Consider the following 57,263-nt stretch of genomic DNA (forward strand, 5'->3'; position numbering starts at 1 on the left):
CGTCGGAGGTTCGGTTCTGGGTGTGAAGATTGCCACGAAGGGCTCCCGGGCGCCCGGCCGTGTCCCGGCTGATTAGGGTGCTCCTCTAGAATTGATGAAGATGTACGGACTTCGAAGCGCTTGATTTCGGGTTGCGTAGAAACGAAACACGGATACGAGCGGCTGCAGTTGCGCCAGTGGTCGGCTCACAACAGGAGGAATCCATTATGGCCGAGCACAACGGCGGCAGCCGCGGAAATGACCGCGGAGCGTTCCGGGGCAACAACAACTCCGGCGGCGAGCCGCGGGGCTTCCGGTCCCGCGGTAACCGCGACAACAACGATCCCTCCAGGCGTTCCTCGGGCAGCGGTGAACGCAAGCCGTTCGGCGACCGCCCGCGCCGGGATGACGGCGACCGCCGGGGGTTTGGCGGCGGGGAACGCAGGTCCTATGGGGACCGGGACAACCGGTCCTATGGCGATCGGCCGAGCCGTGAAGAGGGCGACCGCCGGGGCTTCGGTGGGGAGCGTAAGCCCTACGGGGATCGTGACCGTAAGCCGTTCGGTGATCGTCCGCGCCGGGACGGTGATAATGACCGCCGCAACTTCCCTGGCGAAGAGCGGAAGCCGTTCGGGGATCGTGACCGTAAACCCTTTGGTGATCGTCCGCGCCGGGACGGTGATAATGACCGCCGTAACTTCGCTGGCGGAGAGCGGAAGCCGTTCGGGGATCGTGACCGTAAGCCGTTCGGGGATCGTGACCGTAAGCCCTTTGGTGATCGTCCGCGCCGGGACGGTGATAATGACCGCCGTAACTTCGCTGGTGGAGAGCGGAAGCCGTTCGGGGATCGTGACCGGAAGCCGTTCGGGGATCGTGACCGGAAGCCCTTTGGTGATCGTCCGCGCCGGGACGGTGATAATGACCGCCGTAACTTCGCTGGCGGAGAGCGGAAGCCGTTCGGGGATCGTGACCGCAAGCCCTTCGGTGACCGCCCACGCCGTGATGAGGGCGACCCCCGCAGCTACGGTGGCGGGGACAACCGCAAACCGTTCGGCGACCGCCAGGACCGCCCGTCCCGCAACTTTGACCGCAACTTCGACCGTGGTCCCGCCCGCGGGGACGCGCCCCGCGGTGGTGCCCCCCGCGGCGATTCCGGTGAGCGCGCCTTCGGCGGCGACCGCCATGAGGACCGCCCCGCCAGGGTGCCCAACGCGAAGGACCTTCGCAGCGCCAACCGCCCGGACCGGGAACGGTCTCCCGAGATCGACGAGGACGTTACGGGTAAGGAGCTGGACCGCGCCACGCAGCACCAGATTAAGACCCTCGAACCGCGGAACGCGGAGTGGGTTGCCCGTCACCTGGTGATGGCCGGCCGGCTCATCGACGACGAACCTGAACTTGCCTTCCAGCATGCGCTGGCTGCCAGCCGGCGCGGCGGACGGCTCGCCGCAGTCCGTGAAGCCGTGGGCCTGACCGCGTACGCCGCCGGCCATTACGGCGAGGCGCTCCGGGAATTCCGAACCTACCGGCGCATCAGCGGTTCCAACGAGCACCTGCCCGTGATGGCTGACTGCGAGCGTGGACTGGGCCGTCCGGACCGCGCCCTGGACGTAGCACGCTCCGAGGAAGCCCAGGACCTGGACGCCCCCGGCAAGGTGGAACTGGCAATTGTCGCGTCGGGTGCAAGGCGCGATCTTGGCCAGATGGACGCAGCCGTGGCCGAACTGGAAATTCCGCAGCTGGACATCAACCGGGCCTTCTCCTACAGCCCCCGGCTCTTCCGCGCCTACGCCGACGCCCTCACCGCCGCCGGCCGCGAGGCTGAAGCCGACAGGTGGCAAAAGCAGGCTGTGGTTGCCGAGAACGCGCTGGGCCAGGGAATTGACGAAGAGCCTGACATCATCGACCTTGGCTGGGACGAGGAAGAAGAGGCCCGGGAGGAAGCCGAGCGCCGCCGTCGGAAGGACCGCGCGTCCGGCGCGGCGGAGACGGCTGCCGCTGCCGCTGCCGCCGGCGTGTCTGCCGCGCCAGCGGCTGCAACGTCCGACGCCGGCACTTCCGAAAGTGCCCCGCTTTCCCCGGCCGCGGATGAGGGTGTGGACACCAACCTCGATGACCAGGAAGCCGGCTACTTCGAATCGGACGATGCGGAGTCGGACGAGGATTCGGTGGAACAGGACGAGCTGCAATCCGAAGGGTTGGACGGCGAAAATCCGGAAGATCAGTTCACCGCAGGCCGCCAGGACACCCGGGAAGACTGACACGCATGACCAACGTTCCGCTGATTTCCCGGTTCGACGCACTCCTGGCAGACCTTGACGGAGTGGTGTACGCCGGCCCGCACGCGATTCCCGGCGCGGTCGAAGCGCTGAGGCAGCTGTCCGATGTGGGCGTGGGGCTGGGCTACGTCACCAACAATGCCTCCCGTTCCCCGGCCCAGGTCGCTGCCCACCTGCGTGAACTCGGTGCGCCTGCGGAGGACGACCAGGTGGTGAGCTCCTCCCAGGCCGCCGCGGAGCTGCTGGCTTCACGGCTGGCACCGGGCTCCCGCATCCTGATCACCGGCAGCCCGGCACTGGCCGCGGAAATCGAACTGGTGGGCCTGGTCCCGGTGTACAGCCAGGACGAGGACCCGGTGGCAGTGGTGCAGGGCTTCAATCCGGAGATCGGCTGGAAGCACCTTGCCGAGGCTGCCTACGTGGTCACCGCGGGTGCCTTTTGGGTGGCCACCAACACGGATATGTCCATCCCGCAAGCGCGCGGGATCGCACCCGGCAACGGCTCGCTGGTGGCGGCGGTGACAGCTGCCACCGGCAAACAGCCCCTTGTGGCAGGCAAGCCGGAAGCACCGCTCTTCCATTCAGCTGCCAAGCGGCTCGGCGCCGAACGACCGCTTGTGGTGGGCGACCGGCTGGACACGGATATCCTGGGTGGCAACAACGCCGGCTTCGCCACCGTAGCGGTGCTTACCGGCGTTGACACCCGGCAAAGCATACTTGCTGCACGGGCGGCCGAGCGGCCGGACTACATCATCGAAACGCTGCCGGACCTGCACCGCGCATATCCTGAGGTTACGCACGACGGCGGCACCTACACCTGCGGCGAGGCCACGGCCCGGGTGGCCAACGGAGCGGTGGGCATCATCGGCAGCAAGGATGACCTTAACGCCTGGCGCGCGGCGTGCGCGGCGTGGTGGGCAGCGACGCCTGATGCCGCCGTAGCGCAGGCGCCGCAGCTGGCCTGGCTGGATCATTAGACTGGTGGAATGACTGAGCTGACCGACTCTGCCGGGCACCTGGCAGCCCAGCCTTCCCCGGACTGGCCGCAGGCATCGGGCACCAGTATCACCGATCCTGCTGTAGCTGCCGTCCTGGCCCGGCTCGAAACCCTTCCGCAGTCTCCCGTGGCGGACCACGAAGCCGTGTACAACGGGCTTCACGACGTGCTGCTGGACGCCCTCAACGCCGAGCCGGGAGACGGCGGACCAGCAGGCAACCCGGCCACGGGCGGCGGAGCCTGATGCCCGTTCGCCTCGACCAGGCCCTGGTGGCCCGGGGCCTGGCCAGGTCGCGCACGCATGCCGCCGCCCTGATCGCGGAGGGGAAGGTCAGCTCGGCAGGCAAGGTACTGGCCAAAGCTTCCCTGCAGGTTGACGAGGACCGTGACCTCGGCGTCGAGCACAGCGAACAGGACACCTACGTCAGCCGCGCCGGACACAAACTCGCCGGCGCCCTGGCCGCCTTCCCCGAGGTATCGGCGGAAGGCAAACGGTGCCTTGACGCAGGCGCTTCCACAGGCGGTTTCACGGACGTCCTGCTCCGGCGGGGTGCGGCACACGTGGTGGCGGTCGACGTCGGGCACGGCCAGCTGGTGCCGCAGCTCCGGGAGGATGCCCGCGTCACTGTGCACGAGGGCATGAACGTGCGCTACATGGCACCGGAGGACATCGGCGGCGCCGCGGCGCTGACCGTGGCGGACCTGTCCTTCATCTCGCTCACGCTCGTAGTGGAGCCGCTGGCCCGCTGCACGGAGCCGGGCGGGGACCTGGTGCTCATGGTGAAGCCGCAGTTCGAGATCGGCAAGGACCGGCTGGGCCGGACGGGGGTAGTCACTTCCGGGCGAGAACGCCGGATGGCGGTGGAGAAAGTGGCCCTGGCAGCGCTCGACGCCGGGCTGGACCTTCGCGGGCTGGCGGCCAGTCCGTTGCCGGGCCAGGACGGAAACGTTGAATACTTCCTGTGGATAAAACGCAGGATCAGCCAAGACTTGCCTAAGATCGAAGAGCGGGAGGCAGCAGCCGCTGCCTTGCTCGGACGTATCTGGCCGAACCACTAGAGAGCGGAACCTGATGAGCAGGCGTGTACTGGTCCTTGCCCACACCGGCCGCGAGGAATCACTGAAAGCCGCCTGGGAGGCCTGTGCCCTGCTGCATTCCTCGGGCATCGTCCCGGTGATGCAGGAATCCGAGCTGGGCGACATGGAACGGTTTTTCGGGCATCTGGCCCAGCCGGTGGAAGTCCTCCACGACCACGTCCAGCTGCCGGAAGTGGAACTCGTGATGGTCCTGGGCGGCGACGGCACCATCCTGCGCGCCGCGGAACTGGTCCGTGAGGAGGACGTTCCGCTGCTGGGCGTCAACCTGGGCCACGTGGGTTTTCTGGCCGAAAGCGAGCGGGCGGACCTGGCCCAGACGGTCGAATGGATTGCCAGCCGAGAGTACACCGTGGAAGAACGCATGACCATCGACGTCCAGGTGTGGGTCCGCGGCCAGAAGATCTGGCACACGTGGGCGCTCAACGAGGCCGCGATCGAAAAGGCGAACCGGGAGCGCATGCTCGAGGTGGTCACGGAGGTGGACGAGCGCCCGCTCACGTCCTTCGGCTCTGACGGCATTGTCCTGGCCACCCCCACAGGTTCCACCGCCTACGCCTTCTCCGCCGGCGGACCGGTGGTCTGGCCCGAGGTGGAAGCCCTGGTCATCGTGCCCATCAGCGCCCACGCCCTGTTTGCCAAGCCGCTCGTCGTGTCCCCGCGGTCAAAGCTCGCCGTTGAGGTTCTCAACCGTACCGATGCCCAGGGCGTCCTGTGGTGCGACGGCCGCCGCTCTGTCGATTTGCCGCCCGGCGCCCGGGTGGAAGTGACCAAGTCGGCCATCCCCGTCCGGCTGGCCCGCACGCACCAGACCCCGTTCTCGGCCCGGCTGGTGCGCAAGTTCGAGTTGCCCATCCACGGGTGGCGCGGGCCTGTTCCACGGGCTGAGTCCATCCACACCGGTCCCATTCCGGTGGTCCGCACGCCCCGGCCCATGCCGCCGCTGCAGGGACCGCTTCCCGCCCCTTCCGATGCAGATACAGACCCGTCAACCGCAAAGTGAAAACATGCTTGAAGAACTGAGAATCCGCGATCTTGGCGTCATCACCGATGCGACCCTGCCGCTGGGTCCGGGCCTGAGCGTGGTGACCGGTGAAACCGGTGCCGGCAAGACCATGGTGGTCACCGCCGTCGGACTGCTGCTTGGTGCGCGGTCGGATGCCGGTGCAGTCCGGAGCGGAGCCAAGAGCGCAACGGCGGAGGCCGTGCTGAAGCTCGACGCGGGGCACCCCGCCGTTGCGCGTGCGCTGGACGCGGGCGCGGAGGCGGAGGAGTTCGACGGCGGCGCCGAGTTGATCCTGGCACGGCGCCTCAGCGCGGACGGACGCAGCCGTGCCTTCCTGGGCGGCCGCGCCGCGCCTGTGGGCGTCCTGGCCGAGATCGGTGAAACCCTGGTGGTTGTGCACGGCCAGTCAGACCAGATCCGGCTCAAGGGTGCGGCCGCCCAGCGGGCTGCCCTGGACAAGTTCGCAGGCGAATCCCTCGCAGGGCAGCTTGCCACGTACCAGGACCTGTACAGCCACTGGAAGGCCAGCCAGTCCGAACTGGATGAGCTCCGCAGTGCCGCCCGTGACAGGCTGCGTGAGGCCGAATCGCTGGAGCAGGCCCTGGCGGAAATCGACGAGGTGGATCCGCAGCCGGGGGAGGACGAGCTGCTGAAGGCGGAAGCCGTCAAACTGGCAAACGTCGAGGAACTGCGGATCGCAGCGACTACCGCCCACCAGGCCCTCATTGCGGAGGACTTTGGCGAGCAAGGGGACGCCACCACCCTGGTGGACGCTGCCAAGCGCACCCTGGAACACGTTGCCGAGCACGACGCCGCGCTGGGTTCAGCTGCCGCCCGGCTCGCCGAGGTGGGCTTCCTGCTCAACGACATCGCCACCGAACTGGCCAGCTACCAGGCAAGCCTGGACTCCGAAGGTCCGGAACGGCTCGCCGAGATCGAGGACCGGCGGGCATCCCTGGCCAAGCTGGTCCGGAAGTACGCCCCCACCATTGACGAAGTACTGGAGTGGGCGGAAAAGGCCCGGGCCAGGTTTGATGAGCTGCAGGACGATTCCTCCCGCATCGAGGCGCTGGACGCGGAGGTTGTCCGGGCGGAAGCGGAACTGACCAAGCAGGCTGCCGCGATCAGCAAGATCCGGGCAAAGGCCGGCAAAGAGCTTTCGGCACGCGTGAGCGCCGAACTCAAGGCGCTGGCCATGGCGGACGCCACCCTGGTGATCAACCTCGAGCCTGCCGGCCAGCTGGGCCCGCACGGCGCGGACGAGATCAGCTTCCTGCTGCAGCCGCACTCCGGCGCCCCGGCCCGGCCGCTGGGCAAGGGCGCATCCGGCGGTGAACTGTCCCGCGTGATGCTCGCCATCGAGGTGGTGCTGGCTGCCGTGGACCCCGTGCCTACATTCGTCTTCGACGAGGTGGACGCGGGCGTGGGCGGGCGCGCCGCCGTCGAGATCGGGCGCCGGCTGGCCATGCTGGCCCGCCACGTGCAGGTGCTGGTGGTCACCCACCTGCCGCAGGTCGCCGCATTCGCGGACCAGCACATCACCGTTACCAAGACTTCCGTCAGGGGAGCCGACGGCGGCACGGCCACCGGGTTCACCTCCAGTGACGTGCGCCTCCTCGACGGTCCGGAACGGGTCCGTGAACTGGCCCGCATGCTTGCCGGCCAGGAGGATTCGGAATCGGCGCGGGCGCACGCGCAGGAACTGCTGGATGACGCGAAACTCCTGCCGCAGCGGGCCTGACAGCCTTGTCCGGGGTGTTCCCGGCCGCGGTTCCTGTGGCGGTTCCGCCCTTGATAAGGGCACAGCCGGACAGGCACACTTGGACGTTTGGGGGACCAGTTTCCCGATCCGTGGAAGGCGCAATTGATGATAGGCTCGAATTCCGTGGTGCAGCGATCAAATTCCCGTGTAAATACCCGGTTCCCGGGCTCCTCCCAGACGACCAAACACATCTTCGTCACCGGCGGTGTGGCGTCCTCGCTCGGTAAGGGACTGACGGCCTCCAGCCTCGGCCACCTCCTGCGTGCGCGCGGCCTCTCTGTAACTATGCAGAAGCTCGATCCCTACCTGAACGTGGATCCGGGCACAATGAACCCGTTCCAGCACGGCGAGGTCTTCGTCACGGACGACGGCGCTGAGACCGACCTCGATATCGGGCACTACGAGCGCTTCCTCGACGAGAACCTTGAAGGCTCGGCCAACGTGACCACCGGCCAGATCTACTCCACGGTGATCGCCAAGGAGCGGCGCGGCGAGTACCTCGGCGATACCGTCCAGGTCATCCCGCACATCACCGATGAAATCAAGCGCCGCATGCGCCTGCCCGCAGAAGGCAAGAACGCCCCGGACGTCATCATCACCGAGATCGGCGGCACCGTTGGCGACATCGAATCCCAGCCGTTCCTGGAGTCCGCCCGCCAGGTGCGCCAGGACATCGGCCGCACCAACGTGTTCTTCCTCCACGTTTCGCTGGTCCCGTACATCGGGCCGTCGCAGGAACTGAAGACCAAGCCCACCCAGCACTCCGTCGCTGCGCTGCGGTCCATCGGCATCCAGCCGGAGGCCATCGTGATCCGCTCGGACCGCGAGGTACCCGAGGCCATGCGGGAAAAGATCGGGCGGATGTGCGACGTCGACATCGACGCCGTGGTCAACGCCGCGGACGCCCCCAGCATCTACGACATCCCCAAGACGCTGCACAGCCAGGGCCTGGACTCCTACATCGTGCGCGCCCTGGACCTTCCCTTCAAGGATGTGGACTGGACCAGCTGGGACCGGCTGCTCGAGGCCGTCCACAACCCCAAGCACCACGTCGAGATCGCACTTGTGGGCAAGTACATCGACCTTCCGGACGCCTATCTCTCCGTGACCGAGGCCCTGCGCGCCGGCGGTTTCGCCAACGAGGCCAAGGTCAAGATCCGCTGGGTCCCGTCGGATGAATGTGAAACCCGCGAGGGCGCCATCAAGGCGCTCGACGGCGTCAACGCGATTTGCGTCCCGGGCGGCTTCGGCATCCGCGGCCTCGAGGGCAAGCTCGGCGCGCTGAAGTTCGCACGCGAAACCAAGCTGCCCGTCCTCGGCCTCTGCCTTGGCCTGCAGTGCATGGTTATCGAGTACGCCCGCAACGTGGTGGGCCTGGAAGGCGCCTCCTCCAGCGAATTCGAGCCGAACTCAAAGTACCCGGTGATCGCCACCATGGAGGAGCAGCTGGAATTCGTCGAGGGCCGCGGCGACCTGGGCGGCACCATGCGCCTGGGCCTGTACGAAGCCAAGCTTGATGCGGGATCCGTCATCGCCGGCACCTACGGCAGGACCACCGTCAGCGAGCGGCACCGCCACCGGTACGAGGTCAACAACAAGTACCGTGACCAGATCGCCGCCGAAGGGCTGGTCTTCTCCGGCACGTCCCCGGACGGCAAGCTCGTCGAGTTCGTGGAGCTGCCCGCGGACGTCCACCCGTACTATGTGGCCACCCAGGCGCACCCCGAGCTGAGCTCGCGCCCCACCCGCCCGCACCCGCTGTTCGCGGGCCTGGTCAAGGCAGCCCTGGACCACCAGACCGCAGGCGGGCAGGACACGGGCAGCCAGGCCGGTGCCGACACGGTGGCGGCTGGAACTGCTGACGCCCGGCAGTCCGGTACGGTAACCGCTAAGTAGTCCATACAACAGAAGAAGGACGGCGCGATGCCCGGTACACCTGAAGCCACCCATGTAGTGCAGGTTTCGGATGCACCGAGCCCGCGCCGTCTTTTGTCTACCGAGAAGGTCTATGAGGGCCGGATCTGGGATGTCGTAAGCGACACGTTCCAGTTGCAGGAGACGGGCGAAGCCCTTACCCGGGACTACATTGAGCACCCCGGCGCGGTGGCCGTCCTTCCCATGAACGAGGCCGGTGAGATCCTGCTGCTGAAGCAGTACCGGCATCCGGTGGGCATGGACCTTTGGGAAATCCCGGCCGGCCTGCTCGATGTTGAGGGCGAAGACTTTGTGGTGGGGGCGGCCCGCGAACTCACCGAAGAAGCGGACCTGGCCGCCGGGACCTGGAATGTGCTGGCGGATGTCTTCAATTCCCCCGGATCATCCAGCGAAGCCATCCGGGTCTACCTTGCCCGGGACCTTATCGAGGTGCCCCATCACGATCGCCACGAGCGGACGGACGAGGAAGCGGAGATCGAGTTCCACTGGATCAGCCTGGACGACGCCGTGGCCTCGGTACTGGCGGGCCGGCTCCACAACCCGTCCGCCGTCGTCGGGATCCTTGCCGCAGCCGCGGCGCGGGCTGATGGCTACGCAAGCCTGCGTCCCGCCGATGCCCCCTGGCCTGCGCACCCCAGCCAGCGCTGATGGTCCCCGGTCCCTCGGCCGAAGCAGCACCATCAGCCGAAGCAGCCCCCCTCGCCCAACCGGCCCCTGCCCTCAAGGCGGCCCCGGCACCCCTCCCCACCGCCATCGACCGCGGCATCACGGACTACCTCCAGCACGTGGGCGTGGAACGCGGGCTGGCAGCAAACACCCTTGCCGCTTACCGCCGCGACCTCGCCCGCTATGCCCGCTACCTTGAGGCAGCGGGGTGCCGGCGGCCGGAGGACATCACGCGCCACCATGTGACCGGCTATGTCCGCGCCCTCTCCGACGGGTCCGACGGCGGTTCCGCCCTGGGCATCCGCTCGGCGGCCAGGACCGTGGTGGCGGTCCGCGGACTGCACAAGTTTTGGGCACTGGAAGGCCATACCCCCACAGACCCCGCCAGCGAGGTCCACCCGCCCATGGCCGGAAAGCGGCTGCCGAAGGCCATCAGCGTGGACGAGGTCACCAGGATCCTGGAAGCGGCCGGGACGGATACCGCCACCGGGCTCCGGGACCGGGCCCTGCTGGAGTTCCTGTATTCGACGGGGGCCCGGATCAGCGAGGCCGTGGGGCTGGACGTGGACGATATCTCCCTGGCGGACGCCGGTGACGGGCCGGCCATCGTCCGCCTCTTCGGCAAGGGGTCCAAGGAGCGGATGGTTCCGTTGGGCTCGTACGGGGCCCGTGCCCTGGACGCCTACCTGGTGCGGGGCCGTCCGTTGCTGGCCGCCAAAGGCAAGGGAACACCCGCGTTGTTCCTGAATGCGCGCGGGGGAAGGCTTAGCCGCCAGAGCGCCTGGACCATCCTGAAGTCGGCCGCGGAGAAGGCCAGCATCACCAAGGACGTTTCCCCCCACACGCTGCGGCATTCGTTCGCTACCCACCTGCTGGAAGGCGGCGCTGACGTCCGGGTGGTCCAGGAACTCCTGGGCCACGCTTCGGTGACCACCACGCAGGTTTACACCCTGGTGACCGCGGATACCCTGCGCGAAATCTACGCGGCCGCCCACCCGAGGGCTGTCGGATGACCGCGGCGGGGGCCGCCGTCACCCTGTGCTTCCTCCTGCGGGACACCCCGGACGGCACTGAGGTGCTGCTCGGCCTGAAGCGTACCGGGTTCGGCAGGGGCAAGGTGGTTGGGATCGGCGGGCACGTGGAGCCGGGGGAGAGCCACCGCGAGGCGGTCATCCGGGAAGTCTTCGAGGAGACAGGGGTGACGGTGCGGCCGGAGGACCTGGCGGACGCCGGCGCGGTCCGGTTCGTTTTCCCGGCGCGCCCGGAATGGAACATGGACACCCGCCTCTTCACGGCCAGGCACTGGCTTGGCGAACCGGCGTCCAGCGAGGAAATCATGCCGGAGTGGTTCCACACCAGCAGCCTTCCGGCGGACCGCATGTGGCAGGACGCCGACCACTGGCTGCCGGTGGTGCTCGAAGGCGGCCGGGTCAACGTGGTGGTCACCATGCACACGGACAACGAATCCGTCGCCTCGTCCGAAAGCCTCCTGCCCTGACGTGGCGTAACGCCGACGGCGGACTGCCTGCCAAGGCGGGCAACCCGTCGTCGTGCAGTGAAGGCCAGCGGCTACGGCAGGTGCCGTTCCTCCGCACCCACGTACTCGCTCAGCGGCCGGATCAGCGAATTGGCATCCAGCTGCTCCATGACGTGGGCTGTCCACCCCGTGATCCGGCTGGCCACGAACAGCGGGGTGAAGGTGGCCGTATCGAATCCCATGAGGTGGTAGGTGGGTCCGGCAGGGTAGTCCAGGTTGGGCTTGATGCCCTTGGCCTCCTCCATCGCGGTTTCCAGGCCCTGGTACAGGCCCAGCAGCTCAGGCCGGCCGTAGTGGGCAATCATCTTGTCCAGCGCCGCCTTCATGGTGGGGACGCGGGAGTCGCCATGCTTGTAGACCCGGTGGCCGAAGCCCATGACCTTCTTTTTCTGCGCCAGGGCGTTGTCCATCCACGCCCTGGCCCGGGCGGCCGCTTCCTCCAGGGACTCCTGCGGGCGGATGCCGATCTCGTCGAACGTGTGCATCACGGCTTCGTTGGCACCGCCGTGCAACGGTCCCTTCAGGGCTCCAATCGCTCCGGTGACGGCCGAGTGCAGGTCCGAAAGCGTGGACGTGATCACCCGGGCGGTGAACGTGGACGCGTTGAAGGAGTGCTCGGCGTACAGGATCATCGAAACGTTGAACGCTTCCACCACCTCCGGGACCTGTTCCTCGCCAAAGGCCATCCACAGGAAGTTGGCCGAGTAGCCAAGGTCCTCGCGGGGCTCCACAACGTCCTGGCTGCGGCGGCGGCGCTGGTCATAGGCCACGACGGCGGGCATTGCGGAGAACAGATCCACCGCCTTGGCCATATTGGCTTCGCGTGAGGAGTCCTCTGCCAGCGGATGACGCGCGCCCAGCACGGACGCGGCGGTCCGGCAGACATCCATGGGATGGGCGCTGGTGGGCAGCGCGTCGATTACCTGCTTCACCACCGGGTCCAGGGCCCGTCCGGCACGTTCCCGCGCGGTGAACTCCGCCAGCTGCTCCCCGGAGGGAAGTTCTCCGTTCCAGAGGAGGTAGGCCACCTGCTCGAAGCTGCAGCGGGCGGCCAGTTCCTGGACGGGATACCCGCGGTAGAGCAGGGAATTGGTGTCCGGATTGACCTTGGAGACGGAGGTGTAATCCACCACGACGCCGGCGAGGCCCTTTTTGATGTCCTGTTCAGCCATGCTGAAACTCCTTTGTTCCTGTCGCCTGTTGGATGCTGGTCCCAGCCGGCGGGTGGCTCTGGTTTAGTGCTTGCCCGGGACCTGGAAGTTGAAGACTTCCGTGTCGAACCTGTTGTACCCCTCGTAGTCCACGAGGTCGTAGAGACGTGCACGGGTGAGCATGTTGCCCACCTGTGCTTCCTGCGTTCCGTTTGCCTTGATCGAGTCCAGCGTACGCTCGGCGGCGCCCATGGCACTACGGAGGAGGGTGACGGGATAGATCACCATGTTCACGCCCGCGTCCTGGAGCTGTTCCGTGGTGAAGAGGTCGCTTTTGCCGAATTCGGTCATGTTGGCAAGGATGGGCACGTCCACGGCGTCCCGGATGGCCTGGAACTCCGCCAGGTCCTTCATGGCCTCGGGGAAGATTGCGTCCGCCCCGGCGTCCACGAGGGCTTGGGCACGGTCCTGCGCGGCGGCGAGCCCCTCCACGGCGCGGATGTCTGTGCGCGCCATGATGAGGAAGTTCCGGTCGCGGCGGGCGTCTGCGGCGGCACGGATGCGTTTGGTGGCGGTGTCCAGGTCCACCACGTTCTTGCCGTCCAGGTGGCCGCAGCGCTTGGGGTTGAACTGGTCCTCGATATGGCAGCCCGCCAGGCCGGCGTTTTCAAGTTCCTGGACGGTACGGGCCACGTTCATTGGTTCGCCGAAGCCGGTGTCGGCGTCAACGATGGCGGGCAGGTCGGTCATCCTCGCGATCTGGCCGGACCTGGTTGCCACCTCGGTGAGGGTGGTCAGGCCGATGTCGGGCAGGCCGAGGTCGTTGGCCAGGACGGCGCCGGAGATGTAGACGCCCTCAAAACCCTTCTCCTGGATCAGCCGGGCCGAGAGCGGGTTGAACGCGCCCGGGAACTGCACGATGCGCCCGCCGGCCAGGAGTTCGCGGAACCTGATCCGCTTCTGTTCGGGCGTGGTAGTGGAGTACAGCATCTAGAACAGTCCTTTCGGTGCCGCGTCCAGGTTGATGACGCCGGGAGCGGCGGTGATGTTGAGCTGGTCCAGTTCGCCGGCAGCGAGTTCGGGGAGGCGCTCGACGGCGGCGAGGAACCTTTCGATTTCGGTTTCCGCCACGAGCCCCGCGGCGAGCGTGCGGAACTTGTGCACGTACTGCCCGCGGGCGAACGGGCGGGCGCCGAGCGGGTGGGCGTCCGCAACGGCGATCCCGTCCCTGACGATGGTGCCGTCGGCCAGGGTGATGTCCACGGAGCCGCCGAAGGCTTTTTCGTTGATGTCCAGGGAGTGGTAGCGGCGGGTCCACTCCGGGTCCTCCTCGGTAGTGACTTTTTGCCACAGTGCCACGGTGTCGGGTCGGGCGGCACGTTCGGGGGTGTAGGAGTCCACGTGGTGCCAGGACCCGTCCTGCAGGGCAACGGTGAAGATGTACGGAATGGAGTGGTCCAGGGTTTCCCGGGAGGCGGTAGGGGAGTACTTCTGGGGATCGTTGGCGCCGGAGCCAATGACGTAGTGGGTGTGGTGGCTGGTTCTGATGAGCACTGACCGCACGTTGGCGGGATCAGTGGCTTCGGGGTGTTCGAGGTGGAGCTTGCGGGCGAGGTCGATCCAGGCCTGGGCCTGGTATTCGGCGGAGTGTTCCTTGGTGTAAGTGTCCAGGATCGCGCGCTTTGCCTCACCGGGCGCCGGGAGGGGGACCTGGTAGGAGGCGTCGGGGCCGTCCAGCAGCCAGGCAATCACGCCGTCCTCGCCTTCGTAGATGGGCACCGGTGAGGTTTGTCCGCGCATGGCCCGGTCGGCGGCCTCCACGGCCATCTTTCCGGCGAACGCGGGGGCGTGGGCTTTCCAGGTTGAGATCTCGCCCTTGCGGGACTGGCGGGTCGCGGTGGTGGTGTGCAGTGCCTGGCCCACGGACTGGAAGATGGTTTCGACGCCGAGTCCCAGCAGGGTGCCGATGCCCGCCGCTGCCGCGGGGCCGAGGTGGGCCACGTGGTCGATTTTGTGCTTGTGCAGGCAAATGGCCTTGACCAGGTTCACCTGGATCTCATAGCCGGTGGCGATGCCGCGGACCAGGTCCCGTCCGCTGGCGTCGGTGTGCTGCGCGACAGCCAGGATCGGGGGAATGTTGTCGCCGGGGTGGGAATAGTCTGCGGCGAGGAAGGTGTCGTGGTAGTCCAGCTCCCTTACCGCCACGCCGTTCGCCCAGGCAGCCCACTCGGGGGACACCCGCTCTTCGATGCCGAACACCCTGGCACCCTTGCCGCCGGCGCTGGGCGCGTGCGCCAGGGCCTGTGCCCGGGCGGCGACGATCGGTGCCCGGTTCAGCGACGCGATGGCCACCGATGCGTTGTCGATGATCCGGTTGACCACCATGTCGGCCACATCGTCTGTGACCTCGACGGGGTCGGCGGCGACCATGGCGATTTTGTGCGCCAGCTGGTCTTCGCGGGCAAGGTTTTCTTCACTCTTGTACACGCGGACGTGGTGTTCCTGGACCATGGGTCTCCTTCAGTTGGTCTGGCAGGTGGCTTTGATGTGGGAAAGGCTGCGGTGCAGGTGGACAATCGTGGCAGCTTCAGCCAGCCGCGGGTTGCCATCCGCGATGGCACCGGCGATGGCGGCGTGCTCGCCTGCTGCGGCGGTCAGCCGGCCCGGGTTGTCGGCTGCCATCCGGCGGATGCGGACCAGGTGTACGCGCAGGCCCCGCATTGCCTGCACGAGGTATGAGTTGGCGACGGCTGAATCGATGGCCTCGTCCAGCCGGGCCGCCAGTTCGTAATACTTGTGGGTCGCGGGTGCGGGGCCAGCCAGGAGTGCCGGGGCTTCCAGCAGTTCTTCCTGCAACCGGCGGAACACGGCAGCCTCCCCGCGCCTGGCGGCAAGGAACGCTGCCCTTCCTTCCAGCGTTTCCCGCAGTTCGAAGAGCTCATCGATGTCAGCCAGCGATATGCCGGTGACGACGACACCGCGGCCACCCGCCGTCGTAAGCCCTTCCGCCGTGAGGCGGCCCAGCGCCTCGCGAAGCGGAGTGCGGGACACCCCGAGGCGTTCGGACTGCTCCACTTCGGCAAGGAGGGAACCGGGCGGCAGCCGCCATTCGACGATGTCGTCCCGCAGCGCCGCGTAGGCTCGTTCACTGGCACGCACTGCTGCTCCCTTCGGCCGAGACGTTCCCAGTGTATACACTGACGTGTCCAAAAAAGGCATAGCGGCAGGAAACTCAACTCTTTCCCCCGTTGTGTATACAGAGAGTGGGTTACCTCCCAGTCCAGCGGTACTCGTTCTCCGGACGGCCGGGGGTTCCGTACCGCGCAGTGCGGGACACCGTGCCCGCGTCGGCCAGGTACTCAAGGTAGCGGCGGGCGGTCACCCTGGACATGCCCAGGGCATCCATGACCTCCGTGGCGGATACGGCACCCTGCTCGCGTTTCAGGAAGTCCTGGACGGATTCCAGCGTGGACACGGACAGTCCCTTCGGCAACGGCAGCTCCGATGGTGCCCGCAGGCTGGCGAAGGCCTGGTCCACCTCGCTTTGCGAGGCTGCGGACTTGCCGGAGGCGGAGCCCGGACGTGCGAGCTGCTGCCGGAACTGCCGGTAGCTCTCCAGCTTGTCCGCGAAGGTGGCAAACGTGAACGGCTTGATCAGGTACTGCACCACGCCGATGGCCACCGCGCTGCGCACGATTGCCAGTTCCCGGACGGCCGTGATGGCGATGATGTCGGCCAGGATGCCCGCCGACCGCATCCGCCGGGCGATGTCCAGGCCGTGGAGGTCCGGCAGGTTCATGTCCAGCAGGACAAGTTCCACAGGGTTGCCTGCCGCCGAAAACTCCGTGAGGAGCCGCAGCGCGGACTGGCCGTCAGGCGCGGTACCAGCGAGTTCGAATCCCGGCAGCCTGCCTACATAGGCTGCATGGGCTGCAGACGCAATGGCCTCATCCTCAACCACCAGGACGCGGATGTTGCTCACTGTTGGTGCTCCTTTCCCGGGGAAACCGCTGCGGGGAGGAACACCTCGAATTTCGCACCGCGCCGTCCGTTAATCGCCAGCGTACCTCCCAGGCGCTGAACTGCCTGCCGGACAAGGGCCAGCCCGATGCCGCGTCCTCCCGGCACCGCAGGCTTGGTGCTGTAACCGTGGCGGAAAATGTCATCGGCAGCGGCGGGATCGATGGGTGGCCCGGAATCGTGGACAGCGATATCGAGGCCTTCCTCGTCCGATTCCACGGTCAGTTCAACACGGCGGGGAGGGGGCCCCTCCGCCGCGGCGTCAATCGCGTTGTCCAGCAGGTTTCCCAGGATGGTCACCAGGTCCTGGACGGCGATCCCGGCGGCAGTTCCGGCGCCCAGTGCTGCCACGTCCAGCTGCACACCCCGCTCATGTGCCTCTGCCACCTTGCCCACAACCAGCGCGCCCAGGACCGGCTCATCCACCGAGCCCACCATGTCGTCCGTCAGCTGTTGGCTCAGGGCAAGGTCCCTGGTGGCAAAGTCGAGGGCTTCCCGGGTGCGGCCGAGCTCAAGGAGCGAGACCATGGTGTGAAGCCGGTTCGCGTGCTCGTGCGTCTGCGCCCGCAGTGCGTCGGACAGGGTCCGCATGGTTTCCAGCTCGTTGCCCAGCGCCTCGATCTCCGTCCGGTCCCGCAGCGTGGCCACCGTGCCGTACACCGGTGCCCTGCCGCGGGCACCGGCGGATTCCGGCCCCTTGGCCGGCCCCTGGTTCACCACCAGGACCCGCGACCCGGTGAGGACGATCTCGTCCTTGGCCGTGCGGCCGGATTCAAACAGGCGCCGCAGCCCGTCGTCGATCGGCAGGTCCGCCAGGGCAGGGGGACGCAGGGGGTCCCTGCCGTCCGTTGCCGCCAGGCCCAGGAGTTCGGCAGCCTGGTCGTTGTACATCACCACGCTGCCCTTCGCATCAATCAGGATCAGTCCTTCGCGGACCGAGTGCAGGACCGATTCGTAGTACGCGAACAGCTGAGCCAGCTGCTCCGGCCCCCATCCCCGGGTGACGCGCCGCAGGTACCGGCCAAGAAGCCACGATGCCCACGATCCGCCCAGCAGCAGGGCGAGCCCGATGCCCAGCAGGGCGGGCAGGCGGGCAGCGAAAGCCACGTCCACGGTCCCTACCGTCACGCCCGCAGCCACCAGTGCCCTGACCGTCCCTGTTTCGTCCTTGACCGGAACGATGGTCCGTGCCGACGGACCAAGAGTCCCGGCAGTGACTTCGGTGAACTCCCCGCCCCTCAACGCGGCCTCGATGGAGCCGATGTAGGGGCGGCCGACTTCCTCTTCCCGTGGATGCGTCCACCGGGTCCGGTCCGGAGCCATGATGGTGATGAAGTCGACGTCCGCGGTGGCCATGACGTCACGGACGTAGGGCTGCAGCATGGATGGCGGATCGGCGGAGCCGGCGGCCTCCAGCACCAGCGGGCTCGCGGCAATCGAGTTGGCGATTCCCGCCATCCGGACGCCTGCCTCGTCGTACGTCCGGTCCCGGGCATCCACGTAGGCGGCTGTGCCCACGATGGCGATCAGCACCACCACGATCAGCAGGTTCGCCACAAAGAGCCGGCGGGCGATACTCCAGTGATGGATCATCTGATACCCCTCCGGCCAGGCGTGACGAAAAAACAGTGCGCCACGACCAATATGAACGCAACGGTGAGCTGGGTCACGGCCTGCCCAATGATGGATGTCACACCGGAAGGACGTTTGAGCCCAGAGAATGTGCCGCAACGTCTATCAGATTATCCATAAGGAGACACATCATGGCTTCTCAACGGGGAGAGTCGCTCGACACCGTGAAGTCGCGGCGCAAGGGCATCGACAAGTCGCACTACCTCTACATTGCCGTCATCGCCGCCGTTATCCTCGGCGCGCTGGTGGGCCTGATGTTCCCTGAGGCGGGCAAGTCACTCAAGCCCCTGGGCGACGGGTTCATCAAGCTGATCAAGATGATGATCGCCCCGGTCATCTTCTGCACCATCGTCCTGGGTATCGGTTCCATTGCCAAGGCAGCGACAGTGGGCAAGGTGGGCGGCCTCGCGCTGGGCTACTTCGTCCTGATGTCCACGTTTGCGCTCGCCATCGGCCTGGTGGTGGGCAACCTCATCCACCCCGGTGACGGCCTGAAGCTGGCCCCGTACGACCCCTCCAAGAAGGCGGAAGTTGACAGCACTGTTGCCTTCCTCCTCGGGATTATCCCGGGCGACATCCCAGTCCTTCCCACCCTCTTTGCTGCCATCCTCGTTGGGTTCGCCCTGCAGAAGATGGGCCCGCAGGGGGCTCCCATCCTCAAGGCCATCGGCCACGGCCAGGTCCTCGTCTTCCGTATCCTCATCATGATCATGTGGCTTGCCCCCGTGGGCGCCTTCGGTGCCATCGCCGCCGTCGTCGGAGCTACCGGCGTCCAGGCCATCGTCAGCATGTTCACCCTGATGGCCGCCTTCTATATCACCTGCGCACTGTTCATCGTGATCATCCTCGGCGGACTGCTCAAGGTGGTCACCGGCGTCAACATCTTCAAGCTGATGAAGTACCTGGCCCGCGAGTACCTGCTCATCTTCTCCACCTCCTCCTCCGAAGCAGCGCTGCCCCGCCTGATCGCGAAGATGGAGCACCTCGGTGTCTCCAAGCCCGTCGTCGGCGTCACCGTCCCCACGGGCTACTCCTTCAACCTTGACGGCACCGCCATCTACCTGACCATGGCCTCGCTCTTCGTGGCGAACGCCATGGGCACCCCGCTGGACCTTGGCGCCCAGATCTCCCTGCTGATCTTCATGATCATCGCTTCCAAGGGTGCAGCCGGCGTCACCGGTGCCGGCCTCGCCACCCTCGCTGCCGGCCTGCAGGCCCACAAGCCGGAACTGCTGGGCGGCGTGGGCATGATCGTCGGCATCGACCGGTTCATGTCCGAAGCCCGCGCCCTGACCAACTTCACCGGCAACGCCGTAGCCACCGTCCTGATCGGCACCTGGGTCAAGGAGATCGACGGCGGACAGGTGAACCGCGTCCTCTCCGGCGAGACGCCCTTCGATGAGCAGACCATGATCGCCGGCCACGGCGAGGCCGCTCCGGAGCAGGCGGAAGCCCGACCGGTCCCGGTAAACGCCTAACGGCCAAGTCCGCCAGAACCGCCCCCGCAGCGCTGCTGCGGGGGCGGTTTTTGTCCGTCCGATCGAGCAACCTTCGACCTCTAGTAGAGGGTCAGGCTCAACATCCGCTTAAAGTCAAGTTCCGTCGATTACCGTGTCGGCCCCTGTAGCCTTGGGGGAAGAATTATCGGCGCTGGTCTTCCCAGCGGCAGGCAATAACCGTCATCGAAAGTGTGGACAGATACGTGAGCAGCGAACAGGGTTCAGCAACTCTGGAGGGCACGGCATTCGACCTGGACAACGCGGTGATGGGTCCCACGGGGCGCCCATTCCGCGAATTCCCGGAACCCGCGCCGCTGTCCTCCCACGGTCCGGCCCGCGTCATCGCCATGGTGAACCAAAAGGGCGGCGTCGGGAAGACCACTTCCACCATCAACCTGGCTGCGGCGCTTGCTGAGTACGGCCGCCGCGTCCTCCTGGTCGATTTCGATCCCCAGGGAGCCCTCTCCGCCGGCCTTGGCGTTAATCCGCACGAACTCGACCTCACGGTCTACAACGTGCTGATGGACCGTAAGGTGGACATTCGCGAGGCCATCCACCAGACCGGCGTGGAGAACGTGGACCTGCTTCCGGCCAACATCGACCTCTCAGCCGCCGAGGTGCAGCTCGTCAACGAGGTTGCCCGGGAACAGGTGCTTGACCGCGCCCTGAAGAAGGTGGAAGACGACTACGACGTGGTCCTGATCGACTGCCAGCCGTCCCTTGGCCTCCTGACCGTCAACGCGCTTACCGCAGCGCACGGGGTCATCATTCCGCTGATCTGCGAGTTCTTCGCCCTGCGGGCCGTGGCGTTGCTGGTGGAGACCATCGACAAGGTCCAGGACCGCCTTAACCCGCGACTGCAGGTGGACGGCGTCCTTGCCACCATGTACGACGCCCGCACCCTGCACAGCCGCGAGGTCATCGCCCGGCTGGTGGAGGCTTTCGGGGACAAGGTCTTCGAAACCGTCATCAAGCGGTCCATCAAGTTTGCCGACGCCACAGTTGCTGCCGAACCCATCACCACGTACGCCGGAAACCATGTGGGTGCCGACTCCTACCGCCGGCTCGCCAAAGAACTGATCTCCCGCGGCGGCGCGCCGTAGCTCCTGCCGTGGCCGATCCCAAGCCGGGCTTCGAGGTACGGCTGGCCAACTTCACCGGTCCGTTCGACCTCCTGTTGGGGCTCATCGCAAAGCACAAGCTGGACATCACTGAGGTGGCGCTTGCCTCGGTCACCGACGAGTTCATCAAGTACATCCGCAAGCTGCAGGACATGGGCGGGGAATGGGCCCTCGACGAGGCGAGCGAGTTCCTGGTGATAGCGGCAACGCTCCTGGACCTCAAGGCTGCCCGGCTGCTCCCGGCCGGCGAGGTGGAAGACGACGAGGACATCGCACTGCTCGAAGCGCGGGACCTGTTGTTTGCGCGGCTGCTCCAGTACAAGGCGTTTAAGCAGGTGGCGGGCCTGCTGGGCGAAACCCTGCATCAGGAAGGCCGGCGCTTCCCCCGCCAGGTGGGGCTGGAGGCACACTTCGCAGCCATGCTGCCCGAACTGGTATGGAAACACACTCCCGAACAGTTCGCCGCCCTGGCCGAAGCAGCCCTGCGCCCCAAAGCTCCCCGGCCGGTGCAGGTCGGAACCAGCCACCTGCACGGCAGCCCGGTCAGCGTGAAGGAGCAGGCGGGGCTCCTCGGGCTCCGGCTGCAGCAGGAATCACCACAGACTTTCCGCGCGCTGGTTGCCGACGCGGACTCCACCCTGGTCGTCGTGGCCAGGTTCCTGGCGCTGCTGGAGCTGTTCCGGGACAAAGCGGTGTCGTTTGACCAGTTGTCGCCGCTTGCCGACCTCGCCGTCCATTGGACCGGCGGGCTGGGGGACTGGTCGGCGGAAAACCTGAGCGAGGAATACGAGGAGCAGCCGTGAACGGACAACTGCCGGAAAGCACATTGCCGGGACGGAATGTCCATGACCTGCCCGGCGGGGCGAAAGCCGCCCTTGAAGCGGTCCTGATGGTCCTCGACCAGCCCGCCACGGAGGACGAACTGGCTGCCGGCCTTGAGCTTCCCGTCGACGCCATCAGGGCCATACTGGCTGAGCTTGAGCGCGAGTATAACGGCTATACTGTTAACGCCCCGGACAAGGAAGAGGTCAGCACCGCTGGTTTCGGTTCCAGCCCCCGGGGCTTTGAATTGCGGAACATCGCCGGTGGGTGGCGCATCTATTCGCGGGCAGAATTTGCCGACATTGTCGGCAAGTACGTGCTCGACGGACAGACAGCCAGGCTCACTCAGGCGGCATTGGAAACCCTCGCGGTCATCGCGTACCGCCAGCCGGTTTCCCGGGCACGGGTGTCCGCGATTCGCGGCGTCAATGTTGACTCTGTCGTACGGACACTTGCGCAGCGCGGGCTGATCGAGGATGCGGGCACGGATCCTGAGTCCGGGGCCATTCTTTACCGGACAACGTCATACTTTCTGGAACGGATGGGTATCGGCTCAGTAGCGGACCTGCCGCAGTTGTCCCCGCACCTTCCGGGACTGGAAGGCATCGCGGAGTTCTACGACGCCGACAGGATGTAGGCCGGTACCGGCCTGCAGCGGAATAATTTATCAGGGCAGAGTAAATCTGCGTGGCTGGCTAGGGTTGTCCTTGGACACTTGCCGGCCAAAACCACGAAGGACGGGTCATGACACAGGCGGGACGCCAGGGTTCACCACGTAAAGGGTCGGGTAACAACGGATCGGGGCGCAGCTCCGCGGGAGGAAACTTCAGCGGCGGCTCCCGCGGCGGTGCGCCACGGCGCGGAGCAGGCTTCGGCAGCGACCGGCCGCACCGGGCGCCGAAGCCGCGCGAGGAACGCTTCATCGACCCCGACATCGCAGCCGCCCAGCCCGGCCGGGGGACGCCGGACAAGGCCGCCAAACCGTCGTCGCGCAAGCCTTCGGCCCGCAAGCCCGGGGCGAAGAAAGCGCCGGGAACCCCCGGTGCCCCCAAAGCCAAGGCGCGCAGCGGCGCCCCGGGTGCGGCGGCATCACGCGCTTTCGGCGGCGAACGCTTCGGCCAGAACCTCGGACCCGTCCGCAAGCCTTCCCGGAACCGGGGACCCCGGCGTGAGGTGCCCCAGTCGGAACTCCACGACGCCGACGGCGTGCGCCTCCAGAAGGTGATGGCAGCCGCGGGTGTGGCCTCCCGCCGGGTCTGCGAAGAGATGATCACCGAAGGGCGGGTGGAGGTGGATGGCCAGGTGGTCACCGAACTCGGCGTCCGCGTGGATCCCAAGACCGCCGTCATCCATGTGGACGGCCTGCGCATCCAGCTGGACGAAAACCTGGTGTACATGGTGTTCAACAAGCCCAAGGGTGTTGTGTCCACGATGGAGGACCCCGAGGGCCGTCCCTGCATCAGCGATTTCCTCAAGAACACCAAGAACAAGGGCGAGCGGCTCTTCCACGTTGGCCGCCTGGACGTCGCCACCGAGGGACTGTTGCTGCTGACCAACGACGGCGAACTTGCCAACCGCCTCACGCACCCTTCCTACGAGGTCCCCAAGACCTACCTCGTCCAGGTGCGCGGACCCTTCCCGCAGGGCGTCGGGGCGCAGCTGAAAGCGGGCGTCGAGCTGGAGGACGGACTTGCCTCGGTTGACTCTTTCCGGCTGGTGGATTCCACGCCCGGCCACGTGCTCATCGAAGTGGTGCTGCACTCCGGCAAGAACCGGATCGTCCGCCGCATGTTCGATGCCGTCGGCTTCCCGGTACAGCGCCTGGTCCGGGTCAAAATCGGGCCCATTGGTCTCGGCGACCAGCGCCAGGGCAGCATCCGCAACCTGGGCAAGCAGGAAATCGGCCATTTGCTGGCGTCCGTAGGGCTCTAAAGGATGTCAGCTTTCAAGAGCCAGGGCCGCGGGCACCTCGACGGTCCGGTGGTGGTGCTCGGCACGGGGCTGCTCGGAACGAGCATCGGGCTCGGGCTGCGGGGTCGCGGGGTAGCGGTGTTCCTCTCCGACCCTTCGCCCACTAACCAGGCAGTCGCCGTGGATATCGGTGCCGGCCGGCCCCTCGCCGAGCTTGGCGGCCGTCCGCCGCAGCTGGTGGTGGTGGCCGCCCCGCCTGATGTGACCTCCGACGTCGTGCGGCAGGCCCTTGCTGACTACCCGGAGTCCGTGGTGGTGGACATCGCAAGCGTCAAGGCCGACATCCTGGCCCGGTTGCGGAACAGCGGCGTGGACCTGTCCCGCTATGTCGGCACCCACCCGATGGCAGGCCGGGAAAAGTCCGGGCCCGTCGCCGCCCGGGGAGAACTTTTCACCTCCATGCCGTGGGTGGTCTGCCCGTCGGAGGAAACGTCGGGCGCTGCCCTGCAGACGGCCCGCTCGCTGGCAACTGACCTCGGGGCGGTGGTCTCACAGTTCACCGCCGACGAACATGACGAGGCCGTGGCGCTCGTCTCCCACCTGCCGCAGATCATGTCGTCGCTGCTGGCAAGCAGGTTGCAGGGCACGCCGCTGCATGCCTTGTCCCTTGCCGGCAATGGCCTGCGGGACGTAACCCGGATCGCCGCCAGCGATCCCACGCTGTGGGTCCAGATCCTCTGCGGCAACGCCGCCAAGGTGGTGGAGATCCTCTACGGGGTGCGGGAGGACCTGAACCGGCTCATCCGCACGTTGGAACAGCCCACCGCCCCGGGCGCCCGGCTGGACCTTGCCCAGCTGATGAGCGAGGGCAACGCAGGCCAGGCGCGGATCCCGGGCAAGCACGGCGGACCGCCGCAGGCGTATGCCTGGCTGACGGTATTGGTGGATGACAAGCCGGGCCAGATCGCGCGGCTGCTCACCGAAATCGGTGAAATCGGCGTTAACGTTGAAGATCTGCGGCTGGACCATTCCTCCGGTCAGAACGTGGGCATGGTGGAATTGTCAGTGTTGCCGAACAAGCACGACCACCTGATCGAAGCATTAAACGACCGCGGATGGCGGGTACTGCAGTCATGACACAGGAACTTCTTCAGACCATGCCGGCTCTGCGCCTCGGAAGGCCGCTGGTGGTGGCCATCGACGGCCCGTCCGGTTCCGGCAAGTCCAGCGTCAGCAAGGAAGTCGCCCGCAGGCTGCGGCTGGCCTACCTTGATACCGGTGCCATGTACCGGGCACTGACCTGGTACTGCGTCACCAACGGCATCGACCTGGACGACGCCGCCTCAGTGGAACAGGCGTCGAGGGACTTCGTGCTGGAACTAAGCACCAGCCCGCAGCAGGAATACGTCCGGGTTGGCGGTGTGGACGTCACCGACGCCATCCGCGAACCTGCAATCTCATCGGCTGTCAGCGCCGTGGCCACCACCCTCGGTGCCCGGACCGAACTCATCCGGCGGCAGCGGGAACTTATCGACAAGCACCACCGCCGCATGGTGGTGGAAGGCAGGGACATCACCACCGTCGTCGCGCCAGGAGCGGAAGTCAGGATGCTGCTGACGGCAAGCGAGGAAGCCCGCCTCCGCCGCCGCGGTATCCAGTTGGGCGGCACCCAGAATGCGGAGCAGCTGGCAGCGCAGGTGACCCACCGGGACGCCAAGGACTCGACGGTTGTGAACTTCACGCAGGCCGCAGACGGGGTGGTCACGCTGGATTCCTCCGACCTCGACTTTGAACAGACCGTCGACGCTGCCCTGGTCATCGTCACCAAGGTCCTCAACCGTGACTGACGGCCGGCCGGCCGTTCCCTCCAGCTGGACCATGTCCTGGAGCAGGCCGGTAGGGTGGATCCTCGACCATCTGATCTACCGGACAACCGTCGCCGGAAAGGCCAACGTCCCCACCGGCGGACCGGTGATCTTCGCCGCCAACCACATCAGCTTCCTCGACGGCCCGGTGATGTTCGGCGCTTCGCCCCGGCCCATGCACATCCTGGTCAAGCAGGAGATGTTCAAAGGCTTCCTGGGACAGGTGCTGACCGCATCCGGGCAGCTGCCGGTTGACCGGCGCGGTGACAGGGCTGCACTGCAGCGCAGCAAGGACCTGCTGGACGCCGGACGGTGCGTGGGGATCCTGCCCGAGGGAACCCGGGGGAGCGGCGATGCCTCTGACATTAACGGCGGGGTGGCATGGCTTGCCCTGAACTCCGGGGCGCCCGTTGTGCCGGTGGCCATCCTGGGCACGCGGATCGGGGATGAGCACCTTGACTTGGTGCCGCGGCCCGGCCGGCGGTTCCACGTCAGCTTCGGGACGGCGCTCACCCTGGCCCGCCGGGCGGGGGAAAGCGGCCGTGCTTCAATGGACAGGGCAGCGGACGAGATCCGGTCAGCCCTCGCGGGGCACGTCCGGGATGCCGTGCAGCTGAGCGGGCAGCCCCTGCCCTTCGCCGGGACCTCCAAAGAATTAACAGCAGTAGCCGGGACGCCGGCAGACCACCACTAAGGACAGTGCAATGAGCGACACCACGCAGACTTCCGGCCACTCCGGCCCCGGCGACGATGAATACACGCCCGCAGGCGACGACCAGGTGGCGGAACGGCTGGCTGCCCTTGACGACGACGAGGCGGAGCTCCGTGCCGCGTCCCTGCGCGCCGGCCTGGAGGACTACGACCTGGACGAGGAGGACGCCGCCCTCCTGAGCGGGGAGTACGGCGACGAGGACCTGGAGGGTCCGGTCAGACTGGACCCTGTCCTGGCCATCATCGGACGGCCCAACGTGGGTAAGTCCACCCTCGTGAACCGCATCCTGGGCCGGCGCGAAGCCGTGGTCGAAGACACCCCCGGCGTTACCCGGGACCGCGTGATGTATCCGGCCAGCTGGAACGGCCGCAACTTCACCCTTGTGGACACCGGCGGCTGGGAGCACGACGCCCGGGGCATCCACGCCCGCGTGGCGGAGCAGGCCGAGATGGCCGTGGAACTCGCTGACGCCGTCCTGTTCGTCGTCGATTCAGCCGTCGGAGCTACCGCTACGGACGAGGCCGTGATGAAGATGCTGCGGCGCAGCAAGAAGCCGGTCATCCTGGTGGCCAACAAGGTGGACGACTTCGCGCAGGAAGCAGACTCCGCGGTGCTGTGGGGCCTTGGTTTCGGCGAACCGTACCCGGTCTCGGCCCTGCACGGCCGCGGCGTGGCGGACCTGCTCGACCATGTCATGGACGTGCTGCCCGAGTTCTCCACCATCGAGGGACTTGAGCGTTCGGGCGGACCGCGCCGCATCGCCCTGATCGGCCGGCCCAACGTGGGCAAGTCCTCGCTGCTGAACAAACTGGCCGGATCCGAACGCGTGGTGGTGGACAACACGGCCGGGACCACACGTGACCCCGTCGATGAGTTCATCGAACTGGGCGGCCGCACCTGGCGTTTCGTGGACACGGCCGGCATCCGCCGCCGCCAGCACATGGCCCAGGGCGCGGATTATTATGCCTCGCTGCGAACGCAGGCCGCGCTCGAAAAGGCGGAGGTCGCCGTCGTGCTCCTCGCCGTGGACGAGGTCCTGAGCGAGCAGGACGTCCGGATCCTGCAGCTGGCCATCGAGTCCGGTCGTGCGCTGGTCCTGGCGTTCAACAAGTGGGACCTCCTCGACGACGAACGACGCCGCTACCTGGAGCGCGAAATCGAACAGGACCTGGCACACGTGGACTGGGCGCCGCGCGTCAACATCTCGGCCAAGACCGGCTGGCACAAGGACCGCCTGGTGCCGGCGCTGGACCGCGCGCTCGAAAACTGGGACAAGCGCATCCCCACCGGCCGCCTCAATGCCTTCCTGGGGGAGCTGGTGGCCGCACACCCGCATCCGGTCCGCGGCGGCAAGCAGCCCCGGATCCTGTTCGGTACCCAGGCGTCCAGCCGGCCGCCGAAATTCGTGCTCTTCACCACGGGTTTCCTGGACCCGGGCTACCGCCGCTTCATCACCCGCCGGCTGCGCGAAACCTTCGGCTTCGAGGGCACCCCCATCGAGGTCAGCATGCGGGTGCGAGAAAAGCGGAGCCGGAAGCGCTGATCAGCGTGATCCGCAACACGCAGGGCTTCGAAATCCGGAAAGTGTCACGTGCACCCTCCGGCATCGTGTAAGCTCTTCTAGGTGGTTCGGCCGGACTGCTGATGGAAATCCCCGGAGGAATCCCGGGATGGAGTTCAGCGGAGAACGGTGGAACCAGCGGGCTGTAGCGCAGCTTGGTAGCGCACTTGACTGGGGGTCAAGGGGTCGCAGGTTCAAATCCTGTCAGCCCGACCACAAAGGCGGAAGCGCCGGAGACAACTCCGGTGCTTCCGCTTTTTTGTTGCCTGCTGAGATGGGTCCTACTTCAGGAATTTGGACGTGCGGCGGTCCGCGAGGATCTTCCCCTTGGTCTGGCAGGTGGGACAGTACTGGAGTGCCGTGTCCGCAAACGAAACTTCCCGCACGGTGTCCCCGCACACGGGGCAGGCTTCGCCGGTCCGTGCGTGAACCCTCATGTGGCTGCGCTTGACGTCCTTCAGGTCTTTCGGCGGCTTGCCGCTGGCTTCTGCCATTGCCGTGCCCAGGACGTCATGGATAGCGTCGTAGAGGACCTGTACGGCGGCCCGGTCCAGCGATTTCGCCGTTGCGAAGGGAGAAATCCTGGCCGCATGCAGGATCTCGTCGCTGTACGCGTTGCCGATGCCCGCGATGACGCTCTGGCTGCGCAGGAGGCCCTTTATCTGCTGCGAACTGCCGGCCAGGATCTCCGCCAGCATGTCGGCGTCGAACTTTTCGGTGAAGGGGTCCGGGCCCAGCGTGGCGATGCCAGGCACTTCCCGGGGGTCGCGCACCACGTACACCGCAAGGCTCTTCTTGCTGCCGGCTTCGGTGAGGTCGAACCCGCGGGGCCCGTCCGGCCCGGTGAAGGCGCAGCGGACGGCGATCAGGCCCTTGCCCATCCGCAACGCTCCGTCAGGCGGGTGGTCCGTAAAGCGCAGCCAACCGGCCCGGGCCAGGTGGAAGACGAGGGAGGCACCGTCCGTGTCGATGCTGATGAATTTTCCAAAGCGCCGGACGCCGCCTACCGTCCGGCCTTCGAGCGCCGTGTAGGGCGGATCGGCTGTCTTCAGTACCGCGAAGGACACGATCTGCAGTTTGGCCAGCACCGTTCCCCGCAGCTGTCCGTCGAGAAACTGGACCAAACCGGCCACCTCGGGCATTTCCGGCATGGCTACCTGCCCGCTTCCGGACGGGCTGCATCAGTGCGCGCGCTCATGCGTCCCATCTTGTCAGAAACCCCCGGTGGACGCCCCGGCAGATGTGCCTATACTTTCAGCGGCGGTCTGTTTCCGGGCCCCGTGTACCTGGTGTTTGACCCGATGAAAGGCCCCCATGAGCAACATTCCCGAAGACCTGTCCTACACCGCCGAACACGAGTGGGTCTCCGCTCCCAATGCCGACGGTGTGGTCCGTGTGGGCATTACCGACTTTGCGCAGGATGCCCTCGGAGATGTTGTCTACGCGCAGATGCCCGAGGTCGGCACCAGGATTACGGCAAACGAAGTTGTGGGCGAGGTGGAGTCCACCAAGAGCGTCAGCGACATCTACGCGCCGGTGAGCGGCGAAGTGGTGGCCCGCAACGAGTCACTGGACACCGATTCGGCCCTGATCAACAGTGATCCCTACGGCGAAGGCTGGCTGATCGAGGTCAAACTGGCCGAGGCGGACGCTGTTGACTCATTGCTCAGTGCATCGGAGTACGAACAGCAGGTAGGCTAAAGCTAACCGGTATATCCGGTCCGGCTCCGCACCGGAGGCAAGGCGTCTTCGCACGTCAGCCGCCGGATAGGAGCCGGTGCCGGACCTGCTGGGCAGGGCCGGACGGCATACGTTGGCTGCAGGCCGGAGGGGCTGCAGCGGGAAGAGGAGGAATCCATGGCTGGCCACACACAGAACCCTGCCGACGGGGATTACGGCGCGGGTGCGGCTAAGGCGTCGGAGACCACTTCCATCCATCTCACCCCCGTACGGGATGAGCCGACTATCGCCCCCAAGCTTTCCTCCGAGGAGCGGAACTCCATCGAGGCCCTCCCGGCCGGCTCGGCGCTGCTCGTGGCGCACAGCGGTCCCAACGCCGGCGCCCGCTTCCTGCTGGATTCCGACGTCACCACGGCTGGCCGGCACCCGGACGCCGACATCTTCCTGGACGACGTCACCGTCTCGCGCCGGCACGTCGAGTTCCGCCGCACTGCCCGCAGCTTCGAGGTAGTGGACATGAACAGCCTGAACGGTACCTACGTCAACCATGACCGGGTGGACTCCGTGGAGCTGAAATCCGGCAGCGAAGTCCAGATCGGGAAATTCCGCCTTACCTTCTACCTGAGCCCTGCCACCGCTGCAGGCCGCGGCTGATCCGGGGACCGCTGCCTGTGGCAATGGCACAACCGGAACGCCGGGGACCGCAGGTCCTGAACATCGGCGAAGTCCTCGCGCAACTCAGCGCCGACTTCCCCGGCATGACTGCGTCCAAAATACGCTTCCTGGAGGAAAAAGGCCTGATCAACCCGCGGCGTACGCCGGCGGGTTACCGGCAGTACTCCGACGGCGACGTGGAACGGCTGCGCTTCGTCCTTGCCCTGCAGCGGGACCAGTACCTCCCCCTGAAAGTCATCAAGGACTACCTTGACGCCATCGACCGGGGGGAGCGGCCCGAAAACCTTCCGCCCGGCGTCGTGGTGTCCCCACGCATCGTGTCCGACGAACTGGCCGCCGAACTCCAGAACCGCGGGCGCAAGCTGACGGAGGAACAGCTCCGGACGGAGTCCGGGGCCAGCGTTCCGCTGCTCCAGGCACTCCTGGATTACGGACTCATCAGCCACAGCAACGGCGAGTTCGGAGAACATGCCCTCCAGGTTGCCCGCGCCTGCGTCCAGCTGGAAAGCCATGGGCTGGAACCCCGGCACCTGCGCCCGTTCCAGGCCGCGGCCGAGCGTGAGTTCGGCCTGGTGGAGCGTGCCGTGGCGCCGCTTGCCTCCCGGAAGGACTCCGCGTCCCAGGCACGGGCAGCCGAGGCCGCCCGTGAGATCAGCGACCTCTGCCTCACCCTGCACCGTGCCCTGGTGCAGGACCACATCTCACGCATGGACATCTGATGATTGAAGTCGAGATCGTAGGCGTTCGGATCGAACTGCCTTCCAACCAGCCCCTGGTCCTGCTGCGCGAAATGCACGGCGAACGCCATGTTCCAATCTGGATCGGCACTCCCGAGGCCAGCGCCATAGCCCTCGCCCAGCAGGGCGTGGTCCCGCCGCGCCCCATGACCCACGACCTCCTGGTGGATGTGGTGGAGTCGCTGGGCCACAGCGTGGTCAGCGTGAATATCGTGGCAGTGGAAGACAACATCTTTTACGGGCAGCTTCAATTCGAGAACGGCACCACTGTCAGTTCGAGGGCGTCCGATGCCCTGGCTGTGGCGCTCCGGGCAAAGTGCCGCATCTGGTGCGCGGATTCCGTGATGGATGAGGCGGGCGTCCGCATCACCGAACATGATGAGGGCGAGGACACAGAGCCCGGTCCCACCGTGGACGAGGAGCGTGAGCTCCGCCGCTTCCGCGAGTTCCTGGACGATGTGGAACCTGAGGACTTCGATGGCTAAGGTCACGTTAAGGTTGCAGTTGAGGTTGAAAGTTCCGACACGCCTGCTGAAAGCCCCCCGGGTCTTTGACCTGACGCCCCGCCGGGCCTAACGTCGAAGTATCAAGTTCCCATTGCCTACGGCAGCCGCGCAAGTCACACTGGAAAGTGCGCCCAGCGAAAACTACACGCATGGTCTTCATGCCGAGGCTGCCGCAGTTGTTCCACGGGAACGTAGGACAAGGAGGATCCAGGTGAGTCCCAAAGGCGAAGCAGGCGGGCTGAAGCAGCCCACGGCTGGTGTTGCTGTGCCCGCGAGCGGTGCCCAGGGCCTCCTGTTTACGGAAGACCTCCCCGTGCTGGACGAGGATGCCGGCTACCGGGGGCCCACCGCGTGCAAGGCAGCGGGCATCACCTATCGGCAGTTGGATTACTGGGCGCGCACCGGGCTTGTGGAACCCGCAGTCCGCGGTGCTGCCGGTTCCGGCTCCCAGCGGCTTTACGGCTTCCGGGACATCCTGGTGCTCAAAGTGGTCAAGCGCCTGCTCGATACCGGTGTTTCGCTGCAGCAGATCCGCACCGCCGTCGAGCACCTGCGCGAACGCGGCGTGGAGGACCTGGCGCAGATCACCCTGATGAGTGATGGCGCCAGCGTTTACGAATGCACCTCTGCTGACGAAGTGATCGACCTCGTTCAGGGCGGCCAGGGAGTGTTCGGCATTGCGGTCGGACGGGTATGGCGCGAGGTTGAAGGCAGCCTTGCCTCACTGCCCAGCGAGCATGCCGCAGAGCAGTCCTTCCCGGACGATGAACTGAGCAAGCGGCGGGCTGCCCGCAAGATCAGCTGATCCGTTTGAAACGCGAGAGGGCCGCTCCCTACGGAGCGGCCTTCTCGCTGTCTGGCTACCGTGCGCGGCTGCGCAGCCCCCTGCCCACAGCCATCAGGTTGGCCAGCAGGTCGTCGAACAGGGCGGCGGTGGCCTTGGCTGAATCACCCGGCCAGTGGTGCACGGGATGCGCGGCGCCCTGGATCTGCTGCCAGTTGGCCTGCTCCGGTATACGGGGGCTCAGGAGGAGTTCGCCGAACATGGACTCCATCTCCGCCAGGCGGTAGCTGTGCTCCGAGGATCCCGTCCGGACGCGGTTGGCCACGATGCCGGCAGGGGACAGGTTGGGGGCAAACTCCTCGCGGAACAACTGGATGGCCCGCATGGTTCGTTCCGTTCCGGCGACCGAGAAAAGTCCGGGTTCGGCAACGAGTGCCACCTTATCGCTGGCAGACCACGCCATCCTGGTAAGCCCGTTCAGCGACGGCGGGCAGTCGATCAGGACCAGCTGGTAGTTGTCCGTGCCGGCGAGGACGGAGGACAGACGGCGGAGATCGCGGCGTCCCAGGTCCGGGCGGTCGTAGATACCGGTGTAGGCGGAGCCGACGGCGACATCCAGGACAGCGGGTCCGGAACCGTTGGCATGCGTACGGGCCGTCCAGCTGCTGCCTACGACGTTTTCGGCCAGTCTTGCGCGGCGCGGGCTCTTGAGCATCCTGCCGATATCCAGCTGGTCACCGGGCTGCACACCCAGTGCTGTGGTCGCGTCCGCGTGGGGATCAAGGTCCACCACCAGCGTGCTTACACCCGCGGCCAGTGCCGCAGACGCCAATCCCGTGGTGACGGAAGTCTTGCCGACTCCACCCTTGAGGCTGCTGATGCTGACTACTTGCACTTGAGAGACCAAAACCTAACGCCGGATGCCGTGTTGGGGGTAATGTTTGCTCCGGCAGAGCCGAAGCCGGACGGTCCTGCCGCCCTACTCATCATATGTGGATGCGTCGGCGATTCCTGCCTTATCGGGACTCGGCACGGCATCCGCTGTGCTGGCCGGGGCCCTTTCCGCCGTAAGGGCTGGAAGCGATCGGGACATGACGGGAAGATCTGTGATGGTCGACACAAAGATTTGTGTTTGTCCTTGGAGGTCCTAGACACTGTGACCACTCACCGATCCACCCGCAATGATGCAGGAGAAGTATGTTTTCCAAAGTTCTGGTGGCCAACCGCGGCGAAATCGCGATCAGGGCCTTCCGCGCCGGCTACGAGCTGGGCGCCAAGACCGTTGCCGTCTTCCCACATGAGGACAGGAACTCGATCCACCGCCAGAAAGCCGATGAGGCCTATCTGATCGGCGAGGAAGGGCACCCCGTCCGTGCCTACCTTGATGTCGACGAGATTGTGCGGGTGGCAAAGGAAGCCGGCGCGGACGCCATTTACCCCGGCTACGGCTTCCTGTCCGAGAACCCGGGCCTGGCCCGTGCAGCCAAGGATGCCGGCATCACCTTCGTGGGCCCGCCCGCCGAGGTCCTGGAACTGGCCGGCAACAAGGTAGCTGCGCTCAAAGCGGCGCGCGAAGCCGGCGTCCCCGTCCTCAAGTCCAGCGCCCCCTCGAAGGATTTGGATGAACTCCTGGCGGCAGCCGACGAGATCGGCTTCCCCATCTTCGCCAAGGCCGTCGCCGGCGGCGGCGGCCGCGGTATGCGGCGGGTGGACACCCGCGAGGCGCTGCCCGAGGCCTTGAAGTCCGCCATGCGCGAGGCTGACGCCGCGTTCGGCGACCCCACCATGTTCCTGGAACAGGCAGTCCTGCGGCCAAGGCACATTGAAGTGCAAATCCTGGCCGACGCCGAGGGAAACACCATCCACCTCTTCGAGCGCGACTGCTCCATCCAGCGCCGCCACCAGAAGGTTATCGAAATTGCTCCCGCGCCGAACCTGGACGAAGGCATCCGCCAGGCCCTCTACCGCGACGCCGTGAAGTTCGCCAAGGCCCTTAATTACGTCAACGCCGGCACCGTCGAATTCCTCGTGGACACTGCCGGGGAGCGCGCCGGGCAGCACGTCTTCATCGAGATGAATCCGCGCATCCAGGTGGAGCACACCGTCACTGAAGAAGTCACTGACGTGGACCTGGTTCAGGCCCAGATGCGGATCGCCTCCGGCGAAACGCTGGCGGACCTTGGCCTTTCGCAGGATTCGGTGCGCCTGCGCGGCGCTGCCCTGCAGAGCCGCATCACCACGGAGGACCCGGCTAACGGCTTCCGCCCCGACGTCGGAAAGATCACCGGCTACCGCTCCGCGGGCGGCGCGGGCGTCCGGCTCGACGGCGGCACCGTCTACTCGGGCGCAGAGATCAGCCCGCACTTCGACTCCATGCTGGTCAAGCTCACCTGCCGCGGCAGGGACTACCCGACAGCAGTGGCACGCGCGCGCCGCGCGCTGGCCGAGTTCCGCATCCGGGGTGTGTCCACCAACATCTCCTTCCTGCAGGCGGTGCTGGACGATCCAGACTTCGTCGCCGGTGACGTCGCCACCAACTTCATTGATGAGCGTCCGCAGCTCCTCAAGGCACGGGTGTCCGCGGACCGCGGCACCAAACTCCTCACCTGGCTGGCCGATGTCACTGTCAACAAGCCCAACGGCGAGCTGACAGTGCACTCCAACCCCGCGGAGAAGCTGCCGTCCGTGAAGGATGTACAGGCAGCCCCCGGTTCCCGGCAGAGGCTCCTCGAACTGGGGCCGGAGGGGTTCGCCCGCGCACTCCGTGAGCAGAACGCCGTCGCCGTCACCGACACCACGTTCCGTGATGCCCACCAGTCGCTCCTGGCTACCCGTGTCCGCACCCGCGACCTCGTTGCCGCGGGACCTGCCGTCACCGCCCTCCTGCCGGAACTGTTCTCTGTCGAGGCATGGGGCGGCGCCACCTACGACGTCGCGCTCCGCTTCCTCGGGGAGGACCCGTGGGACCGCCTGGCCGCACTGCGCAAGGCCATGCCGAACGTGTGCATCCAGATGCTGCTCCGCGGCCGGAATACCGTGGGCTACACGCCCTACCCCGAAGAGGTCACCGAGGCATTCGTCAACGAGGCAGCGGCCACGGGCATCGACATCTTCCGCATCTTCGACGCCCTGAACGACGTCAGCCAGATGGCCCCCGCAATCCGCGCCGTCCGGGCCACCGGCACCGCCGTCGCCGAAGTGGCGCTGTGCTACACCGGCGACATGCTGGACCCCAAGGAAACGCTGTACACGCTGGACTACTACCTGCAGCTTGCCCAGAAGATCGTCGACGCCGGCGCGCACATCCTGGCCATCAAGGACATGGCCGGCCTGCTGCGTCCGGCCGCCGCAGCCAAGCTCGTCGCGGCACTGCGGGAGCGCTTCGACCTGCCGGTCCACCTGCACACCCACGACACCGCGGGCGGTCAGCTTGCCACCCTCCTGGCTGCCGTCGACGCCGGTGTGGACGCCGTGGACGTGGCCTCCGCGTCCCTGGCCGGAACCACCAGCCAGGTGTCCGCTTCGGCCCTGGTCGCAGCCCTGGCGCACACCCCGCGGGACACCGGCCTGAGCCTCGACGCCGTCAGCTCCCTCGAGCCGTACTGGGAAGCGGTCCGCCGCGTCTACGCCCCGTTCGAGTCCGGCCTTCCGGGACCCACCGGCCGCGTCTACAAGCACGAGATTCCCGGCGGCCAGCTGTCCAACCTGCGCCAGCAGGCCATGGCCCTCGGCCTGGGGGAGCGCTTTGAAGCCATCGAGGACATGTACACCGCCGCCGACCGCATCCTCGGGCACCTGGTGAAGGTGACGCCGTCGTCAAAGGTGGTGGGCGACCTCGCCCTGCACCTCGTGGGACTCAACGCCGACCCCGCGGACTTCGAGGCGAACCCGCAGAACTACGACATCCCGGATTCCGTCATCGGCTTCCTGTCCGGCGAGCTCGGTGATCCCCCCGGAGGCTGGCCGGAGCCCTTCCGCACCAAGGCCCTCCAGGGCCGCAGCGTGAAGGTCCGCGACGTGGAGCTCAGCCCGGAGGACAGCGCCGCGCTGAAGTCCGATTCAAAGACCCGCCAGCACACGCTGAACCGGTTGCTCTTCGACGGACCCACCAAGGACTACCTCAAGAGCGTCGAAACCTACGGCAACATTTCCGTCCTGGACACCCGCGACTACCTGTACGGACTCCAGCGCGGCAAGGAACACGAGATCCACCTCGAACGCGGCGTCCGCCTGATCGCCTCGCTGGAAGCCGTGTCGGAGCCGGACGAGAAGGGCATGCGCACCGTCATGTGCACGCTCAACGGCCAGTCCCGGCCCGTGGTGGTGCGCGACCGTTCCGTGGTGAGCAACGTCAAGTCCGCCGAGAAAGCGGATCCGGCCCAGCCGGGCCACGTCGCCGCGCCGTTCGCTGGAGCCGTCACCGTCACCGTCAAGACAGGCGACACCGTCAACGCCGGCGACACGGTGGCCACCATCGAAGCCATGAAGATGGAAGCATCCATCACGACGCCGGTGGGCGGCAAGGTCTCCCGGCTCGCCATCTCTTCCGTGGAGCAGGTACAGGGCGGCGACCTGCTGCTGGTGGTCGAACAGTGATCCTGGCCGCTGAGTAAGACAACGAAAGGGTCCTCCCACTGGAACAGCAGTTCAGTTCAATGGGAGGACCCTTTCCCTTTCCAACAGGCGCCGCTGGACCAGACACGGCCCGCCTAACCACGAGTGGATCAGGAACGCGGCGCCGCGTACATCTCTTCGATGATCGTCTCGAAGTCCTTCATCACCTGGGCGCGCTTGACCTTCATGGACGGGGTCAGGTGGCCGGAAGCTTCCGTAAAGTCGGCGGGGACGATGCGGAACGACTTGATGGCCTCGGCCTGCGACACCGAGGCATTGGCGGCGGTGATCAGGTCCTGGACGGCGGCCTTGACCACCGGGTTGTTGGCGGCTTCGTCGAGGGTGGTGTCGGCCGGGAGGCCGTGCCGCTGCAGCCAGCCCGGCAGCGCCTCCTGGTCCAGCGTCACCAGGGCGCTGATGAAGGGCTGGTTGTCACCGACCACCAGCACCTGTGATACCAGCGCATCAGCCCGGATCTGGTCTTCGAGGATGGCCGGGATGACGTTCTTGCCGCCGGCGGTGACAATGATTTCTTTCTTCCGGCCGGTGATCCAAACGAAGCCGTCCTCATCCAGCCGGCCAATGTCGCCTGTGCGGAACCAGCCGTCGACGAAGGTCTCCGCCGACAGGTCCTCGCGCTTGTAGTAGCCGCGCATCACGCAGACGCCCTTGGCGAGGATCTCGCCGTCGTCGGCAATTTTTACCGCATTGCCCGGCAGGGGCTTGCCCACCGAGCCGATCTTGATCAGGGACGGCGTGTTTACCGAGATGGGGGCAGTGGTTTCGGTCAGGCCGTAGCCCTCGAGGACCTGCAGCCCGATGCCCTGGAAGAAGTGGCCAAGGCGTTCACCGAGCGGGCCGCCGCCGGAGACTGCGTGCGCAACGCGGCCCCCCATGGCCGCGCGGAGCTTGCTGTAGACCAGCTTGTCGAAGAGGGCATGGCGCAGTTTCAGGCCAAGGCCGACGCGTCCGGCCTGCCGGGCCTTTGAAAAGGCGATGGCGGTGTCCACGGCCTTGTGGAAGATGGCGCCCTTGCCGCCGTCCTCCGCCTTGGTCAGAGCCGAGTTGTAGACCTTCTCGAAAACCCGCGGGACCGCGAGGATGAAGGTGGGCTCGTAGCTCTGCAGGTCCGAGAGCAGGTTCTTGATGTCCGGGGTGTGCGCAACAGTGGTTCCGGCGGCCATGGCCAGCACCGAAATGAAGCGGGCGAACACGTGCGCCAGAGGCAGGAACATGATGGTCTTGGCGTTCTCGTTGACGATCTCGCCAATGATGGCAAGCGCGTTGTCGGAGAGCTCGACGAAGTTTCCGTGCGTCAGTTCACAGCCCTTGGGCCGGCCTGTGGTTCCTGACGTGTAGATGATGGTGGCGACGTCGCCCAGTTTCGCTGCCGTCCGGCGGGACTCCAGCTCATCATCGCTGACGCCGGTGCCGGCTTCCCGGAGGGCGTCCAGGCCCATGCCTTCGAGCTGCCAGACGTGCTGCAAAGCGGTGAGGTTTTCCGCGGTCACGGCCTGCCGGATGACGTTTTCGTGGTGGGCAGCTTCGCCGAAGGCGGCTACGGCACCGGAGTCGCCGAGGTTCCAGGCCACCTGCGAAGGGGAGGAGGTCTCGTAGATCGGCACGGAAACGCCGCCCGCGAACCAGATGGCGAAGTCCACCAGGGCCCATTCGTAACGGGTACGGGACATGATGCCCACCCGGTCGCCGAATCCGACGCCGCTGGCAATCAGGCCTTTCGCCAGGGCCTTGACGTCCGCGAGGAATTCAGTGGCGGTGATGTCCTGCCAGGCGCCGGCCGGATTCCGGCGCGAGAACAGTGCCGGATTGCTGGCCTTGTTGGCCTGCCGCAGCACCAGGTCGGTGATATTGGTTTCCGGTGGGACAACAACAAGAGGCGGAACACTGAATTCGCGCACTATAGCTCCTTTGATATCCGGACTCCCGCTTCAGGGGTATGCCTACAGAGTAGTACGCCGCTGCGGGGGCCGTGCAGCACCCAAAATTACTAGTGGGTAACTTCTCCGTCAATGGTGTCCGTTGCCACGCACGGGGTCCCGGCGGGGCTGCGGTGGAAACCTAGAATGGGCACTATGTACGCACAATCCGCCGGCGAACATGCCGGCCTCTCCAGAAAGCCCGCGCCGTGGCGCCGGTCCGCGTCGTTCCGGGCCGGAAGCAGGCAGCGCGACAGCTTTCGGACGCAGCTGCGCCTGGGCCGGAGGGGCCTTGCCATCGGGATCGACATCGGCGGGACCAAGGTGGCAGCGGGCGTGGTGGATGCCGAAGGCAGGATCCTCAGCGAAGCACGCCGCTCCACGCCGGGCACGGATCCACGTGCCGTGGAACGCGTCATCGTGGAGCTGGTGGAGGAGCTGGGGCGCGCGCACCGTATCCGCTCGGTGGGCATCGGTGCGGCCGGCTGGATGGACCTCGACGGCGGGACCGTCCTGTTCAGCCCGCACCTGGCGTGGCGGAACGAGCCGCTGCGGGCAAGCCTGCAGCAGCTGCTGCGACGGCCGGTGCTGCTGGCCAACGATGCCGACGCGGCAGCATGGGCGGAATGGCGTTTCGGCGCAGGCCAGGGCGAGGACCGGCTGGTCTGCATCACCCTTGGCACCGGAATCGGCGGTGCCATGGTCATGGACGGCAGGGTGGAGCGTGGAAGGTTCGGCGTGGCCGGCGAGTTCGGGCACCAGGTCATCATGCCCGGCGGCCACCGGTGTGAATGCGGGAACCGGGGGTGCTGGGAACAGTACGCATCAGGGAACGCGCTGGGGCGTGAGGCGAGGATCCTTGCGCGCAGCAATTCGCCCATGGCCCAGGACCTGCTGGCTGCCGTGGACGGCCGCGCCGAAACCATCACCGGTGCCGTTGTCACCGATTTGGCGCTGGCAGGGGACACCGCCTCCCGGGAACTGATCGAGGAAGTGGGCGAATGGCTGGGCCTGGGCCTGGCAAACCTCGCCGCTGCGCTTGACCCCGGACTGTTCGTGATAGGCGGGGGACTTTGCTCGGCCGGCGACCTGCTGGTGGAACCCGCCCGGAAGGCCTTCGCCCGCAACCTGACCGGCCGCGGCTTCCGGCCCGCCGCAGAAATCGAACTTGCCGCCCTGGGACCAAACGCCGGATTGATCGGCGCGGCGGACCTGTCCAGGGTGGCCGGCCGGTCCCGCGCCTGACCGGCTACACCCGGGCGCCGTCGTCGTCCTCGTCCTTGTCCTGGGGCAGCCTCATGATGAGGTACACCGTCCCCAATACGAACGCGGCCACGATGCCCAGGACGGCCAGCAGCGGCGCAGAGCGCCAGAACATCGCAGAAAGCAGCAGGGCAACCGGGCCGCCCACGGCGGCCAGCCATGCCAGCATGGTCAGGGGATCCGTTCCCGCCAAACTGGGTGGTTCTTCCGGGACAAAGTCGTCCCCGTCGTCGTCCACGTCATAGTCGCGCGGACCTGCGCCCGTTCTGTCGGATTCATCCTGCGGGCCTTCCGGTGCCTGCCGCCTGGCAGCCGACGGTTCCGCGGACGCCGCCAGGCCCAAGGGGTCGAAGTCGCGGAATGAGGCCGCAGGCCCTGTCCGGGCTGCCGGATCCGCCGCACCAGGATCCTGGCCGGCCGCGGGGGAGTCCTCCTGCAGGCGCGCCACCAGGTCCAGCCAGACGGCGTCGTCGTCCTGGTTGGCGCCCTGGTCCGGGGAACCGGAACCGGGCCTGTTCACGCCGTCCCCTCCCTGCCTGCCGCTGCGGGCGCTGCGCCATCATCGGCGGCGCCGGAAAGCGTGGAGCGGATGAAGTCCACCGAGCCGCGGAAGATCCGGTCGGCGTCGTTGTCCATCGTGGCCACGTGGTAGCTGTTCTCGAGCCGCAGCAGTTCCAGCGGGGCATGCGCCAGGCCGCGCCGCAGCGCGGCAATGCTCGAATCGGACACCACGTGGTCCACCGTGGACCGGTACACCTGGACAGGTGCGGTAATCCGCGGCAGGAGCCGGAGGGTGTCCCGGAACATCTTGTTCATTTCGTGGGCTGCCGCCACGGGCGTGCGCGGGTAGGCACCCTCATTCACGCCTTCCTTGAGGATGTCGTTGGCGATAGCCGGTGTGCTTTTCATGACCAGCTTGAGGATGCCTGCAAGCGGGGCCCGGGGATCGTCGATGACCAATGCCGGATTGACCAGCACCACCCCTGCCACGGGGCGGGTGGCGGCAATCCGCAAGGCCAAGGCACCGCCCATACTGATTCCGGCGGCGAACACATTGTCGCACTCAGCCTCAAGCTCCAGGTAGGCGTTGTCCAGTGCGCCGTGCCACTGCTGCCAACGGGTCCGGGCGAGGTCCTGCCAGCTGGTACCGTGGCCGGGAAGAAGGGGCATCCGTACGGCGAATCCTGCCGCGGCAAAGGCATGCGCCCAGGAGCGGAGACCATGGGGGCTTCCGGTGAAGCCGTGCGAGAGGACCACTCCGGTCCGTGGGCCGTCCCCGCTTGAAACGCTGCTGAAGGGGCTGTGGTCCGGGCTGGACGTCATGGGGTCTCCGAAGTGCTGGTCAAACGGGCGTGGGCGCGGATGAACGCGCTGGACCTGGCGAAAATCTCCGGCGCATCAACGTCCAGCGTAGCCACATGGCCACTGCTTGCAAGGCTTACCACTTCGGTCAGGCGCGGCCCGAGCCGTTTCCGCAAGAGGTCCAGAGACGTTGGCGGAACCACGACGTCCGTCCGCGACTTGAAGACCTGGACCGGTGCCGTGATGTTCGGCAAGCCGCGGCTGGCGGCCGCAAACAGTTTCTTGAGCTCATGCACCGCGGACAACGGCGTGCGGGAGTAATCCCCGTCCACCGTGACGGCCGCCGTGGATCCTTGCTCCTCGATGGGGATGGTGGTCCGCTGGAAGTACTTCAAAAGCCCGATGATCCGGACCCGGCGATCGTAGAAGCTGAGGCCCGGGTTGACCACGGACACCCCTGCCACCGGGTGCCGGGACGCCGTCAGCAGCGCCACCGCCCCGCCCATGGAGAGTCCGGCCGCAAAGCAGGTGTCTGTCCGCGCCCGGAGTTCGAGGAAAGCCGCCTCATAGCTGCGGTACCAGTCATCCCAGCCGGTCCGGGCAAGCTGGCGCCAGTCCGTTCCGTGTCCCGGCAGCAGCGGCACTGTCACGGCGTAACCCTGCTCCGCCAGGTGCTCCGCCCAGGGCAGCACGCTGAGTGGGCTGCCCGTGAAGCCATGGCACATGGCCACGCCGGTCCGCGCGTTCGCGCCATGGCCGGGATAGCTGAAAGCGGCAGGGCGGGGCGGGACGCTGCTCTCAGTCATGACTCCATCGTGTCACTGTTCCGGACAATTCTCACTAGAGTAGGGTTGCATTGAACTGCTGACCAGGCGCGCTGCGGAGCCTGGGAACCGCCTTCCGGAGAGGTTCGATACGTGTTCTATTGGGTCATGAAGAGGATCTTCCTCGGTCCGGTGATTAAGCTGCTGTTCCGGCCCTGGGTCAAGGGCCTTGACAATATCCCGGATCAGGGCGCTGCGATTATCGCCTCCAACCACCTGTCCTTTTCCGATTCGATTTTCATGCCGCTCATGGTCAGGCGCCCCGTCGTCTTCCTGGCCAAGTCCGAATACTTCACCGGCACGGGCATCAAGGGGAGGCTCACGGCGCTGTTCTTCCGCCTGACCAACCAGCTGCCCATGGACCGGTCCGGCGGTGCTGCTTCGGCATCCTCCCTCAATGCCGGCATGGAGGTCCTTAGCCATGGCGGCCTGCTCGGCATCTATCCGGAGGGGACGCGCAGCCCCGATTCCAGGCTCTACCGGGGCAAGGTGGGCGTGGCGCGGCTGGCCCTCCGCGCCGGTGTCCCGGTGGTTCCGGTGGCGATGATCGGCACGGACAAGGTCCAGCCGATCGGCAAACGGCTGCCGAACATCCGCAGGATCGGCATGATCTTTGGCGAGCCGCTGGACTTCAATGCCTACCGGGACCAGGCCGAGGACCGGGACGTCCAGCGGAAAGTTACCGACCAGATCATGTTCGAACTCCAGCGGCTCTCCGGCCAGGAGTACGTGGATGAGTATGCCGCCGTCGTCAAGCTGCGGCTGGCGGGCAAGCCTGAAGAAGCCGCGGCCAGCGCCGAGCCACTCGCCTCTCCGGTGCCGGGGGAGGACGCTTCGGATTCGCAGGCGGGCGATACGGCCTTGAAGCCGGCCCGGGAGGACGACGGCGGGGCTGCCGCCGCCGGCTAAGCGGCACATCCAGCGGCCCGCCCTGGCTTGTGACGCCCTGGCCTGCCAGCGTGACGGTGTGGTGTCCACCAATCCCGCGCTGCCGGTAGGCTTAGATAGTGACTGAGCTATCTGCAAAACCCGCCTTTTCGCTGTCCGGCACCGCCCAGAGCGGGGCCGCCAACTATCCAGGACTGGATGACTGGCGGGACCTTCCCATTTCCCAGCAGCCCAGCTGGCAGGACAGGGAAGTTTTTGACGCCTCGGTAAAGGAACTGTCCATCCTGCCTCCGCTGGTGTTCGCCGGCGAGGTGGATGTGTTGAGGGAGCGGCTGGCGGCTGCGGCCCAGGGAAAGGCGTTCCTCCTGCAGGGCGGTGACTGCGCCGAAACGTTCGAAGCGGCAACGGCGGACAAGATCAGCGCCCGGGTCAAGACCATCCTCCAGATGGCTGTGGTGCTGACGTACGGCGCCGCGATGCCGGTGATCAAGATGGGCCGCATGGCCGGGCAGTTCGCCAAGCCCCGTTCCTCCAACGACGAGACCCGTAACGGCGTGACCCTTCCCGCGTACCGCGGCGACATCGTCAACGGCTACGAGTTCACGCCGGAGTCCCGCGGGCATGACGCCGCACGGATGCTCCGCGCCTACCACACCTCCGCGTCCACGCTGAACCTCATCCGGGCCTTCACCCAGGGCGGTTTCGCCGACCTCCGGTCCGTGCACCAGTGGAACAAGGGCTTCACTGAAAATCCTGCCCACGCCCGCTATGAGTCGCTGGCACGCGATATCGACCGCGCCATCAAGTTCATGGACTCCTGCGGCGCAGACTTCGAGGCCCTCAAGCGCGTTGAGTTCTTCGCCAGCCACGAGGCCCTGCTGCTGGACTACGAGCGGGCCTTGACCCGGATCGACTCCCGCACCGGATTGCCCTACGACACCTCCGCCCACTTCCTGTGGATCGGGGAGCGGACCCGCGAACTCGAGCACGCGCACGTTGACTTCCTCTCGCGCGTCCGGAATCCCATTGGCGTCAAGCTGGGGCCCTCCACCACGGGCGATGACGCGCTGCGGCTGATCGACAAGCTGGACCCGGAGCGCGAACCGGGCCGCCTGACGTTTATCACCCGCATGGGTGCCGGCAACATCCGGGAAAAGTTGCCCGCCGTCGTCGAAAAGGTCACCGCGTCCGGGGCCCAGGTCCTGTGGGTCACCGATCCGATGCACGGCAACACTGTCACGTCCCCCAACGGGTACAAGACCCGCAATTTCGACGACGTCATCGACGAGGTGCGCGGGTTCTTCGAGGTGCACCATGCGCTGGGCACGGTCCCTGGCGGCCTGCATGTAGAGATGACCGGTGACGACGTGGCCGAGTGCCTGGGTGGCGCCGACCCCATCGACCAGGATGCCTTCCTTCACCGCTATGAGTCAGTCTGCGACCCCCGCCTGAACCACATGCAGTCCCTGGAAATGGCGTTCCTGGTGGCCGGCGCCCTCGCCCGCCACTGATAGTTCCACCGTGGTGCAGGCGGTCCGCCGCCTACACCACGGTCAGGGTGATGACCGAGCCCTCGGGGACCTCGGTGTCCACCGGATCCTGGTCCCGGACCGTTCCGAAGAAGCCGCCCAGGATGTTGTTGACCCGCACCTCGAACCCCAGGGCCTCAAGCGCACGCCGCGCTTCTCCGGCCTGCCGGCCGATGTAGCTGGGCACCTCCACCATCCGCGGCCCCTTCGAGATGGTCAGGGTGACGGTCTGGCCGCGGGTCAGGGTGCCGCCTGCCGGTGCCTGGCTGACCACCGCGCCTTCCGGGATGTTCCGGTCGAACACTTCCTCCCGCGCCACCTCGGCGTTAAGGCCTGCTGCCTCGATCGCATCGACGGCGTCGTCCTCGTCCTTGCCCACCACGGAGGGCACAGGGATGGGTTCCGGGCCTTTGGAAACGACCATTGCCACCGGAGTTCCACGCCGGGCCGGAGTGCCGGGCGCGGGATCCTGGGCCAGGACAATGCCCGCCGGTGTCTCCTCGTTGAACTCCCCGGTAACGGTTCCCAGAGCCATTTCCGCAGCGTTCAAGGCGTTCTTGGCTTCGTCCAGGGTTCCGCCTTCCAGTTGCGGCAGGGGGAAAAGCTGCGGTCCCTTGGACACGATCAGCGAGACGGGCTGGAACTTCCGGATCTCTGTTCCGGCTTCCGGCTCGGAGCCAACCACCACGCCCGAAGGGACGTCGTCGTCGAAAACGTCCTGGGTGGTGGACCTGAATCCGGCGGTGCTCAGGAGCTGCTGCGCCTCCGCCAGCGTCTTATTGGCCACGGAAGGGATTGTGGCTGCGGCGCCGGGACCCATACCGAAGAACCAGCCGGCACCGGTGGCCAGCAGGGCGGCAAGGACCAGGACCACAATCCACAGGACACCGCGCCGCCGCGGACTGCCCTCGCGCAGCGTGCGCACCGGCATGGCCGCAGCGCGGGCCCGGGCCCTCTCCTCCTCTTTGTCCGCCTTGCGCAAGGCGCGCTTGCTCAATGCGGGTGCGGCAGGCCAGGACTCCTCACTATCTTCGCCGGGCGGGGTAAGGACGTGGCTTGCGTGGGTGGCCGATAGGTCGGAGCCGCGCCTGCCTGGCTCCTGCCCTTGCACGGGGCTGTACCGAGGCGGGGCCGGCCGGCCGGGCGGCATCACCGTTGTGGGATTGCTGACCTGGCCAATGGATTCAGTGCGGTTGCGGGAGTCTTCATCCGGCGCCGGGACCGGCTCCCGCGCTATTCCCAGCGCCGGGGGGCCAGCAGGGATGGCGGCCGGTGGCTGCAGGTCCAGCTCCCGGTCCGAGAGATTGGTGCGGATATGCCGGAGTTCCTGCAGGAGTGCGTTGGCGTCCACAGGCCGGTTTTCGGGGTCGTTGGCGGTGCACCACTGCACCAGCTCATCCACTTCCGTGGCAAGTCCCGGGACCAGGTCCGACGGCGGCCCTACGGTCCCGTTGACGTGCTGGTAGGCAACCTGGATGGGAACCTCGCCGTCGAACGGCTGCTGCCCGGTGAGCATCTCGAACAGCATGATTCCGACGGAATAGACATCGCTGCGGGTGTCGGCTGACTTGCCCAGGACAAGCTCGGGCGGCATGTAGGCGACAGTCCCCATCAGGGTTCCGGAGCTCGTGGACGTAGTGACCGCCCGGGCAAGGCCAAAGTCACCGATCTTGATCCTGCCGTCGTCGGCGATGAGGACGTTCTCGGGCTTCACGTCGCGATGGATGAAGCCGGCCGCATGCGCGGCTGCCAGCCCCTCCACCACCGGATCGATCAGCGCCAGGGCAAGCCGCGGAGGCAAGGCTCCCTTCGTGGTGATGACCTCCCGGAGGGTGTGGCCCTTGATGTACTCCATGACCAGGTATGCCGTATGGCCGTCCGTTCCCTGGTCAAGGACGCCCACCACGTGCGGGTGCGACAGGCGGGCAGCCGCCTTCGCCTCACGCCCCAGCCGGCCCAGGAAGTTCTCGTCGGCGGCCAGGTGGGGATGCAGGACCTTCAATGCCACGTCACGTTCGAGCCGCTGGTCCACCGCAAGATAGACGGTGGACATGCCTCCCCGCGCCAGCCGTGACCTGACGGCATAACGGTTGTCCACCAGCGTTCCTACAAAAGGGTCAGACACGTGTTCCTGCACCCTTCGATCCTAGTCCCCGCAGCAAAACGGGTCCGAACCCTTCCCCGGTCCGGACCCGTTCCACAACACTTGCCGCTTGTGCGGCCGGTGATGAAGCTTCGGCTAGCCGAAATTCTTCCGGTGCGCCTTGATGGCGGCGACGTAGGCCTTGGTGTCTTCGTACATGCCGTACTTACTGACTGAATACTGGCCCTGGTAGTAGCCGGCGATGGCGTTGTCCTCGTTCTTGCTGGTGGCAAGGAGCTGGCGGATGATGGCAACGCCGGCGGTGGCGTTATCGTACGGATCCAGCAGGTTCAACTTCCGCCCCACCAGGTCCGATGCCCACTGGCCGGAGCTGGGAATGACCTGCATGGTGCCAATGGCATTCGCGGGGGACACAGCACGCTGGTCGAAACCGGACTCCTGGTGCGCGAAAGCCAGCGCCAGAGCGGGATCCACACCCATCCGCCGTGCAGCGTCCGCGACGATGTTGCGCATCTCGGCCCGGGACGGGACCGGCGAAGCATTCAGGAGCGCCTTGTTCTCGTTGGCCGAGCTGACCACGGCTGCAGGATAGCTGAATCCCAGGAAGGAACTCGGCACAAGCGGGGTAACCGAAGCTGCCGGCTGCGGGGCAGCACCGGACCCGCCCGGGATGGCCAGCTTGTTGCCCGGGTAGATCACGGTGGTCATGCTCATGCGGTTTGCGGTGAGAAGCTCCGAGAGCTTGACGCCGTGCCGGGATGCGATGCCGGAAAGCGTGTCTCCAGCCTTGACCGTGTAGGAACCGCCGGAAGGTGCCGGGGTTACGGAGGTGTTGGCCAGGGCTGCCGGAGCAGGTGCGGGTGCCGGTGCGGCCGGTGCCGGAGCGGAGCCGCCCCCGCCCACTTTGATTTTCTGTCCCGGGTAGATGATGGAGCGCATGTTGAGGTTGTTCCAGCTGAAAACATCGGCCAGGCTCACGTTGTGCCGGGCGGCGATGGCGCCCAGGGTGTCCCCGGACTTCACGGTGTAGGTGGCGCCGCCGCCGGCAGGAGCAGCAGCGGGGGCAGGTGCCGGGGCGGCCGGTGCCGCACCATCACCGGACAGCTTGATCTTCTGGCCCGGGTAGATGATGGTGTTCGCCTGCAGGTTGTTCAGCTTGAGCACGTCGGCGGTCTTCAGGCCGAACCGCCCGGCAATGGCGCTGATCGTGTCACCGCGGACAATCGTGTACTCGGCGGGCGCGGACGGCTGGGCCGGCCGGAACGCCATGGGGATGGCCGTTGATACGGAAGACGCAGGAATAACGGCTCCCTTAGCCATGGCTGCCTGCGCTTCCATCGCGGCGGCAAGCGTTGCAGGGATGGCACGGGCCGGCTTTTCCGCAGCTGCGGGCTCCGCAACGGCCAGGGAGGACAACACGACCGCAGGCAGTGCCGCGGTGGTAGCGGCGAGCATGGGCAGGCTCGGCTTTGGGGGCCGATGGGGCGAGCGGGACATCGTCATGTAAAGAATCCTCTTCTCAACTGCGGGCGCGGGCGGGGATGCCGCTGGTATTCCTGATACTACTGTGACTTAAGTTATTGCTGTTACGAGCGTGAACAATGTGAATCTCTCATGAATTTGGCGATAGCACAAGAAATCCGGGAATAGCGGCAAGGAAAGGTTTTCGGAGTGTCTGCACGTCAGCGGCGGGCAGGGCACAGTTCGACTAGGCGGTGGGATGCCCAGCGTGGCAACCTTGATCCGTGAGTAACGTAGAAAGCCTTGTGGGCGAGTGGTTGCCCCTGCCCGATGTAGCCGGCATTTTGAATATCCCCATCACCAGGGTTCACAGCCTCATTGATGAAAGGGCGCTTGCGGCATTACGGGTAGGGGAGCGGAATATCAGGTCCGTGCCCGCAGCCTTCATCCAGGACGGACATATCGTGGACAGCCTCAAAGGCACAATCGTGGTGCTGGCAGATGCCGGATACTCCGATGAGGACCTGATTGTTTGGCTGTTCACCGAAGACGAATCCCTGCGCGGACGCCCCATCGATGCCCTGCGCGAAGGCCGTAAGACGGAGATTCGGCGCCGGGCACAGACCCTGGCCTGGTGAGGTCAGCGCTGTCCTAGGAGGCCCGGCTGACAGCCGCCTCAGCCAGCCTCCGGAGCGCGGTTTTGGGCAGCTCGTCGAGCGGAAGTGCATCAAGGGCGTCGTAGGCGGCTGAACCGAAGCCGTCAATGAGGACCTCGGTAGCCTGGAGCGCCCCTGATTCCTCGATAATCCGCCGGATCTCGTCAATGTCGTCGTCGGACAGGTCCGGACTGCCGAGGCGGGCATCGAGGAAAGCGGACTCCGAGGGAGCAGCCTGGTCCAGGGCCAGCGCTACGAGGACAGTCCTCTTGCCCTCGCGCAAATCGTCCCCGGCAGGCTTTCCGGTGGCCAGTGGGTCGCCAAACACACCCAGGACGTCATCGCGGAGCTGGAACGCTTCGCCCAAGGGAAGCGCAAATGCCGAGTAGCCCCTGAGCAAGTCATCGGAAGCGCCGGCCAGGGCACCGCCAAGGGCGAGCGGATGCTCAGTTGAGTACTTTGCGCTCTTGAAACGGATAATTGACTGGGCGCGGCTGACGGCGCCGGCACGGTCGCGCATCGGGCCCGCAACTTCTTCGAGGATGTCCAGGTACTGCCCGGCCATGACTTCTGCCCGCATGAGATTGAAGATCAACCGTGCCCGGCTCCCTGATGCGGCACGTTCGCCGATGTCCGTGAACGCCTCCTCGCTGAAGGAGAGGCACAGGTCCCCCGCCAGGATGGCTGCCGCCTGGCCGAACCGTTCACTGTCCAGCGCCCAGCCCTGCTCGCCGTGCAGCTGGCTGAACCGGCGGTGGACGCTTGGTCCGCCCCGCCGCGTATCCGAGCGGTCAATGATGTCGTCATGAATCAGGGCGGCCGCTTGGAACAGCTCCAGCGCTGCACCCGCAGAAACCACCTCGCCGGCACCGGCATGGCCGCCGGCGCCGCGCCAGCCCCAGTAGCACATCAGGGCACGGAGGCGCTTGCCACCGGTCACCAGGTTGGAAATGGACCCCATGATGGGGTCGATGTCAGGAGAGATGGCAGACATCACTGACTGGCGCGCCGTGAGGAATCCGGTCAGCTCACCGGCCACCGCGGCTACAAAATCCGCCTGTTCGTGCCGTAGTTGTTCGCCGGCCGTCACTTGGCTGTCTCAGCTGCCACGTTGGCGCCAATGGTGTAGGTGGCTGTTCCCGAGGCTTCCACCACCGACAGGTTCACGGTCTCGTTGTCGCCACGGACAAAGTCTTTGGAGGCGACAGAACCAACCGCTTCACCGGGCACCGCCTTAAAGCCCTGTGCCTCAAGCGCCTTGCTGTAGAAATCGATAACAGCAGCCGGGGGAGCTCCCACCGTGGCTACCAGGGCAGCCGTTGCAGGCGCTGAGGCCTTGTCAAAGCTGCTGGACACCACCGTGGCTCCGGGCATCAGGGGGAGCAGCTGCTGGGGAAAGCCCTCGACAACTGCGCCCACTGTGGCTGAGGTATTGGGCGAGGCAGAGGGACTGGCGGAAGCCGTCACGGTGGGCTGGGTTGTGGCAGGCATGGCGGAGGAGGAAGCGGGGGCCGGTGCGTTCTGGCCGGGGCTGCACGCCGCGAGTGCCAGGACTGCACCGGCAGCGAGAGCGGCCAAGCCAGCTGGCTTGGAGTTTCCAAAGAACGTCACAGGGACTTTCCTCCTGGTGTTGATGCCGGATGCCAGCCACCAGTTTAGTCAGTACCTGCCGATAGGATTGCAGTTGTGGGGCACGACGGTATGAATCAGCAAGCCGCAGAGCGCCTTCCCCGCCGCCGGCGCACATGCATCATGCATGTGGACATGGATGCGTTCTTCGTCTCCGTTGAGCTCCGGACCCGGCCTGACCTTCGGGGAAAGCCGGTCATCGTCGGTTTTCCCGCCGAGCGGTCCGTGGTGCTGTCCGCCTCCTACGAAGCGCGGGCGTTCGGCGTGAAGTCGGCCATGCCGATGGCCGTCGCAACCCGCATGTGCCCGCAGGCGGTCATTATCGAACCCCGGCACAAGCTGTACTACGAGGTGTCCCGGCAGCTGATGGCTATCTTCGAGTCGGTCACGGACCTCGTCGAACCGCTCAGCGTCGATGAGGCGTTCCTCGATGTCACCGGCGCCATCCGCAGGCTCGGTCCGCCGGGGGAGATCGCGGAACACATCCGGCGGCAGGTCGCCATGGAGCTGGGCATCACTGCATCCGTTGGTGTCGCCGAAACCAAATTCGTGGCCAAGATCGCCTCAACCCGGTGCAAGCCTGACGGGTTGCTTCTCATCGGGCCGGACGAGGCAGTCCCGTATCTCCACAGCCTGCCCGTTTCTGCCCTCTGGGGCGTGGGTGCAAGGACGGCTGAAGTCCTGGCCAAAATGGGAATCCGCACTGTGGCGGATGTTGCGGCAACGCCGGTATCGGCGCTCCGGAAGACTCTCGGCGCCACGGGGGAACACGTTCACCAGCTGTCCTGGGGCATCGATCCGCGGCAGGTCACTCCGGTACGGCTGGAGAAGAGCATCGGGGCCGAAGAGACCTTCGCGGTGGATACAACGGACGACGCCCTCCTCCACCGGGAGCTGCTCCGCCTGTCCCACCGTACCGCCGCACGGTTGCGCAGTTCCGGAATGGTGGCGCGCACCGTCGCGCTGAAGCTGCGTTTTGCGGACTTTTCGACCATCAGCCGCAGCCGCACGCTTCAGACACCCGTGGACAGCGCCCAGCTCATCTACGGCGTGGCACTCCAGTTGCTCAATTCAGTGGGCAGCCGCGCCATGTCCGTGCGCCTTGTGGGCGTCAGGGCGGAACAGCTGGAAGATGCTTCCCGGACATCCCGCCAGTTGAGCATCGACCGGCGGGACGACAACTGGCGGGCGGCAGAGCAGGCCCTGGACGAAGTGACCCGGAAATTCGGCAGCAAATCGGTCCTTCCGGCCCGGCTGATGGAGCCCGGCAGCGGTGCCGGCGAAGGAGCGTGAAGCCGCGCAGGAAAGCGGGTGCGGCGGCTCTCCGGAGCGTCATTGCCGTCTTTCAGAAAGGCCCTGAACAAACTATCCTTAGATGTACATAGTTTCTGAGTGACTGGACATACTGCCGGACCCTCTTGGACATGCTCCCGCTCCCGCGGCCGCGTGCCAGGTTCCAGCTTCCGCCAAAGCCGGCGGAGCGGGAACCGTATAGGCACAACAGTCGTTAAAGGTGCTGTAGTAGTGGCTGGGAACCAGCCCGGACGTTGGCCTACAAAGGAGGTCGTGATGCCGCTGTCGGAGCACGAACAGAAGCTGCTTGAGCAACTGGAGAAGCAGCTTCACGAGGACGACCCGAAGTTCGCGAATTCCATGGGGTCCGATCCCGGACGTTCGTGGTCAACGCGGCACGTGGTGATCGGCGTCCTCTGCGCCCTTGCGGGCGTCTTCCTGTTATTGGTCGGTGTCACGCTGCAGAACATCTTCGTCGGCGTCCTGGGTTTCATCGTCATGGGCGGCGGCGTCTACTTCGCCACGATGCGCAGTTCTTCAGCGGCCAAGCCCGGCTCCAAGGCCGGACGGGGGAAACCCGGCAAGCAACGGAGTTCGTTCATGAGCAACCTTGAGGAGCGTTGGGACGAACGGCGCCGGGGCGAGCCCTAGCCGCCTCCGGTATCCCACCCCTCCACTTTCCTCCCCCTGCCAGGGGAGTGCGCGCGAAAAGACCCCCGCGGGGGTCTTTTCGCATTTAAGCCTGTCTTTTCCGCCCGGGCACGCGAACCCAAGGCTGGCTGTACGCTTCCTGCCCGGCCTGAGCCATCCGGTGCCGCTCGGTACACCAAAACCCCTCCACTTCCCACCACCAGCGAATTTCCCGTTCTTTCGCGGCCCGTCGCCCCTAAAAGTGCATGTGGGGGGCGCGTTCTGCGTTGACTGTGGGGGAAAGTGGAGTAAGGTGGAGGACATAAGAGGGTGGTTGCAACATTAGGGGATGTGCAGTTCCTGACAGCGGACAGGCGGTGGGCCAGTGTTTCTGGGCACTCACTCGCCGCGTCTGGATGAAAAGGGGCGGATCATTCTCCCCGCCAAGTTTCGCGAGGAGCTTGCCGCCGGGCTGGTGCTCACAAGGGGCCAGGAGCGTTGCATCTACGTCTTCAGTGAGGCGGAATTTGCGCGGGTCCACGAGCAGATGCGGGAGGCACCAATCTCCTCCAAGCAGGCGCGTGACTACATCCGTGTCTTCCTCTCTGGAGCCTCTGACGAGGTACCTGACAAGCAGGGGCGCGTGACAATTCCTCCCGCGCTCCGGGAGTATGCAGGACTCGGCCGGGAACTTGCCGTCATCGGCGCAGGATCCCGTGCGGAGATCTGGGACGCCCAGGCCTGGAGTGAATACCTCGCCGAGAAAGAGACGGCTTTCTCGGAAACCGATGACCCCATTCCGGGCATTCTCTGAATACCGGAAAGGGCAGGGTCCGGAGTTTCTTGGATGAGATCTCCAGCCGCCCATCGGCCGGCCAACCTGACTCACTTCCCCGGAGCCAGGCGGGCGGGACGGTAGGCGCGGATGGGGATCTGGCCCAAGAAGCAGGCATGGTGACGACGATGGCGGGAAAGGATGAGGCGTGAACGAACAACCCAGACCCGCGTCCGAACGCCATGTACCGGTCCTGCGGGACCGGTGCATTAATTTGTTGGCGCCGGGTTTCGAAGCCGCCAGGCTCCGTGGTGAAACTCCCGTTGCCATTGATGCGACACTCGGTATGGGCGGACACTCCGAGGCCATGCTCCAGCGTTTCCCCGACCTCCACCTCATCGGCATCGACCGGGATGAAGAGGCCCTTGCGCTGGCCGGAGAGCGGCTGGAACCTTTCGCGTCGCGGACCGACCTGGTGCATGCCGTCTACGACGAGATTGCGGATGTCCTTGCCGACCTCGGTGTTCAGGAAGTTCACGGGGTCCTGATGGACCTCGGTGTTTCGTCACTCCAGCTGGACGAACGGGAACGTGGCTTCGCGTACTCTTTTGACGCGCCGCTGGACATGCGCATGGACACCAGCCGGGGCCAGACGGCCGCCGACGTCGTGAACACCTACAGCGAGGACGAGCTGGTCCGGATCATCCGCAAATGGGGTGAGGAGAAATTCGCCGGCCGCATTGCGAACAGGATCGTGACCGCGCGCGCCGCCAAGCCCTTTACTACCACCGGGGAGCTGGTGGAACAGATCCGTTCCGTGGTGCCTGCCTCGGCGGCCAAATCCGGCGGACATCCTGCCAAGAGGACGTTCCAGGCGTTGCGCATTGAGGTCAATGAGGAACTGGACGTCCTGGAACGCGCGGTTCCTGCTGCCGTCGAAGCAACGGCGCTGGGCGGACGCATCGTGGTGATGTCTTACCACTCCCTCGAGGACAAAATCGTCAAGAGCGTTTTCCAGTCCCGTTCCAAATCCTCCGCTCCGCTCGGCTTTCCGGTGGAACTGGAGGAGCACAAGCCCGAACTGAAGACCCTGACCAAAGGCACAGAGGTGCCAACCGCCGTCGAAATTGCCGAAAACCCGCGCGCAGCATCAGCCAGGCTGCGGGCGGCAGAACGAATCAGAGCCAGGAGAGCTGCATGAGCACCGCTGCCGTCAAGAACTTTCCCGTCGTCTCCGGCAGTTTGGCAGCCAGCGGAAGTTCGCCGGCAGGATCACCGGGGGAGGGCCGCAAAAGCCGCACGCCCCTCTCCGTGGTGCGCACGGCACCCAGGAAGCGGCGGCTGCCGTTCGTGGTGCTTTGTTTCGCCATGCTTGCGGTTGCCCTGGTGGCGGTGCTTGTTCTGAACATTTCCGTTTCCACGGCCCAGTACCAGCTGGTGGAACTCCGGGCCCGGCAGAGCACCCTCACCAAGCAGAACCAGGACCTCACCCAACAGGTGCAGAACTTCGAGGCTCCGCAGAACCTGGCGGCGAAGGCGAAGGACCTTGGAATGGTGGCCTCCACCGTCAAGGGGCAGATCGACCTGTCAACGCTCTCCGTCACAGGCAAGGCGACGCCGGCAGTTAAGGGAGCATCCGAGGGGGCCGTGATTCCTGCTCCGGCAGTGGCCGGCCAGCTCCTTGTGGTCCCGCCGGCCACCAAGGGCGAACCGCTCGAAAGCCGAAAGCCGGTCGAGGACCCGGCACCCGCCAACACCCCGGCTGCTGCAGCTCCCGCCGCCGCAGCTGCTGCCGCGGACGCAGCGGCCGCACCGGCCGCAGATGCAGCTGCCCAGGCTCCGGCTGCGCCTGCCGCGGAGGTGCCGCCGGCCGAACTGCACGGCGGAACCGTTCCGGTGCCCCAGCAAAAAGTTCCAGGGCAGTAACAGGCAGGCCGGACAGGCAACAGGGTCGAGCAGCAAGGACATCCACGGTGGCGCAGAGGACCGGCAAAGCAAGTAACAGCAAGGTGCCCAATGCCACCAGGCGGCTGCGGCTGGGGCTGGGCATCATGCTCACGCTCCTGTTGGTGGTAGGCGGCAAACTGTTCCTCGTCCAAGGCCTGGACGTTGGCGGCATGGCCGCGGCGGCGCTCAACAAGCGGATGACGGAAACCGTCCTGCCAGCGGAGCGGGGCAGCATCCTGGACGCGGACGGCACCGTCCTGGCCAACAGCGTCATCCGCTACAACGTGGTGGTTGACCAGCGCGTCAACACCAAGACCGAAAGCTTCAAGCGCCTGGATGAGGCCAACGAAAAGCTGGTGGACGTGTCCCGCGACCAGGGGCTCGACGAACTGGCCGCTGCGCTCGGGATGGACAAGGACGCGATCCGTGAAGCGACCACGGGCGACCGTCCGTACTACATCGTGGCCAAGGACGTAAAGCCCGACGTTGAGGACCGCATCTCGAAACTCCAGATTCCCGGCATCGTCACGGAAGGCGTCAGCAAGCGGGTCTACCCCAACGGGTCCGTGGCGGGTGGCATTGTCGGTTTCCTCAAGGATGGCAACACCGGCCAGGCAGGCATCGAACAGACCCAGGACGAGCTGCTGCGTGGCGAGGACGGCAAGCGATTGTTCGAGATTGGCGCCGACGGCCTGCGGATTCCGGTGGGCATGGACGAGCTGACGCCGCCCGAGGACGGCAAGGACGTCAAGCTCACTATCAACTCAGACCTCCAATACTTCGCGCAGCAGGCAATCCAGAGCCAGACGGACAAACTCGGCGCCGAATGGGGCGTCATCATCGTGATGGATGCCAAGACCGGCGACCTGGTGGCTATGGCTGACACCAACGCCCCCGATCCCAACGATCCCGGCCGGGTGGCAGCCAAGGACCGTGGCGTCCGCGCCGTCACAGCTGCCTACGAACCCGGTTCGGTGACAAAGATGATGACGGTGGCAGCCCTGATCGAAGAAGGCAAGGCCGGTCCACTGGATACCTTCACCCTCGGACCTTCCTACACAGTCGATGGCCAGACGTTCAGTGACTCCTTCGCGCACGGCACCGAGGAACGTACGCTCGCCGGCATCCTGGGCTATTCGATGAACACCGGCACGGTGATGGCCGGCCAACGGCTGAGCAAACAGCAGCGGTATGAATGGTTGCAGAAATTTGGAATCGGAGAGGCACCGGACATCGGGCTTCCGGCCACCGCGTCCGGCATCCTGGCCCCCTGGGAGCAATGGGACGGCCGGCAGGAATACACCGTGCTTTTCGGCCAGGGTGTTTCCCAGTCCACCCTGCAGACCGTCCGTGCCTTCCAGTCGATCGCCAACAACGGCGTCATGCTCCAGCCCCGCCTCATCGACTCCTACATCGCGCCTGACGGCACCGAGGAGAAGGTACCGGCCGCTGAACCGAGGCGCGTCGTCTCGGACAGCACCGCGCAGCAGGTCCAGGACATCCTGGAAAGCGCAGTCACCGAGGGCCAGATCAAGGATGCCGGCATTGACGGCTACCGTGTTGGCGCAAAGACAGGCACGTCGGAATCGCCGTGCGACGATGGTGCAGGATACTGCGGCTACACCGCCTCCCTTGTGGGGATGGCACCCATGGATGATCCGCGGTTTATTGTTGAGGTGGTACTCCAGCGGCCGAAGGGCAGCATCTACGGGATTACCAACGGACCGGTCTTCCGGTCGGTCATGAGCCAGGCACTGCGGATGTACAACGTCCAGCCGTCCACCGGCGAGCCGGCCAGGCTGCCCCAGTTCGCCAAGTAGCACCCGGTTTCCGGCCGCACCAGCGCGCGGCAGGATGCCTGCCGGCCACGTTCCACTAGCACCATCGGAGATTCCTTGTCTGAGTTCAACCCGTCCCAGGGCAGCGCCCTCCCCGAGGCTTCGGCATCAAAGGCCAGGTTCCGGCCGTCAGTGGTGCCGGCAGTCCCGCTGGGCAGCATAGGGAAGGCTGTCGGTGTCGCCGTCCCTGCGCCCGCTGCCGACACACCCGTTACCGGCATCTCCCTGGATTCGCGTGCCGTGGAACGGGGGGACCTGTACGTTGCACTGCCGGGTGCGGTGCGGCACGGTGCCGATTTTGCAGCGCAGGCGATCGACGCCGGTGCCGCCGCCGTCTTGACGGACGGCGCCGGTGCCCGCCTCCAGGCCCTGTCAACGGACACGCCGGTGCCGGTGCTGGTGGTGGACGCGCCGCGCAACGTCGTGGGGCCGCTCTCGGCCATGATTTACGGCAGCAGGAACGCTGCCGACGGCGCCTTCAAGCTGTTCGGCGTGACCGGGACTAACGGCAAGACCACCACAACCTACTTCATCAACTCGCTGCTCAAGGCCCTCGGCCACCGCGCCGGGCTCATCGGCACCATCGAGATCCTGGCCGGCAGCGAACCAATTCCCAGCCTGCTCACCACCCCCGAATCAAC

53 protein-coding genes and 1 tRNA gene (1 of these 54 running past the window's edge) are annotated in these 57,263 nt (G+C 66.2%); 37 read left to right on the forward strand and 17 right to left on the reverse strand.

The genetic code is table 11. From position 1 onward, the window contains the following. Positions 1-185: 185 nt before the first annotated feature. Positions 186-1,163 carry a hypothetical protein gene (locus FDW83_RS19570; RefSeq protein ID WP_240721011.1) on the reverse strand — a complete coding sequence of 326 codons (978 nt, stop codon included), beginning with the start codon at positions 1,161-1,163 and terminating at the stop codon, positions 186-188. Between the two features lie 18 nt (positions 1,164-1,181). On the opposite strand from FDW83_RS19570, the gene FDW83_RS19575 reads away from it, so the two are divergent. From FDW83_RS19575 to FDW83_RS15345, 10 genes are all read left to right on the forward strand, one after another. Beyond that, complete coding sequence (locus FDW83_RS19575; protein ID WP_240721012.1) at positions 1,182-2,240, forward strand: hypothetical protein; 1,059 nt, start codon at positions 1,182-1,184, stop codon at positions 2,238-2,240. A 5-nt stretch (positions 2,241-2,245) separates the two neighbouring features. Then, positions 2,246-3,235, forward strand: coding sequence for an HAD-IIA family hydrolase (locus tag FDW83_RS15305; protein WP_138138945.1), 990 nt, complete (start codon positions 2,246-2,248; stop codon positions 3,233-3,235). 9 nt (positions 3,236-3,244) lie between these two features. After that, the gene (locus FDW83_RS15310; RefSeq protein ID WP_138138946.1) at positions 3,245-3,499 is read left to right on the forward strand and encodes a hypothetical protein; all 255 of its coding nucleotides are present in this window, start codon (positions 3,245-3,247) and stop codon (positions 3,497-3,499) included. Continuing rightward, on the forward strand, positions 3,499-4,314 hold the full coding sequence (locus FDW83_RS15315; protein ID WP_138138947.1) for a TlyA family RNA methyltransferase: 816 nt from the start codon (positions 3,499-3,501) through the stop codon (positions 4,312-4,314). The genes FDW83_RS15310 and FDW83_RS15315 overlap by 1 nt, the downstream gene beginning before the upstream one ends. Positions 4,315-4,327: 13 nt before the next feature. Then, entirely contained in the window at positions 4,328-5,353 is a 1,026-nt protein-coding gene (locus tag FDW83_RS15320) for an NAD kinase (RefSeq protein ID WP_138138948.1), read from the forward strand. A 4-nt stretch (positions 5,354-5,357) separates the two neighbouring features. Next, positions 5,358-7,097 (forward strand): DNA repair protein RecN, encoded by a 1,740-nt coding sequence (recN, locus tag FDW83_RS15325; RefSeq protein ID WP_138138949.1) that lies wholly within the window; start codon positions 5,358-5,360, stop codon positions 7,095-7,097. Positions 7,098-7,223: 126 nt separating this feature from the next. Continuing rightward, complete coding sequence (locus tag FDW83_RS15330) at positions 7,224-9,014, forward strand: CTP synthase (RefSeq protein ID WP_138138950.1); 1,791 nt, start codon at positions 7,224-7,226, stop codon at positions 9,012-9,014. Positions 9,015-9,041: 27 nt separating this feature from the next. Continuing rightward, positions 9,042-9,701, forward strand: coding sequence for an NUDIX hydrolase (locus tag FDW83_RS15335; protein WP_138138951.1), 660 nt, complete (start codon positions 9,042-9,044; stop codon positions 9,699-9,701). Continuing rightward, positions 9,701-10,732, forward strand: coding sequence for a site-specific tyrosine recombinase XerD (gene xerD / locus FDW83_RS15340; RefSeq protein WP_171027583.1), 1,032 nt, complete (start codon positions 9,701-9,703; stop codon positions 10,730-10,732). Before FDW83_RS15335 ends, xerD begins: the two co-directional genes overlap by 1 nt. After that, positions 10,729-11,217, forward strand: a complete 489-nt coding sequence (locus FDW83_RS15345; protein ID WP_138138952.1) for an 8-oxo-dGTP diphosphatase — start codon at positions 10,729-10,731, stop codon at positions 11,215-11,217. The genes xerD and FDW83_RS15345 overlap by 4 nt, the downstream gene beginning before the upstream one ends. Before the next feature lie 71 nt (positions 11,218-11,288). Here FDW83_RS15345 and FDW83_RS15350 read toward each other — a convergent pair whose 3' ends face one another. From FDW83_RS15350 to FDW83_RS15375, 6 genes are all read right to left on the reverse strand, one after another. Beyond that, positions 11,289-12,428: a bifunctional 2-methylcitrate synthase/citrate synthase gene (locus FDW83_RS15350; RefSeq protein WP_138138953.1), complete on the reverse strand. Its 1,140-nt coding sequence runs from the start codon at positions 12,426-12,428 to the stop codon at positions 11,289-11,291. Between the two features lie 63 nt (positions 12,429-12,491). Further along, positions 12,492-13,397 (reverse strand): methylisocitrate lyase, encoded by a 906-nt coding sequence (gene prpB / locus FDW83_RS15355; protein WP_138138954.1) that lies wholly within the window; start codon positions 13,395-13,397, stop codon positions 12,492-12,494. After that, positions 13,398-14,918 (reverse strand): MmgE/PrpD family protein, encoded by a 1,521-nt coding sequence (locus FDW83_RS15360; protein ID WP_138138955.1) that lies wholly within the window; start codon positions 14,916-14,918, stop codon positions 13,398-13,400. A 9-nt stretch (positions 14,919-14,927) separates the two neighbouring features. After that, positions 14,928-15,566 carry a GntR family transcriptional regulator gene (locus tag FDW83_RS15365; protein WP_138138956.1) on the reverse strand — a complete coding sequence of 213 codons (639 nt, stop codon included), beginning with the start codon at positions 15,564-15,566 and terminating at the stop codon, positions 14,928-14,930. Positions 15,567-15,675: 109 nt separating this feature from the next. Further along, positions 15,676-16,389, reverse strand: a complete 714-nt coding sequence (locus tag FDW83_RS15370) for a response regulator (protein WP_138138957.1) — start codon at positions 16,387-16,389, stop codon at positions 15,676-15,678. Further along, the gene (locus FDW83_RS15375; protein WP_138138958.1) at positions 16,386-18,020 is read right to left on the reverse strand and encodes a sensor histidine kinase; all 1,635 of its coding nucleotides are present in this window, start codon (positions 18,018-18,020) and stop codon (positions 16,386-16,388) included. The genes FDW83_RS15370 and FDW83_RS15375 overlap by 4 nt, the downstream gene beginning before the upstream one ends. A 170-nt stretch (positions 18,021-18,190) precedes the next feature. Between FDW83_RS15375 and FDW83_RS15380 the strand changes: the two genes are divergently transcribed. The 10 genes from FDW83_RS15380 to FDW83_RS15425 all read left to right on the forward strand — a co-directional run bounded on the left by FDW83_RS15380 (position 18,191) and on the right by FDW83_RS15425 (position 27,766). Beyond that, positions 18,191-19,537 (forward strand): cation:dicarboxylate symporter family transporter, encoded by a 1,347-nt coding sequence (locus FDW83_RS15380; RefSeq protein ID WP_138138959.1) that lies wholly within the window; start codon positions 18,191-18,193, stop codon positions 19,535-19,537. A 224-nt stretch (positions 19,538-19,761) separates the two neighbouring features. Then, positions 19,762-20,661 carry a ParA family protein gene (locus FDW83_RS15385; RefSeq protein WP_138138960.1) on the forward strand — a complete coding sequence of 300 codons (900 nt, stop codon included), beginning with the start codon at positions 19,762-19,764 and terminating at the stop codon, positions 20,659-20,661. Between the two features lie 8 nt (positions 20,662-20,669). After that, positions 20,670-21,482 (forward strand): ScpA family protein, encoded by an 813-nt coding sequence (locus tag FDW83_RS15390; protein ID WP_138138961.1) that lies wholly within the window; start codon positions 20,670-20,672, stop codon positions 21,480-21,482. Next, the gene (locus tag FDW83_RS15395) at positions 21,479-22,138 is read left to right on the forward strand and encodes an SMC-Scp complex subunit ScpB (RefSeq protein ID WP_240721013.1); all 660 of its coding nucleotides are present in this window, start codon (positions 21,479-21,481) and stop codon (positions 22,136-22,138) included. Before FDW83_RS15390 ends, FDW83_RS15395 begins: the two co-directional genes overlap by 4 nt. Before the next feature lie 107 nt (positions 22,139-22,245). Continuing rightward, positions 22,246-23,433, forward strand: coding sequence for a pseudouridine synthase (locus tag FDW83_RS15400; RefSeq protein ID WP_138138963.1), 1,188 nt, complete (start codon positions 22,246-22,248; stop codon positions 23,431-23,433). 3 nt (positions 23,434-23,436) lie between these two features. Further along, positions 23,437-24,549 (forward strand): prephenate dehydrogenase, encoded by a 1,113-nt coding sequence (locus tag FDW83_RS15405; protein ID WP_138138964.1) that lies wholly within the window; start codon positions 23,437-23,439, stop codon positions 24,547-24,549. Next, positions 24,546-25,259 (forward strand): (d)CMP kinase, encoded by a 714-nt coding sequence (gene cmk, locus FDW83_RS15410; protein WP_138138965.1) that lies wholly within the window; start codon positions 24,546-24,548, stop codon positions 25,257-25,259. Before FDW83_RS15405 ends, cmk begins: the two co-directional genes overlap by 4 nt. A 31-nt stretch (positions 25,260-25,290) precedes the next feature. Then, positions 25,291-25,971, forward strand: coding sequence for a 1-acyl-sn-glycerol-3-phosphate acyltransferase (locus FDW83_RS15415; protein WP_171027587.1), 681 nt, complete (start codon positions 25,291-25,293; stop codon positions 25,969-25,971). Positions 25,972-25,981: 10 nt separating this feature from the next. Continuing rightward, positions 25,982-27,532, forward strand: coding sequence for a ribosome biogenesis GTPase Der (gene der, locus FDW83_RS15420; RefSeq protein ID WP_138138967.1), 1,551 nt, complete (start codon positions 25,982-25,984; stop codon positions 27,530-27,532). A 157-nt stretch (positions 27,533-27,689) separates the two neighbouring features. Beyond that, positions 27,690-27,766 (forward strand) — tRNA-Pro (locus FDW83_RS15425). Positions 27,767-27,831: 65 nt separating this feature from the next. Here FDW83_RS15425 and FDW83_RS15430 read toward each other — a convergent pair. After that, positions 27,832-28,701: an Fpg/Nei family DNA glycosylase gene (locus FDW83_RS15430; protein WP_138138968.1), complete on the reverse strand. Its 870-nt coding sequence runs from the start codon at positions 28,699-28,701 to the stop codon at positions 27,832-27,834. A gap of 163 nt (positions 28,702-28,864) precedes the next feature. Between FDW83_RS15430 and gcvH the strand changes: the two genes are divergently transcribed. From gcvH to FDW83_RS15455, 5 genes are all read left to right on the forward strand, one after another. After that, the gene (gcvH, locus tag FDW83_RS15435; RefSeq protein WP_138138969.1) at positions 28,865-29,251 is read left to right on the forward strand and encodes a glycine cleavage system protein GcvH; all 387 of its coding nucleotides are present in this window, start codon (positions 28,865-28,867) and stop codon (positions 29,249-29,251) included. Positions 29,252-29,407: 156 nt separating this feature from the next. Then, on the forward strand, positions 29,408-29,884 hold the full coding sequence (locus FDW83_RS15440) for an FHA domain-containing protein (RefSeq protein ID WP_138138970.1): 477 nt from the start codon (positions 29,408-29,410) through the stop codon (positions 29,882-29,884). A gap of 23 nt (positions 29,885-29,907) precedes the next feature. Beyond that, positions 29,908-30,624 carry a MerR family transcriptional regulator gene (locus tag FDW83_RS15445; protein WP_138139020.1) on the forward strand — a complete coding sequence of 239 codons (717 nt, stop codon included), beginning with the start codon at positions 29,908-29,910 and terminating at the stop codon, positions 30,622-30,624. Beyond that, the gene (locus FDW83_RS15450) at positions 30,624-31,127 is read left to right on the forward strand and encodes a bifunctional nuclease family protein (protein ID WP_138135016.1); all 504 of its coding nucleotides are present in this window, start codon (positions 30,624-30,626) and stop codon (positions 31,125-31,127) included. The genes FDW83_RS15445 and FDW83_RS15450 overlap by 1 nt, the downstream gene beginning before the upstream one ends. A 232-nt stretch (positions 31,128-31,359) precedes the next feature. After that, positions 31,360-31,953, forward strand: a complete 594-nt coding sequence (locus tag FDW83_RS15455) for a MerR family transcriptional regulator (protein WP_009358601.1) — start codon at positions 31,360-31,362, stop codon at positions 31,951-31,953. A 55-nt stretch (positions 31,954-32,008) separates the two neighbouring features. Here the strand turns inward: FDW83_RS15455 and FDW83_RS15460 are convergent, their stop codons facing one another. Then, positions 32,009-32,827 (reverse strand): ParA family protein, encoded by an 819-nt coding sequence (locus tag FDW83_RS15460; protein ID WP_138138971.1) that lies wholly within the window; start codon positions 32,825-32,827, stop codon positions 32,009-32,011. Positions 32,828-33,129: 302 nt separating this feature from the next. Here FDW83_RS15460 and FDW83_RS15465 point away from each other — a divergent pair, with 302 nt between their 5' ends. Then, a complete protein-coding gene (locus FDW83_RS15465) occupies positions 33,130-36,528 on the forward strand; it encodes a pyruvate carboxylase (protein ID WP_138138972.1) in 3,399 nt (1,132 codons plus the stop codon). 128 nt (positions 36,529-36,656) lie between these two features. Here FDW83_RS15465 and FDW83_RS15470 read toward each other — a convergent pair whose 3' ends face one another. After that, positions 36,657-38,465, reverse strand: coding sequence for a long-chain fatty acid--CoA ligase (locus FDW83_RS15470; RefSeq protein WP_138138973.1), 1,809 nt, complete (start codon positions 38,463-38,465; stop codon positions 36,657-36,659). A gap of 174 nt (positions 38,466-38,639) precedes the next feature. Here FDW83_RS15470 and FDW83_RS15475 point away from each other — a divergent pair, with 174 nt between their 5' ends. Beyond that, on the forward strand, positions 38,640-39,728 hold the full coding sequence (locus FDW83_RS15475) for an ROK family glucokinase (protein WP_240721014.1): 1,089 nt from the start codon (positions 38,640-38,642) through the stop codon (positions 39,726-39,728). A gap of 4 nt (positions 39,729-39,732) precedes the next feature. Here the strand turns inward: FDW83_RS15475 and FDW83_RS15480 are convergent, their stop codons facing one another. From FDW83_RS15480 to FDW83_RS15490, 3 genes are read right to left on the reverse strand one after another with little or no spacing between them, the layout of a single operon-like run. Next, positions 39,733-40,266 carry a hypothetical protein gene (locus FDW83_RS15480; protein ID WP_138138974.1) on the reverse strand — a complete coding sequence of 178 codons (534 nt, stop codon included), beginning with the start codon at positions 40,264-40,266 and terminating at the stop codon, positions 39,733-39,735. Further along, a complete protein-coding gene (locus FDW83_RS15485) occupies positions 40,263-41,069 on the reverse strand; it encodes a carboxylesterase (protein WP_138138975.1) in 807 nt (268 codons plus the stop codon). Before FDW83_RS15485 ends, FDW83_RS15480 begins: the two co-directional genes overlap by 4 nt. Beyond that, a complete protein-coding gene (locus tag FDW83_RS15490) occupies positions 41,066-41,854 on the reverse strand; it encodes a carboxylesterase (RefSeq protein ID WP_138138976.1) in 789 nt (262 codons plus the stop codon). The genes FDW83_RS15485 and FDW83_RS15490 overlap by 4 nt, the downstream gene beginning before the upstream one ends. Positions 41,855-41,965: 111 nt before the next feature. On the opposite strand from FDW83_RS15490, the gene FDW83_RS15495 reads away from it, so the two are divergent. Then, a complete protein-coding gene (locus tag FDW83_RS15495) occupies positions 41,966-42,781 on the forward strand; it encodes a 1-acyl-sn-glycerol-3-phosphate acyltransferase (protein WP_138138977.1) in 816 nt (271 codons plus the stop codon). A gap of 98 nt (positions 42,782-42,879) precedes the next feature. After that, positions 42,880-44,271, forward strand: coding sequence for a class II 3-deoxy-7-phosphoheptulonate synthase (locus FDW83_RS15500; protein ID WP_171027584.1), 1,392 nt, complete (start codon positions 42,880-42,882; stop codon positions 44,269-44,271). A 31-nt stretch (positions 44,272-44,302) separates the two neighbouring features. Here FDW83_RS15500 and FDW83_RS15505 read toward each other — a convergent pair whose 3' ends face one another. Together FDW83_RS15505 and FDW83_RS15510 are read right to left on the reverse strand one after the other, a co-directional pair. Further along, the gene (locus FDW83_RS15505; protein ID WP_138138979.1) at positions 44,303-46,426 is read right to left on the reverse strand and encodes a Stk1 family PASTA domain-containing Ser/Thr kinase; all 2,124 of its coding nucleotides are present in this window, start codon (positions 46,424-46,426) and stop codon (positions 44,303-44,305) included. Positions 46,427-46,528: 102 nt separating this feature from the next. Beyond that, the gene (locus FDW83_RS15510) at positions 46,529-47,896 is read right to left on the reverse strand and encodes a lytic transglycosylase domain-containing protein (protein WP_138138980.1); all 1,368 of its coding nucleotides are present in this window, start codon (positions 47,894-47,896) and stop codon (positions 46,529-46,531) included. Between the two features lie 242 nt (positions 47,897-48,138). Between FDW83_RS15510 and FDW83_RS15515 the strand changes: the two genes are divergently transcribed. Then, entirely contained in the window at positions 48,139-48,492 is a 354-nt protein-coding gene (locus FDW83_RS15515; protein ID WP_171027585.1) for an Rv2175c family DNA-binding protein, read from the forward strand. A 13-nt stretch (positions 48,493-48,505) separates the two neighbouring features. Here FDW83_RS15515 and FDW83_RS15520 read toward each other — a convergent pair whose 3' ends face one another. Then, on the reverse strand, positions 48,506-49,600 hold the full coding sequence (locus tag FDW83_RS15520) for a polyprenyl synthetase family protein (RefSeq protein WP_138138981.1): 1,095 nt from the start codon (positions 49,598-49,600) through the stop codon (positions 48,506-48,508). Then, positions 49,597-50,121 carry a hypothetical protein gene (locus FDW83_RS15525; protein ID WP_138138982.1) on the reverse strand — a complete coding sequence of 175 codons (525 nt, stop codon included), beginning with the start codon at positions 50,119-50,121 and terminating at the stop codon, positions 49,597-49,599. The genes FDW83_RS15520 and FDW83_RS15525 overlap by 4 nt, the downstream gene beginning before the upstream one ends. Positions 50,122-50,211: 90 nt before the next feature. On the opposite strand from FDW83_RS15525, the gene dinB reads away from it, so the two are divergent. The 7 genes from dinB to FDW83_RS15560 form a co-directional block, all read left to right on the forward strand. After that, positions 50,212-51,432 carry a DNA polymerase IV gene (dinB, locus tag FDW83_RS15530; RefSeq protein WP_138138983.1) on the forward strand — a complete coding sequence of 407 codons (1,221 nt, stop codon included), beginning with the start codon at positions 50,212-50,214 and terminating at the stop codon, positions 51,430-51,432. 276 nt (positions 51,433-51,708) lie between these two features. After that, the gene (locus FDW83_RS15535; RefSeq protein WP_138138984.1) at positions 51,709-52,083 is read left to right on the forward strand and encodes a DUF3040 domain-containing protein; all 375 of its coding nucleotides are present in this window, start codon (positions 51,709-51,711) and stop codon (positions 52,081-52,083) included. A gap of 364 nt (positions 52,084-52,447) precedes the next feature. After that, a complete protein-coding gene (gene mraZ, locus FDW83_RS15540; protein WP_138138985.1) occupies positions 52,448-52,876 on the forward strand; it encodes a division/cell wall cluster transcriptional repressor MraZ in 429 nt (142 codons plus the stop codon). Positions 52,877-53,045: 169 nt separating this feature from the next. After that, positions 53,046-54,038, forward strand: coding sequence for a 16S rRNA (cytosine(1402)-N(4))-methyltransferase RsmH (gene rsmH, locus FDW83_RS15545; protein WP_138138986.1), 993 nt, complete (start codon positions 53,046-53,048; stop codon positions 54,036-54,038). Beyond that, positions 54,035-54,763, forward strand: a complete 729-nt coding sequence (locus tag FDW83_RS15550) for a hypothetical protein (protein ID WP_138138987.1) — start codon at positions 54,035-54,037, stop codon at positions 54,761-54,763. Before rsmH ends, FDW83_RS15550 begins: the two co-directional genes overlap by 4 nt. A gap of 47 nt (positions 54,764-54,810) precedes the next feature. Beyond that, on the forward strand, positions 54,811-56,604 hold the full coding sequence (locus FDW83_RS15555) for a penicillin-binding protein 2 (RefSeq protein ID WP_138138988.1): 1,794 nt from the start codon (positions 54,811-54,813) through the stop codon (positions 56,602-56,604). Positions 56,605-56,679: 75 nt separating this feature from the next. Then, positions 56,680-57,263, forward strand: partial view of a UDP-N-acetylmuramoyl-L-alanyl-D-glutamate--2,6-diaminopimelate ligase gene (locus FDW83_RS15560; protein ID WP_138138989.1) — the 5' portion only. 1,054 nt of this gene lie beyond the right edge of the window; only the first 584 of its 1,638 coding nucleotides appear in the window; its start codon is at positions 56,680-56,682; its stop codon lies beyond the right edge, outside the window.

This window comes from Pseudarthrobacter sp. NamE2, from assembly GCF_005796205.1.
GTDB lineage: Bacteria > Actinomycetota > Actinomycetes > Actinomycetales > Micrococcaceae > Arthrobacter.

Bases quoted from the DNA above. Each gene is read 5' to 3' on its own strand.
- xerD (WP_171027583.1), top strand. From the start codon at position 9,701: ATGGTCCCCGGTCCCTCGGCCGAAGCAGCACCATCAGCCGAAGCAGCC.
- FDW83_RS15345 (WP_138138952.1), top strand. From the start codon at position 10,729: ATGACCGCGGCGGGGGCCGCCGTCACCCTGTGCTTCCTCCTGCGGGAC.
- FDW83_RS15350 (WP_138138953.1), bottom strand. From the start codon at position 12,428: ATGGCTGAACAGGACATCAAAAAGGGCCTCGCCGGCGTCGTGGTGGAT.
- FDW83_RS15440 (WP_138138970.1), top strand. From the start codon at position 29,408: ATGGCTGGCCACACACAGAACCCTGCCGACGGGGATTACGGCGCGGGT.
- gcvH (WP_138138969.1), top strand. From the start codon at position 28,865: ATGAGCAACATTCCCGAAGACCTGTCCTACACCGCCGAACACGAGTGG.
- FDW83_RS15415 (WP_171027587.1), top strand. From the start codon at position 25,291: ATGTCCTGGAGCAGGCCGGTAGGGTGGATCCTCGACCATCTGATCTAC.
- FDW83_RS15490 (WP_138138976.1), bottom strand. From the start codon at position 41,854: ATGACTGAGAGCAGCGTCCCGCCCCGCCCTGCCGCTTTCAGCTATCCC.
- FDW83_RS15535 (WP_138138984.1), top strand. From the start codon at position 51,709: ATGCCGCTGTCGGAGCACGAACAGAAGCTGCTTGAGCAACTGGAGAAG.
- FDW83_RS15360 (WP_138138955.1), bottom strand. From the start codon at position 14,918: ATGGTCCAGGAACACCACGTCCGCGTGTACAAGAGTGAAGAAAACCTT.
- FDW83_RS15445 (WP_138139020.1), top strand. From the start codon at position 29,908: ATGGCACAACCGGAACGCCGGGGACCGCAGGTCCTGAACATCGGCGAA.
- der (WP_138138967.1), top strand. From the start codon at position 25,982: ATGAGCGACACCACGCAGACTTCCGGCCACTCCGGCCCCGGCGACGAT.
- FDW83_RS15380 (WP_138138959.1), top strand. From the start codon at position 18,191: ATGGCTTCTCAACGGGGAGAGTCGCTCGACACCGTGAAGTCGCGGCGC.
- FDW83_RS15430 (WP_138138968.1), bottom strand. From the start codon at position 28,701: ATGCCGGAAATGCCCGAGGTGGCCGGTTTGGTCCAGTTTCTCGACGGA.
- FDW83_RS15485 (WP_138138975.1), bottom strand. From the start codon at position 41,069: ATGACGTCCAGCCCGGACCACAGCCCCTTCAGCAGCGTTTCAAGCGGG.
- prpB (WP_138138954.1), bottom strand. From the start codon at position 13,397: ATGCTGTACTCCACTACCACGCCCGAACAGAAGCGGATCAGGTTCCGC.
- dinB (WP_138138983.1), top strand. From the start codon at position 50,212: ATGAATCAGCAAGCCGCAGAGCGCCTTCCCCGCCGCCGGCGCACATGC.
- FDW83_RS15475 (WP_240721014.1), top strand. From the start codon at position 38,640: ATGTACGCACAATCCGCCGGCGAACATGCCGGCCTCTCCAGAAAGCCC.
- FDW83_RS15405 (WP_138138964.1), top strand. From the start codon at position 23,437: ATGTCAGCTTTCAAGAGCCAGGGCCGCGGGCACCTCGACGGTCCGGTG.
- FDW83_RS15310 (WP_138138946.1), top strand. From the start codon at position 3,245: ATGACTGAGCTGACCGACTCTGCCGGGCACCTGGCAGCCCAGCCTTCC.
- FDW83_RS15465 (WP_138138972.1), top strand. From the start codon at position 33,130: ATGTTTTCCAAAGTTCTGGTGGCCAACCGCGGCGAAATCGCGATCAGG.
- FDW83_RS15330 (WP_138138950.1), top strand. From the start codon at position 7,224: ATGATAGGCTCGAATTCCGTGGTGCAGCGATCAAATTCCCGTGTAAAT.
- FDW83_RS15450 (WP_138135016.1), top strand. From the start codon at position 30,624: ATGATTGAAGTCGAGATCGTAGGCGTTCGGATCGAACTGCCTTCCAAC.
- FDW83_RS15375 (WP_138138958.1), bottom strand. From the start codon at position 18,020: ATGATCCATCACTGGAGTATCGCCCGCCGGCTCTTTGTGGCGAACCTG.
- FDW83_RS19570 (WP_240721011.1), bottom strand. From the start codon at position 1,163: ATGGCGGTCGCCGCCGAAGGCGCGCTCACCGGAATCGCCGCGGGGGGC.
- FDW83_RS15335 (WP_138138951.1), top strand. From the start codon at position 9,042: ATGCCCGGTACACCTGAAGCCACCCATGTAGTGCAGGTTTCGGATGCA.
- FDW83_RS15400 (WP_138138963.1), top strand. From the start codon at position 22,246: ATGACACAGGCGGGACGCCAGGGTTCACCACGTAAAGGGTCGGGTAAC.
- FDW83_RS15305 (WP_138138945.1), top strand. From the start codon at position 2,246: ATGACCAACGTTCCGCTGATTTCCCGGTTCGACGCACTCCTGGCAGAC.
- FDW83_RS15320 (WP_138138948.1), top strand. From the start codon at position 4,328: ATGAGCAGGCGTGTACTGGTCCTTGCCCACACCGGCCGCGAGGAATCA.
- FDW83_RS15510 (WP_138138980.1), bottom strand. From the start codon at position 47,896: ATGACGATGTCCCGCTCGCCCCATCGGCCCCCAAAGCCGAGCCTGCCC.
- recN (WP_138138949.1), top strand. From the start codon at position 5,358: ATGCTTGAAGAACTGAGAATCCGCGATCTTGGCGTCATCACCGATGCG.
- FDW83_RS15550 (WP_138138987.1), top strand. From the start codon at position 54,035: ATGAGCACCGCTGCCGTCAAGAACTTTCCCGTCGTCTCCGGCAGTTTG.
- FDW83_RS15315 (WP_138138947.1), top strand. From the start codon at position 3,499: ATGCCCGTTCGCCTCGACCAGGCCCTGGTGGCCCGGGGCCTGGCCAGG.
- cmk (WP_138138965.1), top strand. From the start codon at position 24,546: ATGACACAGGAACTTCTTCAGACCATGCCGGCTCTGCGCCTCGGAAGG.